Raw genomic sequence first — 45,052 nt, forward strand, 5'->3', positions numbered from 1 at the left:
ACGCTGGATGACGCGGGTTTGCCTGTGGTTCGTTCCGGCTTCCTGGACCCGAGTTCGCGGCCTCAGATAGTGCGTACCAATTTGACGTTCCGGTTTTTGAGAACGGTTGTGGCCTCCTTGAGCTGCTCCGAGCTTGAGGCATGGACTGTCAGTACATACTTGCCTTCCGTCAGGGCAGTCTGCGCTTTCACAACGTAAGGGGTGTGGTCAGGCCTGAGAGTAACGCCGCCTGCAAGCAGCAAGCCAAGAACCCCGCCAAGCGCAGCCAGAACGGCCGCTGCAGCCATGGTGTTCTGCACAACAAAGCCCACCCCGGCAGCACTGAGAATCAGGAACAGAATAAAACCTGCGATTGCGCCACTAACGCCCAGCCAGAGGTGCGAGCGTAACAGCGTATGCCATATACCCTTGTTCTCGGGCTCCAGCGCTTCACCTTGATGTTGGTCGTGGGGGGGTACAACAAGAACCTGTTCATCATCCAGGCTGGTATCTCGTGACAATGTTTGGGCTACGCCGTTTGCATCCGATTCGGTTTCGAATATTGCGGCGACTTTATGGGCCTGGTGTTCACCGGTAATACTCACTGAGGGTTTCATGGAAATACCTCCTGAGTGCTTCTGCAAAGATAAGATCTTCGTCGAAACATAACGGCTTTAAAGTCCAGCCTAGTTCATATGAACCTGTATTTCGAATGACTTTATCGCAATGTAACAGTGACAGGATCGGAACCTGTCGCAATGCTTACCAGGCCAGCCAGATGGTGTGGCGTGCGCCTTTGCCGGGGCGCAGGGCGCGCACAACGACTGGCTCTACCGAGAAGCCTGCCCGGCGCAGGCGTTCGGTGAAGGCGTGTTCCGGGCCGGCGGACCAGTAGGCCAGAATGCCGTCCCTACTCAGGGATTTCTGGGCAGCAGCAATGCCTTCGGGTGAGTAGATCCAGTTGTTTTCCTTGCGGGTAAGGCCTTCCGGGCCGTTATCAACATCCAGCAAAATGGCATCCCATTTGCCATCACCCTGTCTCAGAAGTTCTGCCACGTCGCCTATGTGCACCTGGGCTCGGGCATCGTTCAGCGGATAGCCGGCCGCCGAGCCCAGGGGGCCACGGTTCCATGTTTCAACCTCCGGGACCAGCTCCGCCACCGTCACCCGCGCTTTTTCACCGGTTGATGCCAATGCCGCCGCCAGGGTAAAACCCATCCCCAGCCCGCCAATCAGAATACGCGGCTCTGGCAGATGGCTCAGGCGTTCACAGGCCAGCGTGGCAAGGGCATCTTCAGAGCCATGCAACCGGCTGTTCATCAGTTCTCCAGGCGCCCCGGCGATCTTGATGGAAAACTCGTCATTGCGCTGCAGCAGGCGCAAGCGGGTGCCGTTGCCGGGGATGGTTGCGGTGCCAATTTCGTTAAAGCGGGCCATTCGATGGATTCCGGTGGTGACAGGGTAGGCGGCATTGTAACCCCAAACTGGGCGCAGCTAAGCGTGAGCGCTCCAAAAATTCGGTGTCAGAATATTTTACATATGAGTGGTGCGTCGTTTTGCTGGCCGTTTGAAAACCCAGTGATACGTGCCATGGTTCGATAATTGCTTTAAATTACCCTGATGGATCATAGGTAAATCGAGGGACTGAACGCGTGAAGAATCTACTGACTATTGTGCTTGCCTGTTTGGCGCCGGCCGCAAACGCCGCGCTAATCACCTACAGCTACGACCACCCCATTATGAACCCGTACGAGAGTCATAATGCCACCGCGATAATCGAGGTTGATTCGGTGCTGCGTGGCCTGGTTTCTGTTCAGTTTACCAGTGACCCGATAACGTTCAGTTGGACTGGGCTTGTACCGTTGATGTATGACCAACCGATATCCGATACCGACGCCCTTTACGAGAACGGATTCGAACCCTTTGTGGTGGATAACTTTGAGTTTTTCCTTTTTCTCGACCTGTTTTACCTCGAGGCCGGCAAGGATATTTTCGACAACCTGCACCTAACCGCACCGTTTGAGGGTGCGCACGTCGGTAATCGGGACTCTGGGGACTACTACTGGCTGACTGGTCGCCTTAAGAAGATTGCGCCGGCCAAGGTCCCCGAGCCTTCCAGTCTATTGCTGTTGCTTGCGGGTTTGCTGGGGATTGCCGGGTACCGATGGGTCAAGTCAATCAGGGGCGTTTCCCGGGTACCCTGCTAGAGGCGGTTGACCTTCTCTCTCAGGGTGCAAGAGTGTTCAGTGGTCGAGGGTAATAACAACACTTGAATAAGGTTGTTTGGTACCCCCGGCAGGACTCGAACCTGCTACCTTCCCCTTAGGAGGGGGACGCTCTATCCAGATGAGCTACGGGGGCATTTCAGAAGAGGCGGTATGATAGCCGGCAAGGGCTTGTGGCTCAAGGGGTGTCCGGTTATGGTTGGGCCTTGTTCTCTTGGTCTGTCGCTTTTATGGATGCCAATTCCCGGATTGCTTTGTCTTTGAGCGTGGTCGTGCCCGTGTGGCGGGAGGCGGCCGGAATTGAAGAATCTTTGCAGAGGCTACAGCCCATCCGCCAGGCCGGCCACGAAGTGATTGTGGTAGACGGCGGCAGCCCGGATAACACGGCTGACCTGTCGCGCCCGTTGTGTGACCGGTTGCTGGTATCGGAACCTGGGCGGGCAGTGCAAATGAACGCGGGCGCTGCCGCTGCCCGTGGCGACCTGATTTTGTTCCTGCATGCGGATACGCGCCTTCCCCCCGATGCCCTCGAACAGTTAAGTGAAAGCCAACGCCTTGGTCGCCCCTGGGGGCGATTTGACGTTCGCCTGAGCGGCCGGCACGTCATGTTTTCGGTGATTGCCTGGTTTATGAACTGGCGCTCCCGGCTCACCGGCGTTTGCACGGGGGACCAGGGTATTTTCGTGCGTCGGGACGTGTTCGAGGCGTTGGGTGGCTATCGCGCCATGCCATTGATGGAAGATGTGGAGTTGTCCAAACGCCTGAAACTGGTGGCACGCCCTTACTGTATTTCGTCACCGGTGATTACCGACAGCCGGCGCTGGGAGCAGGGCGGTGTGTGGCCCACAATTGTGCTGATGTGGCGCCTGCGTTGGCGTTATTGGCGGGGTGACAGCCCCGAAACCCTGGCGGCCCTTTGGCGGAGGAACGTGCGCCATGCAAAACACTGATCAATCACCGGCGGTTCTCATGCAATTTGCCAAGTGGCCGCAGGCGGGCCGGGTCAAAACCCGGTTAATTCCGGCCCTCGGTATTGAGGGCGCGCTACAGGCTCATATCACCCTGAGTCTGGAGGTACTGGATAATCTGTGTGCCACGGGTTATGACGTTAGCTTCTGGTGGGATCGTCCGTTGGATCAGCCGCCTGAAGAAGCTGCTCCCTTGCTGGCCAATATCGAAGCAGCCAAATTGCCCCAGTCTTTTCAGCAAGGTGGCGATCTGGGGGAGCGAATGGCCAGGGCGTTGGGCCAGGGGATTGCATCTCATCACCGGGCGGTGGTGATTGGCAGTGATTGTCCATCAGTAGACCCCGGTTATGTGCGCTCCGCGGTAGCGGCTCTGGAGCATTACGATGTGGTGCTGGGCCCGTCGGATGATGGTGGTTACGTGTTAATCGGTGCTCGCAGGCTGGCGCCCGGTGCGCTGGAAGGTATTGCCTGGGGTACGCCAGATGTTATGCAGCAAACCCTGCAGAGGATGGATGCGGCGGGGCTCAGCGTTTACCTGCTGGAACCCCGCTGGGATGTGGACGAGCCGGAAGACTGGCAGCGCTTCCGGCGTATGGTTGGCGAACGTTAGCGTTCTACTCGGGCTGGCACGGCATCCCGCTGGCGCAGTCGGTCAAGAACGGACCGGCTGTTCTCGCCATCATCGCCCGTAACCACCAGCAGTGCCCTTTGGCGCTCTATCATGGCGTTGCGGAAGGTCGTTTTCAGCTGATCCAGGGTGACTTTTTGAATGGCCTCCGCCAGGCGCTCCCGGCTGTCGAAGGCGGTGTTCCCCCGGTCGATTTCCCGCCAGTAACGGCCCGACACCTCACCTAACTGCCGGTCTCGCTGAAGCAACTGGCTGATCACCGCTTGTTTCTCCCGAGCCAGTCGCTCGGACGTTAACTCTGCCAGGCGGTCTGCGTACCCTTCAGCGAATTCCATCACCGCCTGGTCAATGGCTTCAGCCGTTGCTTCCGGAGATTGCACAACCAGCCCCAGGGCCGGTGTTTCCAGTATCTCGAAAGCGGTGGCGTAAACGATGTAGCCCAGCTGGCGGTTGGTACGGATGTCCTCATAGAAGGGGCTGCTCAGAATCTGCGCCAGCAGGCGGAATCTTGCCCGCTCCTCATAGGAGGTGTCGCGCCCCTGCAAGTACAGCGTATAGCCGGTATCCGGGTGTTCCAGAGTCAGCGTCGCCAGGGTTTGACCCTGCGGCAGCTGGCGCATGCGCGAGCGGTCTACCGTGGTGCGCTCCCGATTGTTCAATACCATAGCCTGAACCTGCCGTGCCATATTCAGTGTCGCTGCCTCCGTCAGGTTGCCGTGGGCCAGCATTACCGGGTCTGTTTGTGCAACCAGGCGGGTGCCAAAGGCTTCCAGTTCGTTCAGGGTGACTTCACGCGCGGCAGCGAGTTTATCCGGTACCGGAAAGGTGCCATCGATGAGGGCCGTTTGAATGAATTCCGAGGTTTGCTGAACCGGCCGGTCTTTGGCTTTGTTCTCAAGACCATCGATCAGTCTCTGCCGGGCAACGTCGAAACGCTGCTCAGTAAACTTCGGATCCGCAAATTCCAGCAGAATCCGGTTCACCAACTTGTAGAGCTTGTCGTTATAGCCACCCACCCGGATGGTCACACCCCGAAGATGTGGGTAAATGCTGTAGTCCAGCCCGGCCAGCCGCGCAGAATAGGCCCAGGCGTTCAGGTTGGTATCGATGGCGTCCACCAGCAATTGGGTTAGCACCTCGTTGCGGGCGGAGGATCTCGCCTGCGGAGTGCGCAGGCTGATAAACACGTTGGCTTTGGGCGTGTTGAACTGGGTGTCCCTGGCGTACCAGACAGCCAGACCATCCAGTTCGTCCAGCAGCACTGGCTGGGCCATGGTGTTTCCGGGTACCAGCTCCAGGTTTTCCGGAACAAACGGATTGGCGGCGGGCAGGGCCAGGCGCTCAGCCAGCGTGGACTCTACCTCACTTTCGACGCTGAGCGGCGCTCTCTGCCAGGGTGTCTGATACCACTGCGTAAACTGCGGCGCTTCGAAATTCTGGTTGGGGGCAGACACCCAGACTTTGAGGTTATCGGGCGTCAGGCGTTCCAGAAGCGCTTTGTAATGTTCCGGAGCGTAACGATCCATCAGCCAGGGCGCGCTCAACAGATCTTCCGGTGGATAGTCCCGTAACAGGCTGGATAGGCGCATGGCTTCGCGCATCGGCTCACTGCGCTCGCGAAACCGGAAGTCAATCACCGCAAGCTGTTTCATTTCCTCGAAGCGGTCTTCGTTAACTCCGGATTGCCGGACCTTATCGATGTACCGAAACGCCAGCGCGATGATCTCGTCCTGCCGTTCGAGGCCTTCGCGCGTGAGAGACATACGGATGTCCAGCGTGGCATGATCCCCGGTATCCATTCCCAGCCCGGCGGACAACGACTCCACCAGGCCCGCCTGTTTGAGGGTGTCAAACAGGCTGCCGGGGCCCTCGTGGCCCAGTAGATTGGCCACATAGGATGCCGGTTTGGTCCGGTAATTGTCCCGCTGCGATGGGATCGGGAACGACAGCGTCATGCTGCGGGAATCTCGCAGGCTTTCAGCAGTGATGCGTTCGGGCAATCTGCTCTCAACGTACAGCGGCTGTGGGTGTGTCTTGGCCGTCAGGTTCCGGTTTTCGATGGCGATAAAGCGTTCCCGGACCATCTGCTCTAACTGGTCGAGGGGCTGCGGGCCGTAAACTGCCAGTGTCATGATGTTGGCGGAATACTGGTCCTGCCAGAACTGGATCAGGTCTGGTCTCAGGGGGTTCTCTTCAGTGTTTTCCAGGGTTGTCAGGTTACCGACGGCAAACTGATTGAAGGCGTGATCGGGGTTGCCCCCGGCCTTCAGAACAGACAGGAACCGGCGGCCATCTTCCTTGAGTTTGGCGGTGTACTCCGAGTGCACGGCGTTACGTTCCCGGTCGACCAGCTCCGGTGTGAACAGCGGGTGGGAGAACTGCTGGGCGAAGCGGTCAAGGGCCGGCTCAAGGAATTCTGCCTCGACATCAAAAAAATAGTTGGTGTCGGCAAATGCGGTAAAGGCGTTATGACTGCCGCCATGGCTGCGAATGAACTGCTGGTACTCGCCCGGGTCCGGATACTTCTCGGTTCCCAGGAACAGCATATGTTCCAGGAAATGTGCCAGACCCTCGCGGTCGGCGGGGTCGTTGCCGCTGCCAACGGCGACATTCATTGAGGCGGCTGCTTTGTCGGCTTCGGGGTCTGAGGCCAGAATCACCCGCAGGCCGTTGTCCAGTTCCAGAAACCGGTATTCGTTAGGGTCGTTGGGGCTTTTGGTCGGCGATGCGCCGGCAACAGTCAGAGGGCTGAGCAGCACACTGCCAAGTAAAAATAACAAAACAAACTGGAAACGGTACAGGTTCTGGAACACGGGGCGGTCAGGTGTCATGGTGCCTCTTCGGTCCGGTCAAAGTGGGGGTTTTGCTCAGTGCATGATCCCGGATTGGGTGCCAGCGGGTTGCTGGTCCAGGGTTTTGCGGGCAAGGCTGGCGGCTTTGTCGGCGTCCAGTTCGCCCGAAGCGATACGTTCAAGTACGGTCGCCATGATCGCAACGGATTGCCGATATTCGGAAAACTCCGCCTGGAAAGCTTTGTCGATCGCCTGATAGACCGCCTGGATCTTCTCCTCCCGACTACCACTGTTAGCGGCGGTGTCGTTGATGGCCTTCAGGCAGGCACGGGCGATGGCAATGTAGCGTTCGGTATTGGGGCTGTCGTTTTGCATGCTGGTCTGGTAACTCTCAGGATCGTGGCTAGTTAGTGACGCCGTCTGGCGCGGTAAGTTCCCGATTATCGCATTGCCGGGCGAGCCTTGCATTGCCCATCGGTAATTGTGGTCGCAAGGCTCGCAGCAGGTGTTTACTGTGCTAATCTCAAACTCAGTGTGTCGGCAATAGGGACATTTTCTGCCAGGCGGAAGGCCGGTTTTTAGAGTAAAGGCTCTAACAAAAACAAAGGGTTACAGAGTAAAAGCTCTAAAAAAGTTCGATACATGAAAGTTGCAATTAAGTACAATGCCGGCCAATGGAATGCAGGTAAGACTTTAGTCTTACTCGTGCTGGTGTAATGACAACAACAGAGCAACAGGCAGGATGGAGTACCTATGAATTATTTCCTGACAGGCGGTACCGGGTTTATCGGCCGCTTTCTGGTTGAAAAGCTGCTCGCCCGAGGCGGTACGGTGTATGTTCTGGTACGTGAACAGTCCCAGGGCAAACTCGAAAAACTGCGCGAGCGGTGGGGTGTGGATGAGTCCCGGGTAAAGGCGGTCATTGGTGATCTGACCAGCAAGAACCTCGGAATCGACGCCAAGACCCTGAAATCCCTCAAGGGAAATGTCGATCACTTTTTCCATCTGGCGGCGGTCTATGACATGGGCGCCGATGAAGAGTCCCAGGCGGCCACCAACATCGAGGGCACCCGGGCGGCGGTTCAGGCGGCTGAGGCCATGGCGGCCAAGCACTTCCACCATGTGTCATCCATAGCGGCGGCAGGCCTGTTCAAGGGCACCTTCCGGGAAGACATGTTTGAGGAAGCCGAGAAGCTGGACCACCCCTATCTGCGCACCAAGCATGAGTCCGAAAAAGTGGTGCGGGATGAGTGCAAGGTGCCGTTCCGTATCTATCGCCCCGGCATGGTGATTGGCCATTCCGAAACCGGCGAGATGGACAAGGTTGACGGCCCTTACTACTTCTTCAAGATGATCCAGAAGATTCGCCATGCCTTGCCGCAATGGGTTCCCACCATTGGTATTGAAGGCGGCCGCCTGAACATTGTGCCGGTCGATTTCGTGGTGAACGCCATGGATCACATTGCCCATCTCGAAGGGGAAGACGGCAAGTGTTTCCATCTGGTGGACTCTGATCCCTATAAAGTGGGTGAAATCCTCAATATCTTCAGCGAGGCGGGCCACGCTCCCAAAATGGGGATGCGTATTGATTCCCGGATGTTTGGCTTTATTCCCCCGTTCATTCGCCAGAGCATCAAGAATCTGCCACCGGTTAAGCGCATCGCCAGTGCCGTTCTGGATGATATGGGCATTCCGCCGTCGGTGATGTCGTTCATCAACTATCCGACCCGTTTCGATGCCCGTGAAACTGAAAGGGCGCTGAAAGGCACCGGCATCGACGTGCCGCGCCTGCCAAGCTATGCGCCTGTGATCTGGGACTACTGGGAGCGTAACCTGGACCCGGATCTGTTCAAGGACCGCACCCTGAAGGGAACAGTGGAAGGCAAGGTGTGTGTTGTCACCGGTGCCACTTCCGGTATTGGTCTGGCAACTGCCCAGAAGCTGGCGGAAGCCGGTGCAATCCTGGTGATTGGCGCCCGCACCAAGGAAACCCTGGACGAAGTGGCAGCCGATCTGGAAGCCCGTGGCGGTAATATCCACGCGTACCAGTGCGATTTTTCCGACATGGAAGACTGTGATCGCTTTGTAAAGACGGTTTTGGATAATCACGGCCATGTAGACGTACTGGTGAACAATGCCGGCCGGTCTATTCGACGCTCGCTGTCCTTGTCGTTTGACCGTTTCCACGATTTCGAGCGCACCATGCAGCTGAACTACTTCGGTTCTGTGCGCCTGATCATGGGCTTTGCGCCGGCCATGCTGGAGCGCCGCCGTGGCCATGTGGTGAATATCTCGTCCATTGGGGTACTGACCAACGCACCACGTTTCTCGGCCTATGTGGCGTCGAAGTCAGCGCTGGATGCCTTCAGCCGGTGTGCGGCGGCGGAGTGGTCTGACCGTAATCTGACGTTCACCACCATCAACATGCCGTTGGTGAAAACGCCGATGATTGCGCCGACCAAGATTTACGATTCGGTACCCACGCTGTCACCGGATGAAGCTGCGCAGATGGTGGCGGATGCCATCGTTTACCGGCCGAAGCGTATTGCTACTCGCCTGGGTGTCTTTGCCCAGGTTCTGCACGCCCTGGCGCCGAAGATGGGTGAGATTATCATGAACACCGGTTACCGGATGTTCCCGGATTCTCCGTCTGCCGCTGGTAGCAAGTCGGGTGAAAAGCCCAAGGTGTCGACCGAGCAGGTGGCGTTCGCGGCCATTATGCGAGGTATCTACTGGTAAGCTGTCTCCAGGTAAGAAAAAACCCGCTTCGGCGGGTTTTTTTGATTCTGGCGGTTATCAGCTTGTCGCTTCTTCCTCTGGCTCAATGAGCGGCGGCGGAAAACCGCCCAGCTCTTTCCAGCGGTTCACTATGCCGCAGAACAGGTCAGCGGTTTTTTCTGCATCGTAGGCTGCGGAGTGGGCTTCCTTGTTGCTGAAAGGGATGCCCGCCAGTTTACAGGCCTGTGCCAGCACCGTATGGCCATAGGCCAGGCCAGCCAGAGTTGCTGTGTCAAAGGTGGAGAACGGGTGGAACGGATTGCGTTTGATGTCGGCCCGCAAGGCAGCCGCAAACACAAAGTTGTGGTCAAAGGTGGCGTTGTGGCCGACCAGAACCGCACGCTTGCAGTCGTGGGCTTTCACCGCCTTGCGGATCGGGGAGAATATTTCGCTCAGGCCTTCTCGCTCAGGGACTGCCTCACGTTCCGGGTTCCAGGGGTCGATGCCGGTGAAGTCCAGGGCAGACTGTTCCAGGTTGGCGCCTTCGAAGGGGTCAATCTGCTGCACGTGGGTTTCCCCCCGGCGCAGCAAGCCATCGTCGTCCATGGTCAGTATGACGGCGGCAATTTCGAGCAGGGCGTCTCGCTCCGGATTGAAACCGGCGGTTTCAACATCGACAACCACCGGCAGGAAGCCACGGAAGCGTTGGGACATAGGATGTGGCGGCTTGTTTTCTTCTGACACTCGAACTCCGATGTTCGTGTTATGAATGAATAATGAGTTACGCCATGCGCCAGTGAACGGTTTCACCGGCCTTCAAGGGTACGATGTTACCGTCGGCCAACGGCAGTTGCTCTGGCATGGTCCAGGGCTCACGTACCAGGGTAATGGCATCGGTGTTTCGTGGCAGGCCGTAAAAGTCGGCGCCGTTGAAGCTGGCAAAGGCTTCCAGTTTGTCGAGAATGCCGAGTTCCTCAAAGACGTCTGCGTACAGGCCAATGGCGCCGTAGGCAGAGTAGCAACCGGCGCAGCCGCAGGCGGCTTCCTTTTTGTCGCGGGCGTGGGGTGCGGAATCTGTGCCCAGGAAGAACCGAGGATCGCCGCTGGCAACCGCTTCGCGCAGCGCCAGCTGATGCTTGTTCCGTTTCAGGATCGGCAGGCAATACAGGTGGGGGCGGATACCGCCCACCAGCATATGATTCCGGTTGTACATCAGGTGCTGTGGCGTCACGGTGGCGGCCAGGTTGCCGCCGGTATGGGCGCGCACAAACTCGGCGGAATCCGCCGTGGTGATGTGCTCCAGCACCACTTTCAGGGTCGGGAAGGCCTCGATGGTTGGGCTCAGGACCCGATCAAGAAACACTTTTTCCCGGTCGAAGATATCAATGTCGGCGTCCGTCACTTCGCCGTGAACCAAAAGCAGCATGCCGCACTCAGCCATGGCTTCAAGAACCGGGTAAATATTGCGGATATCGGTAACGCCGGACTCGGAATTGGTCGTGGCGCCCGCGGGGTAGAGTTTGGCAGCGACAACACCGGCGGCCTTGGCTTCCCGAATGGTTTCGGGGGTCATACTTTCCGTCAGGTACAGTGTCATCAGCGGTTCAAAGCCGGTGCTGCCGGCAGCTGCCCGAATACGCTCACGATAAGCCATGGCGGCGGCCGCATCGGTTACCGGTGGCACCAGATTCGGCATGATGATTGCCCGGCCAAAGCAGGCGGCCGTGGCCGGCACCACGCTGTTCAGCACAGCACCGTCGCGCACGTGCAGGTGCCAGTCGTCGGGTCGGGTGATGGTGAGTGTTCTGGTCATGATGGTATCCGCAAAGCAGCCAAAAAATTTTGCGGATTATATCAGAAGGCGGATGGGAATGTTTTTGCTATTCCAGTCCCTTTGTGGCTCAAGTAATCATTTTGATCGCCGTTAAACAGTCATGTTGAAAACAGACCCGGTTTTCGAGGCGCTCTCACAATGACTTATTCGCTTCGCCATATACTTCATCAAAAGCTGGCAGCTGCAGGCGTGTCGGCTTTGTTTGCAGTGGCGGCTACGCCTGTTTTGGCGACAAGCTACGGTGCCGGCATTGAGAACAGCCAGTGGTACCTGTCGGAATCCGTGTTTGAGTGTTCTCTGGTACACGAGGTACCGGGATACGGCAGGGCGGTTTTCCGCCATCGGGCCGGCGAAGCGTTGAGTTTCTATCTGGAATCCGAGATCCCGGTGATGCGCCCCGGTCGCGGCCAGCTAGTGGTGGAAGCGCCAGCCTGGCGTCCTGGCGTGGCGCCCCGGGCCATCGGCTCGGTAACGGTCTCTGACCAGCCCAGGGCGGTCACGGTCAGCAGTCGTGAGGCAACCCTGATGACTCAGGGTTTGTTGCAGGGGATGCGCCCGACCGTCACACGAGCCGCCCGTTATGATGACCGGCCCGTGCGGGTTCAACTTTCCAACGTTAATTTCTCAGGCCCGTACTCGGGCTACCGGGAGTGCGTATCCAGCCTGCTGCCGGTGAACTACGACCAGATTCGTCGTTCCCGCGTTCCCTTTGTCAGCGGCAGTACCAGCCTGTCTGATACCGACAGGCAGCTGCTGGATAACATCGTGACCTACGTAATGGCGGATTCCACCGTTGAGCGGATATTTGTGGACGGCCATTCAGACAGTGTTGGCAGCCGCATCGATAACCGGGCGCTGTCCGAAGAGCGGGCGAATGTGGTGGCGGACTATCTGCGATCCCGCGGTATCGATGATGACCTTCTGATTGTGCGTGGGCACGGTGACCAGTTCCCGGTTTCCCGCCGGCATGCGGATAATCGCCGTACTACCATTCGCTTGCAACGGCAGGGCGAGCGGCCGGAGTTACAGCAGGCGAACGGCCCGGGTATGGATTTCTCGGGCTGAATGGAGCGGGACTTCTCAGTAAACCGTGCTGAGCAGGTCCAGGTGGGCGGTGACGCTTTCGGCCAGCGCTTTCAGGTGATATCCCCCCTCCAGAGTTGACACAATCCGGTCATTTGCGTGGTCATGGGCCACGCTGATCAGCATTTCCGTCAACCAGCGATAGTCGTCCACTTCCAGATTCAGTTCTGCCATCGGGTCGAGTTTGTGGCCGTCAAAGCCGGCGGAAATCAGTACCAGCTGCGGGCGGAAATCCTGCAATTTCTTAAGCCACGCTGCTTCCACCGCTTTACGGTAGTCCAGAGCTGAGCAGTTGGCCTCGATCGGCGCATTGATAATGTTGTCCGCCTGGCGATGCACATGGGAGTGCGGATAGAACGGATGCTGGAAGCTGGAGCACATCAGGATGCGTTCGTCTCCGCTGACGATGTCTACCGTGCCGTTGCCCTGATGCACATCGAAATCAACGATCGCAACCCGTTCCAGGTGGTGGAAGGTGAGGGCGCGCATGGCCGCCAGTGCCACGTTGTTATAGAAGCAGAACCCCATGGATTTCGAGCGCTCGGCATGGTGCCCGGGTGGGCGGGCGCAGACAAACGCGTTGGTCACCTGACTGCTCATCACCATATCGACCGCCTGGATATTGCCGCCGGCGGCCAATCGGGCGGCGCGCAGGGTATCCGGCATCATGGCGGTGTCCGGATCGGTAAACACCCGGCCCCGGGTAGGCTGCATCATATCCAGCTGTTGAAGGTAAGTCTCGGGGTGCACCGTTAACAGCTGGTCACGGGTAATTTCTTCTGGTCGAACCCAGTCCAGATCCCGTTCCAGGTGAGTGTCTGCCAGATACGCGAGTATGGTGGAGATTCGCTCAGGGCATTCCGGGTGCTCCGGGCCCATATTGTGCTTCATGCAGTCATCGTGGGAAAAAAATGCCGTGGTCATACGTCTAGCCTGAACCCGAATATGCTTATTTTTCAGGCCATGTTATCAGGGAAAACCGAAGTTTGTCGTATTTCTTTGGTCTAATGGTTGTGATACCGGATGTACATCAGGAAATACCCATCTAAGATAAGTTATACATTGATAAGTATCCTGTTTTATTGAGATTCTTATCCATATCTTCGTCGCCCATGGTCAGGGAGAGTCACCTTGAGTACCCGCTATCTGGAAAGCCTGTTCAATCCTGAATCCATTGCTGTGATTGGTGCTTCCGAACGGGCCGAGAACCTCGGTGGTATGGTACTCCGGAACCTGCTGGGTGGCGGCTATCCGGGCCGCCTGGTAGTGGTCAACCAGACTGACTACGACAACGTGCACGGGGTTCCTTGCGTCAAGAAGGTCTCGAAACTGGATTTTAGCCCGGACCTGGCCATTATCTGTACGCCACCGGATACTGTGCCAAAAATGATTCGAAAGCTCGGCGAATGTGGTGTGCGTACCGCCATTGTGATGACCGGCGGTATGTCACGTACCCACAGTAAAACCGGGCAGCCGTTGATGTATTCGGTGCGGGACGCGGCCCGGGAAACCGGCATTCGGGTATTGGGGCCCAATACCATCGGCCTGATGGTGCCGGCACGTCATCTTAACGCCACCTATGCACACATGGGCGCCATTCCCGGACGGGTGGCGTTTGTGGGGCAGTCCGGCACCATTGCCAGTTCGGTGATTGACTGGGCTTTTGCCCGGGGTGTCGGGTTTTCCTACTTCCTGACACTGGGCGACGGCATGGACATTGATCACGACGACCTGATCGATTACCTGGCCCAGGACACCCAGACCCGCGCTATCCTTTTGCACATCGAAAATATTCCCAATCCCCGCCGCTTTATGTCGGCGGTACGGGTAGCCTCCCGGACCAAACCGGTCATTGCGGTGAAATCCGGCCGGGTGCCGGAGTCGGAGTGGTTCGCCCATGAGTTACCGGCCGGCATCAAGCGCAGTGACCCGATTTACGATGCCATGCTCCAGAGAGCCGGTGTGTTGCGGGTGGACGGCCTGGGCCAGATGTTTGATGCCCTGGAAACCCTGACCCGAATGCGCCCGCTGCGGCGCGAATCGTTGGCGATCATGGCCAACGGGGTTGGCCCCGGTGTGCTGGCGGTGGACCGGTTGGCCGACCTGGGCGGCGAACTGGCGGAACTGTCGGAGCAGTCCGTTGATGCCCTGGCGGAGCTGCTGCCGGCCTACTGGACCCGGAAAAACCCGATCGACCTCAACTACGACGCCACGCCAGAACTTTATGGCAAGGCGATCAAGATTCTAGCCAAAGACCCGAACGTGGCCAACGTGTTGGTGATGTATGCACCAACCCTGATCGAGGACAGCCTGCAGATTGCCGATGCGGTGGTGCAGGCTTCCAAGGGCACACGGCTGAACATTTTCACCTGCTGGCTGGGGCAGAGCACGGTGATGGATTCCCGTGAAGAATTTTATCGTGCCGGCCTGCCGTCGTTCTTCAATCCGGAGAAGGCGGTCATGGCCTTTATGCAGCACGTTCGTCACCAGCGGGTGCAGAGGCTGCTGACAGAAACACCGGAATCCTTCACCGACCATTTCGCCGACCGTGCCAATACCCGGAAACTCGTGGCCCGGGCACTGAGCGATGGCCGGAGGCATCTGTCCAACCGCGAAGCCCGGCGGGTGATCTGTGATTATGGCATCAACACCATCGACACCGTTTACTGTGACGATGTCGAAGAAGTGCTTGAGGTGTTTGCGGTGGAACGCCGGCCCATTGATATTACGGTGGTGCATGAACAGGGCTGCTTTCCGTTTCTGGACCTGAGCCCTACCCAGCGCCGTTACAAAGGCACGGTCAAAAAGCTCAACAGTGAGCAAGCCATTATCGATAGCTGCCGCTTCCTGATGGATGAGTACAGGGAGCACTTCCCCCGCAGCGGATTTCTCGGTTTTGCCGTGCAGCGTTCGTATCAGCATGTGGGCGGCATTGAATTCAGTGTGGGGATCACTCGGGACAACTTGTTCGGCCCGCTGGTGGTGTGCGGTGCAGCGGGGGCTCAGATCAACATCATGACCGACCGGCAAATTGCCTTGCCGCCGCTGAACATGGTGCTGGCCCGCGAGCTGCTGCGCCGCACCTACATGTACAAACTGTTGAAGGAGCATAGCCTCAAGCCTGAGGAAGACATTCGTGCCGTGTCGGAGACATTGGTCACCCTGTCCCAGATTGTCATCGACATCCCGGAGATTCGGGGCCTGGAGATTGCGCCACTGCTGTTCAATGAGCAGGGGGCGGTGGCGGTAAACATTGCCATTGATCTGGATGACCGCCGGGGCAAACCGATCATCCAGCCATATCCGAGGGAGCTGGAAGAGTGGATTGTGCTGCCAAAATCCGGTCGGCGAGTCATTATCCGCCCGGTGCTGGCGGAAGATGAGCCGGCCCACCGTTCATTCCACGAACATCAGTCACCAGAGTCCATTCGTTACCGGTTCTTCCAGTACCGAAAGCATTTCTCCCGGGAAGACGTGGCCCAGATGGTGCAGATAGATTACGACCGGGAAATGGTGTTTATCGCCAATGCGCCAAGGCTGGATGGTGAGGGGGAAGAGACACTGGGCACCGTCCGTACCTGGACCGACGCAGACAACCTGCGCTGTGAGTTTGCCGTGATGGTGGACGACCGGATGAAAGGTGAGGGACTGGGTGTGGCGCTGATGCAGAAGATGATCGACTACTGCCGCGCCCGGGGTACCATGGAGATGATTGGCAATGTGCTTCCGGATAACCGCCCCATGTTGAAGCTTGCGGAGCATTTAGGGTTTGAAACCAAGTACAACCCGGAAGAAGAGGTTATGGACCTGCGGCTGGTGCTGAATGAGCCGGTGAAAGACTGGCAGAAAGAGCGGCTGGGGAAAGGGGGGCACCTGTAAGTACCCCCTTTGGCCTTATTCTTCGACGATCGCGGATCGGTCTTCACCGCCGAGCGCTTCCAGCAGCCCGGGAATCATTCGGGAGAGTTCCAGGGTCATCAGCGTAAAGGCGGCGTCGAACTTGGCCAGGGCGTCGTCTACATCCACATCATCCAACTGGTCCTGCAGGGTTTCACCGAATTTCAGCCGGCGAATGCCCAGTTCTTCATCCAGAACGAAAGAGACGTTGTCATCCCAGGTCAGCGCGAGTTTGGTGACCTGCATGCCGGTTTCCAGGTGGTTGCGAATTTCATCGGCTTTCAGGTCCAGGCCCTTGCAACGCACTACGCCGCCGTCTTCTGAGGGATCCTTGAGTTCGCATTCGCTGCCCAGCACGATATTGGCAGGGTGATCGATGCTTTCCGTCAGCCAGCCGGTGAAGGTAAAGGCAGGTGCCTGCTCTACCGCCGGCGGCCGAACCGGCAGTGAGCCCAGGCTCTTGCGCAGGGTTGAGGCGAGGTCTTCCGCCTGTTTGGCTGAGCCGGCATCGACCACCAGTACACCGTCCTGCGGTGCCAGGTAAGCAAGGCAGCGGCGGTTGCGGGAAAAGGCCTGGGGCAGCATTTCCAGCATGACCTGCTCTTTGATTTCCTCTTTTTCCTTCTTGCGCACTTTGCGGCCCTGATCCAGTTCGATGGCCTCCGCACGTTCTTCCACCGCTTCTTTGACCACCGGGCCCGGCAGAATTTTTTCTTCCTTGCGCAGGGCGATCAGGTGGTAACCGTTGGCACTGTGAACCAATTGCGCACCGTGTTTTCCGAGCGGAGGCACCCAGCCCTGGCGGGTGGTTTCTTGCGGGCCGCAGGGCTTGAAGGCATCTGCCTGCAGCTTTTCTTCCAGGGCTTCGGCGGTAATATCAAAAGGCTTGGTGAAACGGAAAATCCGGGCGTTACGAAACCACATTAGGGCTGAATCCTTGCTGTTTGTTCGGAGCGTTGCAAAAGGGCAGGGGATGATACGGCCACACGGTGGCGGCCGTAAAGTGACGGCTATCCGGGCACATCAGATCTGCATGATTTCTACCAGCACGGTTTTCACGATAAAGCCGACAACACCGGCGCCCAGCACGGTAAACAGGGCAATGGTGCCGAACTTTCCGGCCTGGGATTTTTTGGCCAGATCCCAAACGATGAAACCCATCCAGACAATAAGGCCCGTCAGAAACACCAGCATGGCGATCTGGGAGAAGACTGCTTCGTTCATGGTTACTCCGATATCAACAGGTACGGTTACTGTTCATCCCGCAGGAAAACCCAATTGTTTTTATCGGATTGGTCTTCGCTGAAATAATAGCCTTCAAGGTTAAAGCCCTTGAGGTCGTCGGCCTGGGTAATCTGGTTCTGGATAGCGTAGCGGCACATCAGGCCCCGGGCTTTCTTGGCATAGAAGCTGATCATCTTGTACTGGCCGTTTTTCCAGTCCTTGAACTGGGGCGTAATCAGGCGGCCGTCGAGCTGCTTCTTTTGCACACTCTTGAAGTACTCGTTGGAGGCAAGGTTAACCAGCACCTGGTCGTCTTGCGCCAGCAATTCGTTCAGGGCTTCGGTAATCTTGCTGCCCCAGAAAGCGTAAAGGTCTTTGCCTCGCTGGTTCTCGAACCTGGTGCCCATCTCCAGGCGGTATGGCTGCATCAGGTCCAGCGGCTTGAGCAGGCCGTACAGGCCGGAAAGCATGCGCAGATGCTTCTGGGCGAAGGCGAAATCCTGTTCAGAGAAACTTTCGGCGTCCAGCCCGGTATAGACATCGCCCTTGAAGGCCAGGATCGCCTGGCGGGCATTGTCCGGTGTAAAGGGGGTGTGCCAGGTGCGGAACCGGTCGGCGTTGAGTTGGCCGAGTTTGTCGCTGATGCTCATCAGGTTACTGACCTGATGCGGCTCCAGTTCCTTGAGCTGGTCGATCAGCTCGCAGGCATCGTCCAGAAAATCCGGTTGAGTGTAGGTTTCCGTCGCCAACGGACTGTCGTAGTCGAGGGTCTTGGCGGGGGAGATGATCATCAGCATATCAGCGGATCCTCATTGCAGAAACGTGAGTAACTGGTCCCTGGTGAACGGCCAGTCCAGCTCCGCGCCGGTGTCGTTACGGCGCAGCACCGGAATGCGTGTGCCGTACCGCTCAACCAGTTCTTCAGACTGGGCTATGTCTACCACATCCACAGGGATCGGCTCCGGCATGGGTGTGCTGACCAAAAGCGCTTCTGCCAGCTCGCACAAATGACACTGGGAAGTGGTGTAAAACAGGAGTTCCATTATTTCTTCGGCTGCGCGTCGATTTGCTGGCCGTTGATACCCTGGCTGTCTTTGCCCATCAGGTACAGGTACACCGGCATCAGTTCTTCCGGAGCCGGGTTCTGGTTCGGGTTTTCCGCCGGATAAGCCAGCACTCTCATATTGGTACGGGTAGCACCAGGGTTCAGACTGTTTACCCGGATGTTGTGGCGGTTGTCATCCAGTTCATCCGCCAGCAACTGGCTCAGGCCTTCAACCGCAAATTTCGATACCGCGTAGGCGCCCCAGTAAGCCCGGGCCTGGCGACCAACGCCAGACGAGGTAAAAATCATGGAAGCATCATCGGATTTGCGCAGCAGGGGAATCATCGCCCGGCTGAGTAAAAACGGGGCAGTGGCATTTACCTGCATCACCTTGTTCCAGATTTCAGGATCATAAAGCTCTACCGGGCTGCGGGAGCCCAGAATGCCTGCGTTATGCAGCAATCCGTCAAGCCGGCCGAAGTTCTCTTCCAGGGTCATCGCCAGTTCTTCGTATTCCTTGACCGCCGCACCCTCGAAGTTCATCGGCACGATGGCCGGTTGCGGGTGCCCGGCAGCTTCAATTTCATCGTAAACCTCTTCCAGCTTGCCTACGGTGCGGCCAACCAGGATAACGGTGGCGCCATGGGCAGCATAGGTTTTGGCAGCGGCGCGGCCGATGCCGCTACCGGCTCCGGTTACCATGACAATGCGGTCTTTCAGAAGATCGGCGGGTGCCTGGTAATCTTGCATAACCTGTCTCCGTGTTCAGGCGGTTACTGGCCAGCTTGGGGCCGGTGATGAAAATGAATTGGCCGCTATTGTAACAGCTTTGCCAGGTCGCTGACCGTATCGACAATGATATCGGCTTGCCACAGGTCAACCGATTCCGGTTGCTCAATGTAGCCATAGCGAACGGCGATGGTGCGCATACCCGCGTTCCGGCCTGCTTCGATGTCCCGTTCGTGGTCACCCACGTAGACTGCCAGTTTCGGCTCTGCGCCAATCTCCCGGCACGCCAGGAAAAGTGATTCAGGGTGAGGTTTGCGCTCGGTCACATGGTCCGGGCAAATCAGCGTGGCGCATCGTTCTGCAAGCCCGAGGGCTTCGATCAGGGGAATGGCAAACCGGGCGGGCTTGTTGGTGACAATGCCCCAGGGAATAGACCGGCTTTCCAGATCACGCAGCAACTCGTCCATGCCTTCGAACAGTGTGGTTTCGATGGCGACACCGGCTTCATACAGGTCCAGAAACGCCGTGTGCTTTTCCAGGTAATCCGGGTGTTCCGGCTCCAGGCCAAAGCCGACCCGGATCATCGCCCGGGCGCCGTTAGATACCGAACGCCGGATATGCTCCGCCGGCAAGGGCGCCAGCTCGTGCTGTTGCCGCAGCATATTCAGGCAGCGGATAAAATCCGGGGCGGTATCAATCAGCGTGCCGTCCAGATCGAACAGCACGGCTGAAGGGAGAGCGTCAGTCTTCACGAATATCCCGCGCGTGCATCAGGTAGTTGACGTCGACATCCCGGCCCAGTTTGTACACCTTGGTCAGCGGGTTGTAGGTCATGCCAGTGAGTTCCTGGACTTCCAGGCCGGCATGACGCAGGTAGTCGGACATCTCCGAAGGCCGGATGAACTTTTTCCACTCATGGGTGCCCTTGGGCAGCATGTTGAGTACGTATTCGGCGCCCACAATGGCAAACAGGAACGACTTCGGGTTACGGTTGATGGTGGAGACAAACATGTGGCCACCGGGGCGCAACATGGCGGCGCAGGCACGGATAACCGAAGCGGGGTCCGGCACATGCTCCAGCATTTCCAGGCAGGTGACCGCGTCATACTGGCCCGCATGTTGCGGATCACGCGCCAGCTCTTCGACGGTGGTTTGCCGGTAATCAACATTCACGCCCGATTCCAGGCCATGCAGTTTTGCCACTGACAAGGGCGCTTCACCCATATCGATTCCGGTTACATGGGCGCCACGCAGGGCCATGCCTTCCGACAACAGGCCACCGCCGCAACCGACGTCCAGCACCTTTTTGCCGGCCAGGGCTACCCGCTCGTCAATGTAATTCAACCGCAGGGGATTGATGTCGTGCAGCGGTTTAAACTCGCTGGTGGGGTCCCACCAACGGCTGGCCAGGGCCTCAAACTTGGCAATCTCGTTCTGGTCTACGTTCTGGTTGCTCATGGTGCTACACCTGGGTGAAAAGGTTAACTGAGAATCTGTTGCCGCCATTCACCGACCCGAAGCATCAGGTCAGGCACATCGATACGGGTCAGGCGACCGTCCTGTAATTGAGGTACGCCGTGAATCCAGCTGTGGCTTACTGCCCGTCCATGGTTGCTGTAAACCAGGTGGGATGCCGGGTCGTAGACCGGCTGCAGGAAGGGATCGCTCAGGTCCACGGCAATCAGGTCTGCCAGCTTGCCGGCCACCAGGGAACCCAATTCCTGTTCCCGTCCAAGCGCTCGGGCGCCGTTCAGGGTGGCCATTTCCAGCGCCCGGTGGGCGGACAATGCCGAGGCATCCCCAGCCACTACCTTGGCGACCATGGCGGCGGTTTTCAGTTCACCGAACAGGTCCAGGTCGTTGTTACTGGCGGCGCCATCCGTGCCGATGGTGACATTGATACCGTGGTCCATCAGTTTCTGCACCGGGCACAGGCCGCTGGCCAGTTTCAGGTTTGATTCCGGGCAGTGCACGATGTGGGCGCCGGAGTGCGCCAGTTGTTCCATGTCGGAATCGTCAATCTGGGTCATGTGTACACACTGGGTGTTCCTGCCAAGAACTCCCAGTTCCGCCATCCGGGTGACAGGTCGCTTGCCTGAAGCTTTCACTGCCTCATCAACTTCAAAGGCAGTCTCGTGCAGGTGCAACTGGATCGCCGCGCCCGTTTTCTCCGCCAGGTTGACGGCGTCTTTCAGTGGCTGGTCAGAAACCGTGTAGGGGGCATGGGGGCCAATCGCCGGCATGATGTAGTCGTCACCCTGCCATTGTTCGATCAGGGCCGCCCCTTTACGCAGGTACTCGTCCGGCCCGGAACCCCAGACCGTGGGCATATCCATCAGCGGAAAGCAGACCTGGGCACGCATACCAGCATCGTGGGCCACCTGGGCAGTCACTTCCGGAAAGAAGTACATGTCGGAGAAGGTGGTGGTGCCGGTGCGCAGCATTTCCGCCATCGCCAGCCGCGTGCCGTCCAGCACAAACGGCTCGCTGACGAATTTGCCTTCGGCGGGCCAGATGTGGTCGTTCAGCCATGTCATCAGCGGCAGGTCGTCTGCCAGGCCCCGGAACAGAGACATGGCGGTGTGGCCGTGCAGGTTGATGAGCCCGGGCAGGACCACATGCCGGTCAAGGTTGACGGTCTCGCGGGTGCGGTATTTCAGGTCTGCCTCTGATTGCGACAGCACATCTGCAATGCGGCAGCCCTGCAGGATCACCGCCTGGTGCTCCAGCACAATGCCGAAGGGTTCTACGGGAATCAGCCAGCGGGCATTGATTCGAATATCGGCTGCGGTGATGGTGTCTGCCGTCATTAACCTGCCTTTGTGTTGAGGGGCTTGGCCAAGCCCTGAAATTCAGCTGCAAAGTATAACCAGCTGCCGATGGCAGAACTACCCCGACGGCAAGGTCATGCCTTGCCAGAAGGGCATTGATGCTCAAACCGGGCAGGCAAACGGGCGCCTTGGCGTTATACTGGCGGCTTTCAGCCACCGGAATGGAGTTGACTATGGCAAAACACACCGCCAATCGATCGATGGGCACCGTGGCCCTGCGCTGGCATGGCGATAGCCTCGAGTTGCTGGACCAACGCCTGCTGCCTGCAGAAGAGCATTGGATTAAAGCGGAAGGCGCTTCCGGTGTCGCCCAGTGCATTACTGATATGGTGGTGCGCGGAGCCCCTGCGATCGGCATCAGTGCCGCCTATGGTGTTGCCCTGGCCGCCAGGCACGCGGGCGCAGGCGATTGGCGGGCAGAGGTGCACAAGGCCATTGACGAGCTGGCGCAATCCAGGCCAACGGCGGTTAACCTGTTCTGGGCTCTTGAGCGCATGAAAGGCGTGTTTGAGCGCTGTGAATCCCTGACCGAAGCCACCCATCAGCTGGCCGTCGAGGCAGTGCGCATTCATGAGGAAGATCTGGCGGCGAACCTTGCCATGGCGGATCATGCGCTGGAAGTCATGGCGCCTGAAAAGGCCATGTCGGTGCTGACGCACTGCAACACCGGTGCCCTGGCAACCGGCGGCTATGGCACGGCACTCGGCGTGATACGCCGGTTGCACGAGGAAAAGCTGCTGAGCCGGGTGTACGCGGACGAAACCCGGCCCTGGTTGCAGGGCAGCAGGCTGACAGCGTGGGAACTCACCCGCGACAAGATTCCGGTCACCCTGAACGCCGATGGTGCAGCGGCGGCCATCATGGCGTCCGGCAGAGTTAAGTGGGTGATCGTTGGGGCCGACCGGATTACCGCCAATGGCGATGTGGCGAACAAGATAGGTACATACAATCTGGCCGTTCTGGCCCGCCATCACAAGGTCGGTTTCATGGTGGTGGCACCCTCCAGCACAGTGGATATGGCGCTGGAGTCCGGCCAGGATATTCCTATCGAAGAACGTGATGGCATCGAGGTTCGGGAAATTCGGGGAATTCCGCTGGCACCGGCTGGCGTGGAGGTGTTCAACCCGGTGTTTGATGTGACGCCAGCCAGCCTGATCGATGCGATTGTCACGGAAAAAGGCGCTGTCAGGAATCCGAACATCACCGGTATGCGTGCATTATTTGCCTGAGGGCGCTTTTTTCTCTGTAGGTCCGGAGGGCTGCAGGCTTGCCTTCAGTTCCTCCATCTCGGCTTCCTGCTGTTCGATAAAGTGCATCGACATTTCGAAACTGTGCCGGGTGAACTCCAATACCTTACGGAACCCCTCGTCCGAGAGATTGCGGGCGTCATCGTGGCGTCGGAAAATGTTGATAAATTCCCTTTCCCGCTCGAACTGCAGGGGAATTCGGCCGATGCCCCAATCGTTCAGAATCTGCCAGACCTCCGGATTATAGTTCCGGGTGGTGCGCATGATGAACGGAATAGGATCGTTCCTGGCGATCAACGCCGCCAGACGCAAGATGAGCTCGAAAGAAAGGGTGGATGTGCCGTTTTCGATAGCCTCAAGCAGGGACTTATCCTTGAGGTTAAGCGCCTCGCTCATCTCAGACAGGGTTAGGCCGGCCACCTCCCGGATGTCTTTCAGGGACTGGCCGGCAGCGAGCATGGTTCGCAGCTGGTCCTGGGAATTGACCAGGGCCCGCCCGACCCGCAATGAGGTATCGGTGGCCCGGGCACCCAGGCGGAGTGCCGAGCCGGTAAAGCCCACAATGCGATCGATAATGCCGTCGGAGGTTTTATTCCGGCCGCTGGGCGCCTCAATGCTCTCCACCTGCTCCATGGAACGCATGGCATGCAGGGCGTCCAGCAGCATGTCCTGCAGTACGCGGGCCCGTTGGCTGCTTTCCGGTTGATCCTTCGTTGCCCGGTCAGCCATAGCGATTATCTGGCGTCAGCCTTGGCGGCAAATTGCGCTGGCTTAAGGATAGACGCGGTACGCTGATCAAGCTCGAGCAGGTCGGCCATGATATGACCGCCTTCCCGGATCACGAAGTCCAGCTCTTCATCAGTGCTGTCGAGATCTGCGGCCTGTTCGTCCTGCCATTGTTCCAGCTCATCCAGGGTCTTGAACGGCTCTTCTCCGCGCAGTTCCCGACGTGCGTTGGCAATGGTCAGCCGAGTTCTCTCAATCTGTTCGTGGTGTGCCTTGCGTTCATCCATATTGAGGCTGACGTAGGTCATTTCACGTTGCTTGGTCAGGAACTCAATTTCCTGCTCCAGCAGGCTGAATTCGGGGCTGGCCGAGAAACGGGCTTCATGGCGCCTGCGCAGTTCGTCAATAACACCGCTGAAATCAAAGTACCGGGTGTGGGGCACGGCTTCGATCTGGTCCCAGGGCAGGGCATGATCCAGCGCGTCTTCGCCAATTCGCGACGTGTCGACCCGTGACGGAATCTCGATATCCGGAATGACACCCTTATGTTGGGTAGAACCACCAGACACCCGATAGAACTTGGATTGGGTGATCTTCAGCTGGCCGTGGTTCAGTGGCCGCACGGCTTGAACCGTACCCTTGCCGAACGTCTGAGAGCCCACCACCAGGCCACGGCCGTAATCCTGAATGGCGCCGGCAAAGATCTCCGAGGCCGAGGCACTCATGCGATTCACCAAAACCACCAGGGGGCCGTCGTAGGCAACCGAGGGGTCTTCGTCGTTAAGAATCTGCACATCATTATTGGCGTTACGAATCTGCACGGTGGGGCCCTTGTCGATAAACAGGCCTACCAGGTCATTGGCCTCATGCAGGGCACCGCCGCCGTTGTTGCGGAGGTCCATGACCACACCATCCACACCCTGTTCTTTGAGGTCATCCAGCAGCCTGCGAACGTCCCGCGTGGTGCTCTTGTAATTGGGGTCGCCAGCCTGCATGGCCTGGAAATCGGCGTAGAAGGTCGGAATGGTGATCACGCCAACCCGGTAGGTTTCGCCGGAACGGTCCAGCTCAATGATGTCCTTGCTGGCGCTCTGTTCTTCCAGTTTGACTTCATCGCGGCTGATGGCAATAGAGCGGGTAACGCTCTCGTCAGCGGCGTTGGCCGGAATCACTTCCAGGGTGACGGTGGAGTTTCGGGGGCCACGAATCAAGTCAACCACTTCATCCAGGCGCCAGCCAATCACGTTGACAGGTCTTTCGCCCTCCTGGGCGACAGACACGATACGGTCTGCCGTTTGCAGTTGGCCCTGCTTGGCGGCGGGGCCACCCGGCACCAGGCGAACCACTTTGGTGTATTCGTTGTCGGATTGCAGGACCGCACCGATACCCTCAAGTGACAGGCTCATGTTGATGTTGAAGTTTTCAGAGGTGCGCGGTGAGAAATAGGACGTGTGTGGGTCCCACATGCCGGCAAAGGCATTCATGTACGCCTGAAACGCATCCTCGCTGCGGGCCTGATAGGCGCGCTTGAGCTGACCTTCATACCGGCGGCGCAGATTGTCTTTGATGGTGTCGTCTTCCGTGCCGTTGAGGCGCTGGGCCAGTACGGCATTTTTGATTCTTTTGATCCAAAGGGCATCCAGGGCTTCCTGGTCTGGCTCCCAGTCGGCCTTGGAGCGATCCACCCGAATGCGCTCATCGGTGTTGAAATCGAGCTCATCCAGGCCGTTATCAATAATGTTCAGGGCAAACTGAAGCCGCTCGATGATGCGCTGCTGAACGAGGTTGTAAATTTCGAAACCTGGCTGAAGCTGGCCTGTTTTCAGGGCGGAACCGAGCCGGGACTTAGCCTTGGCGAGCAGGTCGATATCCTGTTGGGACAGATAGATGCGCTGGCCATCCAGGTATTTCAGGTACGCATCGAATACATCGCCAGACAGCTCATCACTGATGCCGAGATTACGGAAATGTGTGAATTGCAGTTGGCGAGCAATCAGGATGTTGGCCCGGGCCTGGTCAATGGTCGGGGCTACGGGCTGATAAACCGCTGTATCGTCAATCTTTGCCTGCGCGACGGACATCCCGGACATCAACAACGAGAGAGTCATTGCCGTGCATGCACCCACCCTCCTGGCTCTGGATGGCTTGGCGTGACGCTGCATGAGTTTTTCTGCAATGGTCATAAATGCATACCTGACGATACTGGGCGGCTGAACAATTGGATTTCAGCCTAACATGTTCAGATGCCGTTGACTGCGACGACGGCTCTGACCCGTAATGAATTTATTGTAGGCAACCGCTACACCTGTTGCCATAGGCCATGGGTATCGCTTCGTGACAATATGTCCATATACGTTGCTGCCTATCTTTTCAGATTGGGGCAGGTTGCAGGAAGTAAAGAGGAGGGGGCGTAAAATGGCCGGAGGAGGAATCCCTCCGGCCGGCTGGGTCAGGCGAAGGACTCGTTGTTTTCTGCCTTTTGCAGAAGCAGTGCTGGTGGCGTGAAGCGCTCACCATACTGGTCCGCCAGCTGCTGCGCCCGTTCAGCGAAAGCGCGAACCCCATACTGGTTGACGAACTGGATGGCACCGCCCGTCCAGGGGGCGTAGCCGATGCCGAAGATGCTGCCAATGTTGGCATCTTCGACGGTTCTCAGCACGCCTTCCTCGAGACAACGGATGCTCTCGATCGCCTGCATGAACAGAATGCGGTCTTTCAGGTCCTGCAGCTGGACGCTGCGAGCCTTGGCCTGGTCTACGAACAGGTTCTCCAGTTCCGGCCACAGGTACTTTTTACCTTTCTCCGGGTACTCGTAGAAACCGGCACCGGCGGCTTTGCCCTTGCGACCGTGGGTGTCGACCATGGCATCGATGACAGCTTCGGCCGGGTGTGGCTGCCAGGTGCCGCCGGCGGCTTCGGTGTCTTTCTTGCTCTGCGCGCGGATGTGCTGCATCAGCGTCATGCTGACTTCGTCGGAGATGGCCAGTGGCCCCACCGGCATGCCGGCCAGAAGCCCTGCATTCTCGATACTTGAGGGATGAATGCCTTCAGCCAGCATACTGATGCCTTCGTTCACGAACGTACCGAACACTCGGGAGGTGAAGAAGCCGCGGCTGTCGTTCACCACGATGGGGATCTTGCCGATTTGCTGCACGTAGTCGAACGCCCGAGCCAGGGTGTCATCGGAGGTTTTCTCGCCAACGATGATTTCCACCAGCTGCATTTTGTCCACCGGGGAGAAAAAGTGCAGACCGATGAAGTTGTCCGGCTTGGCAGAAGCCTTGGCCAACTGGGTAATGGGAATGGTGGAGGTGTTGGAGGCAAAGATGCCGTTGGCCACCATTTTCGGCTCGGCTTCCTGGGTTACCTTGGCTTTGAGATCGCTGTCTTCGAACACGGCTTCGATGATCAGATCGCAACCTTCCAGGTCGTCGGCGGAACCCGTGGCTTTAATGCGGGCCAGCACCTCGTCTTTCTGGGCTTCGGTCATGCGGCCGCGACTGACTTTCTTCGCCAGCAGGTTCTCGGAGTAGTTTTTGCCCTTCTCGGCGTTTTCAACGGAAACATCTTTCAGAACCACCTCAATGCCGCGGCTGGCGGTGGAGTAGGCGATGCCGGCACCCATCATGCCGGCACCCAGTACCCCGACTTTCTTGAAGGTTTCCGGGGCGACACCGTCCGGGCGGCTACCACCGGCCTTGATGGCGTTGAGCTGGAACCAGAAGGTGCCGGTCATGTTCTTGGCCACCTGACCGGTGGCCAGCTCGGCAAAGTAACGGGTTTCAATCAGACTGCCGTTGTCGAAGTCCACCTGGGCGCCTTCCACGGCGGCGGCCAGAATCCGCTCAGGGGCAGGGTAACAGCCCTTGGTTTTTTGCTTGAGCATCGCGGGTGCGATGGCCAGCTTCTGCGCCATGGCAGGATGGTGCGGGGCGCCGCCGGGGAATCGGAAGCCTTTCTGGTCCCAGGGCTGCTGGCACTTGGGGTTGGCTTCGATGAAGGCCCGGGCCTTGGCGATCATGTCTTCCGGTGAGCTGGCCAGCTCATTCACGATTCCGGCTTTCAGGGCCGCTTTGGGATTCACCTTCTTTCCTTCCATCAGGAACGGGAAGGCGGCTTCCAGGCCGATCATCCGGGGCAGGCGCTGGGTACCGCCACCGCCGGGCAGCAGACCGAGGGTGACTTCCGGTAAGCCCAACTGGGTGCGGTCGTCATCAATGGCGACGCGATAGTGGCAGGCCAGGGCGAGTTCCAGGCCACCACCCAGAGCGGTGCCGTTGATGGCAGCCACCACGGGTTTGCCACAGGTTTCCAGCACCCGCATGTCGGCTTTCAGGCCGTTGACCATATCTTCGAATTCTTTGGCCTGCTCGCGGGTGACTTTGTACAGTTCGTTCAGGTCGCCGCCGGCGAAGAAGGTCTTCTTGGCGGAGGCGAGAATGATACCTTTGATGTTGTCCAGGTCACCTTTGACTTTATTGACGGTGTCGGTCAGGGCGGTCCGAAATTCGCCATTCATGGTATTGGCGGACTGGCCTGGCATGTCGATGGTCAGGGTCAGAATCTGGTCTGAACCCAGGTCGTATTGGATGGCACTCATGGTCGGTTCCTTTTTTTTGAAAGTGGTGTTCAGACGCGCTCGATGATGGTGGCAATGCCCATGCCGCCGCCCACACACAGGGTGGCCAGGCCGTAGCGCAGTTCACGGCGCTCCAGCTCATCCATCAAAGTGCCGAGGATGATGGCGCCGGTAGCACCCAGCGGGTGGCCCATGGCGATGGCGCCGCCGTTTACATTCACTTTCTCGTCCGGAACGGACAGTTCTCTCTGGAAGCGCATCACCACCGAGGCGAAGGCTTCGTTCACTTCAAACAGGTCGATCTGGTCCACCGTCATACCGGCTTTCTCCAGCGCCTTGCGGGCGGCGGGGGCAGGGCCGGTGAGCATGATGGTGGGGTCGGTGCTGGTAACCGCAGTGGCGACAATGCGGGCGCGGGGCTTCAGGCCCAGTTCTTTGCCTTTGGCTTCGCTGCCGATCAGCATGGCGGTGGCGCCGTCGACAATGCCGGAGGAATTGCCGGCGTGGTGCACGTGATTGATCTTCTCTACGTAGTGATACTTCTCTCGGGCGACGCCATCAAAGCCCATTTCGCCCATCATCTGGAACGAGGGCTTGAGGCCGGCCAGGGATTCGACGGTGGTGTTACCGCGTACATGCTCGTCCCGGTCCAGGATGACCACGCCGTTCTGGTCAGTGACTGGCACAATGGATTTCGCAAAGTAGCCCTTCTCCCAGGCGCTGGCCGCTTTTTGCTGGGATTTTACGGCAAAGCCATCGACATCTTCGCGACTGAAGCCTTCCAGAGTGGCGATCAGATCGGCACCGATGCCCTGGGGCATGAAACCGGTGTGCAGGTTGGTTTCCGGGTCGGTTGCCCAGGCGCCGCCATCGGAGCCCATCGGAACGCGAGACATCGCCTCGACACCACCGGCAACCACCATGTCTTCCCAGCCGGAACGCACTTTCATGGCAGCCAGGTTAACGGCTTCCAGGCCGGAGGCGCAGAAACGGTTCAAGGTGACGCCGGCCACTTTTTCGTCCCAGTCGGCTGCGAGTGCGGCAGTTTTGGCGATATCCGCGCCCTGATCGCCCACGGCGGTGACACAACCCATCACGATGTCGTCTACCTGGGCGGTATCGAGCTGGTTACGCTCCTGCAGGGCCTTGAGCACGGTGGTCAGCAGGGAGATGGGTTTGACGCTGTGCAAAGATCCGTCTTTCTTTCCGCGGCCGCGTGGCGTGCGGACGGCATCGAAGATGTACGCCTCGGTTGTCATGGTTGTTCCTCTGTTGATTGTTTTCCGGGCACATTAGATTCAGAGCAGTAACCATAGCGGTTACTCGCTGCGCTGGGTAATGACAGGCGCTGCCAATCCCATTGGCTAAATTGCTCAGTCACAATGACAGCAGGCGGTTCGCCTTCTATGTTGAAGAGTAGATCATCAGCAAGCAGGCATAGGTGTGGTTATGTCACTGAGAGACGCGATCGACAACTTCTACGAACGGCTGGTGCTGGACGCCATTGATGCCACTCGGCAGGAAACGGACACGGCGGATTACCTGACAGACGTGATGTGTGTGGCTTTGAACCGGTTGCCCGCCCGCTACTATCGGCACACGATTGATATGATGTTTTATCTGGCGGATGAAGAGTTGAAAGAGATGAAACAAAAATCCCTGGCCGCGGTGAAGCAGGCCAGGGATTTTGTCAGTGAGCACCAGCGGGACTGAGTTCAGTCTGACGCAAGCATGGCATCCAACGCCCGGTTCAGACGGTCGGCATTTTCCTGCGTTACATCATCGCCGCCAGGCTGGCTGCACCACAGGGCCACCAGTCGTTCCAGCTCTTTGAGCGGCGTTTCGGTCTCGCCATTACCAAGCCCCTCTGCCAGCCTCTGAACCTGAATTTCCATCCGGCGCTGCTGGTCCTGTTCCGGAGTGGCTGCGCCCGCCAGAATTTCGGCCCGTATGGCCAGATCTCTGCCAGCTAATCGGTCGGTCCCGTTGCACAATTTGGCCCAATGGGACGGCAGGGCCTCGTCGGCCAGGCGTCCCTGGGCCTTGTCGGTGATCAGCGTTTTCCAGGACTCGAGAGTATTGGCCATTGCTCTGGCCTGGGTAATCCTGTCCAGCCGTTGCCGCAGCTGTTGAACCCGTTCTTTAACCTCACCCGAAAGTGCGCCGCCGGCAATCTGCTTTACCGCACCCCGGGCTTCACTCAGCACGGCGTCATCGGCTTCTGCGCCCAGGTGTTGGTATTGGGCCAGCACGGCCTGTGCGGCCTGGTCCGCCTCTTCTGCCGCCTGCTGACGTGCTGAACGCTGGGCATCCCGGCGCGCAAAAATCTGGTCACAGGCTTTGCGGAATGCCTGCCACATTTTGCGATCTTCCCGGTGGCGGGTAATGCCGATGGCTTTCCATTCGGTTTGCAGTGCCTTCGCCTGCTCCATGGCTTCCTGCAGGGGTTCGTGCTCGATCAGTGCCCTTGCGCGGTCAACAATGGTCTGTTTCAGGGCTTCGTTCTTCAGGCGTTCATCGTCAAGAGGACGTTCCAGTTGTTTGAGAAGCTCGTCGAAACGCTTCTGAATCAGGCGATTGTCTTTGAAATCCACTGGCCAGGCGCTTTTCCATTCCTGGCGGGCGGTTTGGTGAATGCGCTCGGCCGCCTTCCAGTCGATGGCCGACCAGTCCGCATTGGCCAGGAAATGCTCCAGTTGGTCACAGATCGCTTCCCGCGTGTGCAGATTGGCCTGTTTCAGGTCCGATTTTGCCTCAAAGTAGGCTTTGCAGGGCTCGTAAGCTGTATCGGACGCCGCTTTGAAACGACTCCAGAGCGACCGGTCGGATGAGCCACCCAGGTCGCGCCATTCGTTCTGCAGTTCTTTGATGCGCTCGGCTTTGATCTCCGGCTCAATGGGCTGATCCGCCAGGTGCTCCATCTGTTCACACAGGGCGAGTTGTTTGGGTTCTGTCGCAAACCCTTGCCAGTCGCTCAGCTCCCGGAACTGGCCGGTGAGCAGTTGCATCCTGGCCTGAAGTTGTTTGCGCTGACGACCGTCCAATTGTTGGAACTGGTTCTGGGCGAGCTTGAGCAGCTGCTTGGATTCTTTGAACTGCTTGGCCTCGAGGGCCGATTCCAGCATCGGAAGGGTGTTGTGCAGTGCCTCGGCGGCGGCTTTCTGCTCGTCCCGATTGCCGCCGGACGGCTTTGCTGGTCGTGGTTTGCCTGCCAGTTTGCGAACCGGCGCAAGCTCTGCTGGCTGGGGGAAGGCTGATGGCCACTCAATCTCCTTCAGCAACTCCTGGGCTTTTTGACGATGGCCATCGTCAGCCTCTTCAGTACCTGCTACCTGTGTTAGTTCTGAGAGAGTGTCCCTGGCCTGTGTAAACCGTCGAACCGCACTGAGATAGTTGCGCAGTGCCAGCATTCGCGATTCGTAATCTTTTTGCTCCTGCTTCTCTACCTGGGTATCCCGGGTTGCTTCCAGCCATCGGTTTTCCTGGGTCTTCTGCAGGGCATCCAGGGCGGATAGGGAGGGCAGGGTGCTGGATTCCTGGGAAGTCAGGTCGCTCAAGGTCTGCTCAAGCAGGGCCAGTGTCTCTGAGCGTTGAAGCGCCTGTTCCCGGTGGCGTGCCTCTTCCTGCCGCGCCTGTTCCATCTGTTTCAGGCGCTCCCGGCACTGGTGCACGGCTTCCAGAAACTGCTGGGATTGCTCTGCTGTGGCGCTTGACTGGACCTCACTCCAGTTATCCTGCAATGCTTCCAGCCGCGCCTGATAGAGTTTAAGGTCTTCACTGCTGGCCTGATCTTTAGCCTGGCCGATCAGGGTTTTGATTCTATGGCGAACGGCGGCTTCGGCAGCTTGCTGTTCCTTCAGGCTTTGAAGGCTCTGCTTGACGGTCTGGTAAACACTTTTGTCCCGGCCCTTGGCCTGTTTCTGGACTTGCTGTAGCTGGATCTCATCTTTGAGAGCGGCGGCAGCTTCAAGCCGGATGGCTGCAGTCAACCCGTCAATCGCCAATGTGGCCAGTTGGGCCTGGTCCGGGTTGCTTCCGAGTTGTTGTTCCTGCTGTTTTTTCAGGAGTTGCCTGGTTTCTTCCTGTGAGGGTTGACTGGGCTCAGATTTTGCCGGTGTCCGGGGTGCGGTTGCCGGGTTGGCCTTGCGAGACTTGAACAGTTTCTGAATGAATGCAGCCATACAAAGGTATCCTTCGGGATTGAAACCAGTCAGCAGTGGCGGCAAAGTGGGCCGCCACCGTTCATCGGCTCACAGGCGTGGGCCGGGTAGTTGAAAGAATCGGCCGCTAGTCTAGCGTTTTGGATGCATTTGCGGGAAGGGGCTTTATGGCAAAACACGAAAAAGATCAGGACCCGGAATACAAAGCCCGCTCTGCGGCACTGCGCCTGCTCGCCCGCAGAGAACACAGTCGTTACGAGCTGGCATTAAAACTGCGGCAACGGCGTATTGAAGGCGATCTGATTGATACTGTTCTCGACGAGTATGAGCGCGAAGGCTGGCTGAGCGATCAGCGCTTTGCCGATGTGTATGCCCGGCAGAGAATGGACCTTGGCTATGGGCCCTTGAGGATTCTGGCAGAGCTGCAACAGCGGGGCGTTCATCTCACTCCGGAATGTCTCGATGAAGTCTCAGAGGAAGACTGGTGCCAGCGGGCTGTTCGCTTGCGTGCCAAACGTTACGGTCTGGGGCGGCTGGATGACGATTTGCCGGAGAAGCTACGGCAGTCACGATTCCTGAGTCGCAGAGGTTTCTCCGCGACCCAGGTAGAGCGCGCGCTGGAAGCACGTGAGGAAGAATGGGGCGATGAGTTCTCGTGGTGAGTCTGGAGGAGCACCTGCCCACTTACAGAGTGGGCGGAATCATCCCCAGTTCCGGCGGCAAGGCTGCCCGCAAATCCGGTCCCGACGTCTCGGGTGATTCTGTCTGTGCGGCTGTTTCTTCAGACTGCCGATCAAGCCATACCAGTACCTGATCTGCGTCAGGCTTGGGTTGGTCGGGTTCGGTGATGCGGGTCAGTACATCGTAATACCGGCGAATGTTCTGAACGTACACCACCGGTTCGTGGCCACGGGCATAGCCAAAGCGGGTTTTGGTGTACCACTCTTTCTGGGCTAGCAGCGGCAGAAACTCTTTAACATCCATCCAGCGATCCGGATTTCTTCCGGCGGATTCCGTCAACCTTCTCGCATCTTCCAGGTGGCCGAACCCGACATTGTAAGATGCCAGGGCGAACCAGGTGCGGTCAGGCTCCGGAATACGCTCGGGGATCTTGGCGTGCACCATCTTGAAATAGCGGGCGCCACCTTCAATGCTCTCTTCAGGATCAAGGCGGTTGTTGATGCCGATGTAGCTGGCGGTGGTGCGGGTGAGCATCATCAAGCCCCGAACCCCGGTGGGTGACACTGCGTTCGGGCGCCAGTGGGATTCCTGGTAACCGATCGCAGCCAGCAGTCGCCAGTCGAGATCAATGTCTCTTGCGTAGTCCTGGAACAGCGACTGGTACTTCGGCAGGCGATTTTCCACGTGGTGCATGAATGTGCGCGCGCCCACATAGTTCAAACGGTCGAGGTGGCCGTAAAAGCGTTCTGCCAGTTGGGCCATCGAGCCATTGCCCCTGGCCTGCTCCAGAAAATCCTTGGCAGCGTTTGCCAGCGTTTCGTCCTGGGCGATCGGGAACAGCCACACCAGGTCTCTGGGCTCACCCAGAGCAAACCCTTCCTTGACCATGGGAAAGTAGACATGGTTCAGGTCCAGCTCATTCGATGAAACGGCAGCGTAGGCAATTTCTCCGGTTTCAACCCTCGCCAGCAGTCCCGCAGCGTCCAGCCCAGGATGGATGTGCCGGTGAACCTGGGCACTTTCCGGGTCATCGGCAATCAGGTGCTCATGGTTGCTGTCAGCGAGCAGGTGCAGGGTTTCACCGCCAAGGTCGGCCAGTGAGGCTGGACGGGGGAAGTCACGGTTATAAACCACAACCGATTGCGCCTTCACGCCGATGGGAACTGCGCGATACCTGCTTTCAAAATCGGGTTGCTCTGCCAGGCCGGCGAGGCCGATGTGGGCGTAGTTACGCGAGAGTACGGAGAGAATCTCGGTGTTGTCTTCGGCCACCCGCACACGCAGTTCCACCCCGAGTTCTTCAGCGAACCGGCTGGCAAGCTCATAATCGTATCCGGTTGGTGCGTCTCGACCCTCGTAATAAATAGAAGGCGCTACGCGGGTAATCACGTGAAGCACACCCACGTCCCTGACCTCCTGGAGCGTGGTCGGGCGAGAACATCCGGTCGCGGACAATGCTGTGGTCAACACTAACGCCAGCGGAAAACTGGTACTGCGAAGATGCCTGAAAAATCGCGACAAATCCCTGATCTCCATATAGCTCAATGTTCAGGAGGTTGTGACCGGGTCACTGTTTTTCCTGTTTTATGATGCCTGAGGCTTTCCATGCTCCTGACCAATGATCCCCTGAGACTTCAGCGGGGTCAATCAAACTGATTAATTACTGTGCAAAACAATGTTAATTGTACAGCCGCTAAAGAACCTACCTTGCGCTGTATCCTGCGTTCGGTTTCAAGTATCATGGCGGCCTTTCAGACGTCCCCCGATTCGCGCGATACAGGTTGATATCATGCTTGAACTTCGCGGCGCTCCCGCGCTCTCGCCTTTCCGTTCCAGAAAGCTGCACTCCCGGATTCAGCAACTTGTTCCTGATGTGGAGCATGTATACGCAGAATTCATGCACTTTGTGGATCTTGATGCTGACCTTTCCGATGCGGAACAGGCAATACTTGATCGCCTTCTGACCTACGGGCCCAGCGTTGAACTGGAGCAGCCAGATGGTGTTCTGTTCCTGGTGGTCCCGCGCCCGGGAACACTCTCTCCGTGGTCCAGTAAGGCTACCGATATCGCTCGCAACTGTGGCCTGCGACAGATTCGCAGAATTGAACGCGGTATCGCTTACTACGTCCGCTCCTCCAGCAAGCTTGGCCTCGAACAGCGAGAAAAAATTGCAACCTTGCTGCATGACCGGATGACCCAGAAAGTATTCCATGAGACGGGTGGCGCCGAGTTGCTGTTCAGTCATGACGAGCCCCGGCCCCTCGGCCGGGTGCCGGTGCTGGCCGGTGGCCGGGGTGCTTTGGTTGAGGCAAACGGGCGCCTCGGCCTTGCCCTGGCCGACGACGAGATCGATTACCTGGTAACGGCGTTCACCGACCTTGAGCGTGATCCGACGGACGTCGAGCTGATGATGTTTGCCCAGGCAAACTCGGAGCATTGCCGCCACAAGATCTTTAACGCCTCCTGGGATATTGATGGCGAAGGCCAGGAAAAATCCCTGTTTGCAATGATCAAGAACACCTTCGAGATGAACAGCGAAGGTGTGCTCTCTGCCTATAAGGACAACGCTGCAGTTATTACTGGTAGCGAGGCGGGCCGTTTCTTCCCGGCACCGGAAACCGGTGTTTACAGTTATAACCGGGAGCCGGTGCATATTCTGATGAAGGTGGAAACCCATAACCACCCGACTGCTATCTCACCCTTTGCCGGCGCCGCAACAGGCTCCGGTGGCGAGATCCGCGATGAAGGTGCGACCGGTCGTGGTTCCAAGCCCAAGGCGGGCCTTGCAGGCTTTACCGTTTCCAACCTTAATATTCCGGGCGACGAGCAGCCTTGGGAGTTTGGTTATGGCAAGCCGGACCGGATCGCCTCGCCGCTGGATATCATGATTGAAGGTCCCATCGGTGGTGCCGCTTTCAATAACGAGTTTGGCCGGCCCAACCTGGCGGGTTACTTCCGGACCTTTGAAGAGAAGGTTCCCGGTGCGGCGGGTGAAGAAGTGCGTGGTTACCACAAGCCCATCATGATTGCCGGCGGCCTGGGTAACATTCGCGAGAATCACGTCGAGAAGGGCAATATCCCGGTCGGCGCCAAACTGATCGTGCTGGGCGGCCCTTCCATGTTGATCGGACTTGGAGGTGGCGCTGCGTCCTCCATGGATTCCGGTTCCAGCAATGAGAATCTGGATTTTGCGTCGGTTCAACGGGACAACCCGGAGATGGAACGCCGTTGCCAGGAAGTGATTGACCGTTGCTGGCAGATGGGGGAAGACAACCCGATTTGCTTCATCCACGATGTGGGCGCGGGCGGTCTCTCCAACGCCATGCCTGAACTGGTCAAAGATGGGGGCCGGGGCGGCAAATTCGAATTGCGTGACATCCCGAGTGACGAGCCGGGCATGTCACCCCTGGAAATCTGGTGTAACGAATCCCAGGAACGCTACGTGATGGCCGTGGCACCGGAAAATCTGGACTTGTTCGATGCCCTTTGCCGCCGTGAGCGCTGTCCTTATGCCGTGATCGGTGAAGCTACCGAAGCGCACCACCTGGAACTGGGTGACTCCTATTTTGATGACAAGCCTGTCGACCTGCCAATGGAAGTGTTGTTTGGCAAACCGCCGAGAATGCATCGCAGTGTTGCGCGTTCGTCGTTTACCAAACCGATCTTCGATTCCACCAAGATCGATTTGCACGACGCCATTCGTCGCGTACTCCGCTTGCCGTCGGTGGGCTCCAAGAGCTTCCTGATTACTATCGGTGACCGAACCATCACCGGGCTGGTCGCCCGTGATCAGATGGTTGGGCCCTGGCAGGTGCCGGTCAGCGATGTGGCGGTTACTGCGGCATCCTTTGACGTACGCACCGGTGAGGCTATGGCCATGGGCGAGCGCACGCCGCTGGCGGTGATTGACGCTCCGGCTTCAGGCCGAATGGCCGTAGGTGAAGTGATTACCAACCTGGCGGCGGCGGCAATCGGTAAGCTCTCTGACATTCGTTTATCGGCTAACTGGATGGCCGCGGCTGGTCACCCGGGTGAAGACGAGAACCTGTACGAGACCGTAAAAGCGGTTGGCATGGAATTGTGTCCGGACCTGGGTATTACCATCCCGGTGGGTAAAGATTCCATGTCGATGAAAACCACCTGGGAAGAGGACAACGGTGAGCAGAAGAGTGTTACCGCACCGCTGTCTCTGATTGTCAGTGGTTTTGCGCCCGTAACCGACGTTGCCCGTACACTTACTCCGCAGTTGCGATCGGATGCCGGTGAAACAGACCTTATTCTGATTGACCTGGCCGCCGGCCAGAATCGCCTTGGTGGCTCTGCACTGGCGCAGGTGTACCGTCAGGTTGGCGCGGTAGCGCCTGACCTGGATGATCCGGAAGATATCAAGGCTTTCTTTGCAGTCGTGCAGGGCTTGAACGCCGACGGCAAGCTGCTGGCTTACCATGACCGCTCAGACGGTGGTCTGTTTGTCACGCTGGCGGAAATGGCGTTTGCAGGCCGGACAGGTCTGGACATCAAGCTGGATGGTCTTGCCGAAGACAGCTCCCAGTTTGCCCGTGAGCTCTTCAACGAAGAACTGGGCGCTGTGATCCAGGTTCGCCGTGACGACACCAGCTTTGTCCTGCAGCAGTTCTCGGCCGCCGGCCTGGGCGACCATACAAGCGTTGTGGGCACACTGAATGACAAGGACCGCGTGCGCCTGACATTCGGTGGTGACACCGTGGTGGATGAATCCCGTACCGAGCTGCAGCGTCTGTGGGCGGAAACCAGTTACCGTATCCAGTCGCTGCGGGATAACGCGGACTGCGCCCAGGAAGAGTTCGACAACCTGCTGGACGAGAACGATCCGGGCTTGAGTGTTGAGCTTAGTTACGACATCAATGAAGATATTGCTGCGCCGTATATCAGTACCGGTGCACGCCCGAAGGTTGCGGTGCTTCGGGAGCAGGGCGTTAACGGCCAGGTTGAAATGGCTGCAGCGTTTGATCGGGCTGGTTTCGAGGCAGTCGACGTCCATATGAGCGATCTGCTGTCCGGTCGCATTACGCTCGAGACATTCCAGAGCCTGGTTGCCTGTGGTGGTTTCTCCTACGGCGATGTTCTGGGCGCCGGTGAGGGTTGGGCCAAGTCCATTCTGTTCAATGATCGGGTGCGAGATCAGTTTGCTGCCTTCTTCAACCGTCAGGACACTCTCGCGTTGGGCGTTTGCAATGGTTGCCAGATGCTTTCCAACTTGCATGAACTGATTCCGGGAAGCGAAGGTTGGCCGCGTTTTGTACGTAACCAGTCCGAACAGTTTGAGGCCCGCCTGGTCATGGTGGAGGTGGCGCAGTCACCGTCTGCGTTCCTTGATGGCATGGCCGGTTCTCGCATGCCGATTGCCGTTGCCCATGGTGAGGGTCGAGTGGAGTTTGCCTCTGGTAATTCGGCTCAGTCCCTTGCAGACAGCGAGTTGGTGTCCATGCGGTATGTGGACAACCGGGGCCAGCAGACCGCGCGGTATCCGTACAACCCCAACGGTTCAGAGGCTGGCATTACTGGTGTTACTTCCCGGGATGGCCGGGTGACCATCATGATGCCGCACCCAGAGCGTGTTTTCCGGGCGGTGCAGCACTCCTGGCGGCCAGATGGCTGGCAGGAAGATGGTCCCTGGATCCGCATGTTCAGGAATGCGAGGCGCTGGCTTGGCTGATTAAGCCAGTCAATCCGGGCGTGGTGGAAACCGGTCTGCAAAGTGTCCCTGACGGGGCATTTCTCGGACCGGTTTTTTTATGCTCAATGATGAGGCTTGCTGCGCAAAAAGTGAGCAAATAAAATCTCTAAAAGTTCTGAAATTTGTCAGTCAAGGCCTTGACTAGAGAACTTTATGCACATTCCTGGTGCTTTGCTGGCTGAACTGTGAACAAAGTCCAAGAATTGCGTTCATTTTTTGCTCTAGCATCGTAAGATATTGAAAAATATAAACAAAAACAAATGGGCGATTTTGTCGCCAATTTGAGGGGAGGTCAGTAACTGTGGGGGTTGGAGGCCGATTCCCAAAAACTTTCCCCAGAGTTATCCACAGATTCTGTGGGTAAGTTTGTAATGCCTTGTTCCGGATAAAAGTTGACCAATTTGAGGGTGACTATGTACAAGCTTTGCTACTTCGTACCGGAGAGCCATCTTGAGCAAACCAAGCAGGCATTATTTGATGCTGGCGCGGGAAAAATCGGGGATTACGACAGCTGCGCATGGCAGTGTGAAGGCGAGGGGCAGTTCCGACCCCTGGCGGGGAGCGATCCGTTTCTGGGAAGCCAGGGAGAGCTTGAGCGTGTTAGGGAATTCAAGGTGGAACTGGTGTGTAGCGACGAGCTTATCAAGCCTGCAGTCTATGCACTCAAGCAGGCCCATCCTTACGAGGAGCCCGCCTATGAGGTGTATCGCCTGGAAACGTTCTGATCAGGCTTTTTTCGCCATTGGGTGGCGAATATCGGTGACATGGACGTTGTAGGATTCAGACTTCATATCCGCAAGGAACAGCTCAAGGGTCTTGCGCACCGTGGGGAAAGATATCTCATCCCAGGGAATATCGCCGGGTTCGAACAGCTTTGATTCCAGCGATTCTTCTCCGGCGCCGAATAGGCCGTCTTTAAGTGTGGCACGGTAGAACATGTGGACCTGGTTGATGTGCGGAACATCAATGATGGAGTAAAGCCCCTGAATGTCCACATCCGCCAGTGCTTCCTCGCGGGTTTCCCGGGCTGCTGCTTCTATCGTCGTTTCTGCATTTTCCATAAAGCCTGCCGGCAGAGTCCAATAGCCATACCGGGGTTCGATGGCTCGGCGACATAGCAGGATTCTGCCTTCCCATACGGGAACCGTACCGGCGACAATCCGCGGGTTCTGGTAATGTATGGTCTCGCAGCTGATGCAAACATAACGGTGCCGATTGTCGCCTTCGGGAATGCGTTGCTCAACCGGTTGGCCGCAAGTGCTGCAATACTTCATCGTTTTCCCCGTATACTGAGTGTCCGTTGGTAGTCAGTTTAACGATCCGGACTGCCTGTGTCTCACTCAATATCAGGAAGTTGCCGGAGTAAAGAGTGCAAGACCTGTTAACCGAGCGATTGTCGAATTACGCGCCCAGACAACTGGCACTGGACTACCCTGAAGCCGGTATCCTGGTGCCCATTACGGATAACGAGCGTGATCCGGAGATGATTTTTACCCTGAGGTCATCCAACCTCAAAACACATCGGGGTCAGGTGGCCTATCCCGGCGGCAAGCGGGATCCTGACGACGCCTCCCTGATTGCAACCGCACTGCGTGAAACCCACGAAGAAATCGGTCTGCCCCCGGATCAGGTAAAGGTCATTGCGCCGTTAAGTCAGGTTATGTCGTTGCACCGTATTCTTGTCACTCCATACGTGGGCGTTGTGCCAGGCGATCATCCCCTGGAGCCGAACCCCCACGAGATCGAAAGTGTCTTCCGTGTTCCGATCTCCTGGCTCCTGGAAGATCGAAGGGAGCGTACCGACACGCTCAGTTTTCTGAACAGCACTCTTTACGTGCCCTGCTATCGTTGGCAGCAGTATCAGATATGGGGGTTGTCGGCGGTGGTGCTGGTCGATTTTCTGAATGCTGTGTACGATGCCGGAATCGATATTCTCGAGCCACCCCGTTGAATTAGCCGGAGAGATTGATGTTCTACAGAATTGATCAATACCAGCCAGAAAAAGAAGGCGATGGCCAGTTCGTCGCCCACAACGCCACGGTGATCGGGCGCGTAAAGCTGATGGAAAAATCGAGTATCTGGTTCAATGTTGTCATTCGTGGTGATAACGAACTGATTACGATCGGCCCCGAATCGAACATACAGGATGGCTCAGTACTGCATACCGACCCGGGCATTCCGCTAACCCTTGGGCGTGGGGTGACTGTTGGCCACAAAGCCATGCTGCACGGATGCCAGATTGGCGACTACACCCTGGTTGGGATCAATGCGGTGATTCTGAACGGCGCGAAGATTGGCAAACACTGTCTGATCGGAGCAAATACTCTGATCCCGGAGGGTATGGAAGTGCCGGATGGCTCGATGGTAGTGGGTTCTCCAGGGAAAATTCGCCGCGAACTCAACGATAACCAGAAAAAAATGCTCGAGTTCAGCGCAATGCACTATGTAAAAAATGCAGAGCGCTACCTGGCGACACTGACAAAGGTGGATATCTGAAGATGAAGGTGGCCGACAAGGTTCGATCGCCATGCGTCAATGTTTGCGCGCTGGATGAAAATGACATGTGTATCGGTTGCCAGCGCACAGGGGATGAAATCCTCCGCTGGACCACCATGAGTAATGACGAGCGACGGGAGGTTCTGCTGAAAGTGGCGGAACGGGAAAAGCAGGTCGCACTCTGACAGTAACAGGACATCAAACTATATGACTGGTTCAAACAGAACGGTGCGTATCGGCACGCCTCTGAAGTCATCGGCTACCCGTGTGCTTTTTTGCGGTGCCGGGGAGCTCGGTAAAGAGGTGGTTATAGAGCTGCAACGTTTCGGCATAGAAGTGATTGCAGTCGACCGATACGAGAATGCGCCCGCCATGCAGGTTGCGCATCGGAGCCACGTTATCGATATGCTGGATGGTGCAGCGTTGCGCGCCACCGTTGAAGCGGAGAAGCCGGACCTGATCGTTCCGGAGATTGAGGCGATTGCCACCGCCGAGCTGGTCCGGTTGGAGGAAGAAGGCTACAACGTGTTGCCCACAGCCCGGGCGGTTAATCTGACCATGAATCGCGAAGGTATCCGCCGGCTTGCGGCTGAGGAGCTTGGGCTAAGCACATCCAAGTACCGGTTTGCCGGTACCAGGGAAGAGTATCTGGCTGCCATTGATGAGGTCGGGGTGCCATTGGTGGTGAAGCCAGTTATGAGCTCGTCCGGTAAAGGGCAGAGTACGGTGAAGAGTACAGCGGAGGTAGAGGCTGCTTGGGAGTACGCCCAAACCGGTGGTCGGGCTGGCAAGGGTAGGGTGATCGTCGAAGGCTTTGTGGACTTCGACTATGAGATCACCTTGCTGACGGTCAGGCATCGCGATGGTATTTCATTCTGTGATCCAATTGGTCACAGGCAGGAAGACGGCGATTACCGTGAGTCATGGCAGCCACACCCCATGTCCGATGCGGCGTTTACCCGAGCAACAGAGATTGCACGGGCAGTGGTAGAGAATCTGGGTGGCTACGGTATCTACGGTGTTGAGCTGTTCATTAAGGGTGACCAGGTATGGTTCTCGGAGGTTTCTCCCAGACCCCACGATACTGGCCTGGTCACCTTGATGTCCCAGGACCTTTCGGAGTTCGCGTTACATGCCCGCGCCATTTTGGGTATGCCCATCCCTGCCATTCGCCAGCAGGGCCCAACCGCGTCGGCGGTCATCCTGCCGGAGGGAGATTCCGGTAACGTGGTGTTCTCGGGGCTGGAACATGCCCTGGCAGAGCCTGATACCCAGGTTCGCCTGTTCGGTAAGCCGGAGTTGAAAGGGCGTCGACGTATGGGCGTTGCCCTCGCTAAAGGCAGTACCATAGAAGAAGCGCGCCAGCGTGCAATCAAGGTAGCGCAGCAGGTTAAAGTGGAGCTAGACTGAGAGACTGGATAAGGGCTTTGTGAGGGCTGGAAAGGAACCTTCCGAAAAAAGTTCAAATCCACCGTTGACTCCTCGGCTGAGGTCTGTAGAATGCGCATCTCGCTTGAGGGGCTGGCCACTGAAAAGAGGCAAAACCTCAGCGATAACTGCTTGAAAGCACTGAAGAAAAAGTTCGAAAGATTCTTCAGAAAGCGGTTGACAGGAAGGCGGTTCAGTGTAGAATGCGCACCTCGAAACAGGCAGTAAGCCGGACAGTTTTTCGGCGGTTTTCGGAAGCGGAAACAGCGAAAAATAAACGGTTGACAGGGCAGCGGAACGATGTAGAATACGCGGCCTTGATTGAGCAACAGCTCAAACGCTCTTTAAAAAGTTAACCAAGTAATTCGTGTGGGCGCTGGCCGAGGTATTTCGGATACGAAATATCAGGACAGTGACTCGTCGAAATTGAGTTTTGTCTTGAGCAAGAATTAAGAACTTTCGAGTTCTTGTATGATTTAAACTGAAGAGTTTGATCATGGCTCAGATTGAACGCTGGCGGCAGGCTTAACACATGCAAGTCGAGCGGTAACAGGGGGTGCTTGCACCCCGCTGACGAGCGGCGGACGGGTGAGTAATGCTTAGGAATCTGCCCAGTAGTGGGGGATAGCCCGGGGAAACCCGGATTAATACCGCATACGTCCTACGGGAGAAAGCAGGGGATCTTCGGACCTTGCGCTACTGGATGAGCCTAAGTCGGATTAGCTAGTTGGTGGGGTAAAGGCCTACCAAGGCGACGATCCGTAGCTGGTCTGAGAGGATGATCAGCCACATCGGGACTGAGACACGGCCCGAACTCCTACGGGAGGCAGCAGTGGGGAATATTGGACAATGGGGGCAACCCTGATCCAGCCATGCCGCGTGTGTGAAGAAGGCTTTCGGGTTGTAAAGCACTTTCAGCGAGGAGGAAGGCTCTGAAGTTAATACCTTCAGGGATTGACGTTACTCGCAGAAGAAGCACCGGCTAACTCCGTGCCAGCAGCCGCGGTAATACGGAGGGTGCAAGCGTTAATCGGAATTACTGGGCGTAAAGCGCGCGTAGGTGGTTAGGTAAGCGAGATGTGAAAGCCCCGGGCTTAACCTGGGAACGGCATTTCGAACTGTCTGACTAGAGTGTGGTAGAGGGTAGTGGAATTTCCTGTGTAGCGGTGAAATGCGTAGATATAGGAAGGAACACCAGTGGCGAAGGCGGCTACCTGGACCAACACTGACACTGAGGTGCGAAAGCGTGGGGAGCAAACAGGATTAGATACCCTGGTAGTCCACGCCGTAAACGATGTCAACTAGCCGTTGGGACTCTTGAAGTCTTAGTGGCGCAGCTAACGCACTAAGTTGACCGCCTGGGGAGTACGGCCGCAAGGTTAAAACTCAAATGAATTGACGGGGGCCCGCACAAGCGGTGGAGCATGTGGTTTAATTCGACGCAACGCGAAGAACCTTACCTGGCCTTGACATCCAGAGAACTTTCCAGAGATGGATTGGTGCCTTCGGGAACTCTGAGACAGGTGCTGCATGGCCGTCGTCAGCTCGTGTCGTGAGATGTTGGGTTAAGTCCCGTAACGAGCGCAACCCCTATCCCTGGTTGCTAGCAGGTAATGCTGAGAACTCCAGGGAGACTGCCGGTGACAAACCGGAGGAAGGTGGGGATGACGTCAGGTCATCATGGCCCTTACGGCCAGGGCTACACACGTGCTACAATGGCGCGTACAGAGGGCTGCCAACTCGCGAGAGTGCGCCAATCCCTTAAAACGCGTCGTAGTCCGGATCGGAGTCTGCAACTCGACTCCGTGAAGTCGGAATCGCTAGTAATCGCGAATCAGAATGTCGCGGTGAATACGTTCCCGGGCCTTGTACACACCGCCCGTCACACCATGGGAGTGGATTGCACCAGAAGTAGTTAGTCTAACCTTCGGGAGGACGATTACCACGGTGTGGTTCATGACTGGGGTGAAGTCGTAACAAGGTAGCCGTAGGGGAACCTGCGGCTGGATCACCTCCTTAAACGAAGCCGAATGCTTCGGTCAGAGTCCACACGAATTACTTGGTTG

38 protein-coding genes, 1 tRNA gene and 1 rRNA gene (1 of these 40 running past the window's edge) are annotated in these 45,052 nt (G+C 57.5%); 17 read left to right on the plus strand and 23 right to left on the minus strand.

Annotation, left to right across the window (positions count from 1 at the left end; translation table 11 throughout):
• On the plus strand, positions 1-70 hold the final stretch of the coding sequence (locus tag C7H10_RS13055; protein ID WP_106695247.1) for a hypothetical protein. The gene continues 971 nt to the left of window position 1, outside the view; the window shows 70 of its 1,041 coding nt (coding positions 972-1,041); its start codon lies beyond the left edge, outside the window; its stop codon occupies positions 68-70.
• Here C7H10_RS13055 and C7H10_RS13060 read toward each other — a convergent pair.
• Entirely contained in the window at positions 63-596 is a 534-nt protein-coding gene (locus C7H10_RS13060; RefSeq protein ID WP_106695248.1) for a hypothetical protein, read from the minus strand. The genes C7H10_RS13055 and C7H10_RS13060 overlap by 8 nt on opposite strands.
• 145 nt (positions 597-741) lie before the next feature.
• Positions 742-1,416: a spermidine synthase gene (locus tag C7H10_RS13065; protein WP_106695249.1), complete on the minus strand. Its 675-nt coding sequence runs from the start codon at positions 1,414-1,416 to the stop codon at positions 742-744.
• 215 nt (positions 1,417-1,631) lie between these two features.
• On the opposite strand from C7H10_RS13065, the gene C7H10_RS13070 reads away from it, so the two are divergent.
• Entirely contained in the window at positions 1,632-2,186 is a 555-nt protein-coding gene (locus C7H10_RS13070; protein WP_061333119.1) for a PEP-CTERM sorting domain-containing protein, read from the plus strand.
• A gap of 77 nt (positions 2,187-2,263) precedes the next feature.
• Here the strand turns inward: C7H10_RS13070 and C7H10_RS13075 are convergent.
• Positions 2,264-2,340, minus strand: a tRNA-Arg gene (locus C7H10_RS13075).
• Positions 2,341-2,410: 70 nt separating this feature from the next.
• Between C7H10_RS13075 and C7H10_RS13080 the strand changes: the two genes are divergently transcribed.
• Complete coding sequence (locus C7H10_RS13080) at positions 2,411-3,154, plus strand: TIGR04283 family arsenosugar biosynthesis glycosyltransferase (protein ID WP_341865216.1); 744 nt, start codon at positions 2,411-2,413, stop codon at positions 3,152-3,154.
• A complete protein-coding gene (locus C7H10_RS13085) occupies positions 3,141-3,782 on the plus strand; it encodes a TIGR04282 family arsenosugar biosynthesis glycosyltransferase (protein ID WP_106695251.1) in 642 nt (213 codons plus the stop codon). The genes C7H10_RS13080 and C7H10_RS13085 overlap by 14 nt, the downstream gene beginning before the upstream one ends.
• Here C7H10_RS13085 and C7H10_RS13090 read toward each other — a convergent pair.
• Both C7H10_RS13090 and C7H10_RS13095 read right to left on the minus strand, forming a co-directional pair.
• Complete coding sequence (locus tag C7H10_RS13090; protein WP_106695252.1) at positions 3,779-6,631, minus strand: insulinase family protein; 2,853 nt, start codon at positions 6,629-6,631, stop codon at positions 3,779-3,781. The two genes, C7H10_RS13085 and C7H10_RS13090, sit on opposite strands and share 4 nt — an antisense overlap.
• 36 nt (positions 6,632-6,667) lie before the next feature.
• Complete coding sequence (locus C7H10_RS13095) at positions 6,668-6,967, minus strand: hypothetical protein (RefSeq protein WP_061333122.1); 300 nt, start codon at positions 6,965-6,967, stop codon at positions 6,668-6,670.
• Between the two features lie 378 nt (positions 6,968-7,345).
• On the opposite strand from C7H10_RS13095, the gene C7H10_RS13100 reads away from it, so the two are divergent.
• Positions 7,346-9,331 carry an SDR family oxidoreductase gene (locus C7H10_RS13100; protein WP_061333123.1) on the plus strand — a complete coding sequence of 662 codons (1,986 nt, stop codon included), beginning with the start codon at positions 7,346-7,348 and terminating at the stop codon, positions 9,329-9,331.
• 57 nt (positions 9,332-9,388) lie between these two features.
• Here C7H10_RS13100 and rnt read toward each other — a convergent pair whose 3' ends face one another.
• Complete coding sequence (gene rnt / locus C7H10_RS13105) at positions 9,389-10,054, minus strand: ribonuclease T (RefSeq protein WP_072676981.1); 666 nt, start codon at positions 10,052-10,054, stop codon at positions 9,389-9,391.
• A gap of 37 nt (positions 10,055-10,091) precedes the next feature.
• On the minus strand, positions 10,092-11,123 hold the full coding sequence (pyrC, locus tag C7H10_RS13110) for a dihydroorotase (RefSeq protein WP_072676982.1): 1,032 nt from the start codon (positions 11,121-11,123) through the stop codon (positions 10,092-10,094).
• 159 nt (positions 11,124-11,282) lie between these two features.
• Here pyrC and C7H10_RS13115 point away from each other — a divergent pair, with 159 nt between their 5' ends.
• Positions 11,283-12,209, plus strand: a complete 927-nt coding sequence (locus tag C7H10_RS13115; protein WP_083557535.1) for a flagellar protein MotY — start codon at positions 11,283-11,285, stop codon at positions 12,207-12,209.
• 15 nt (positions 12,210-12,224) lie between these two features.
• On the opposite strand, the gene C7H10_RS13120 is transcribed toward C7H10_RS13115, so the two are convergent.
• Positions 12,225-13,151 carry a histone deacetylase family protein gene (locus tag C7H10_RS13120; protein WP_072676983.1) on the minus strand — a complete coding sequence of 309 codons (927 nt, stop codon included), beginning with the start codon at positions 13,149-13,151 and terminating at the stop codon, positions 12,225-12,227.
• Between the two features lie 207 nt (positions 13,152-13,358).
• Between C7H10_RS13120 and C7H10_RS13125 the strand changes: the two genes are divergently transcribed.
• Entirely contained in the window at positions 13,359-16,106 is a 2,748-nt protein-coding gene (locus C7H10_RS13125; protein WP_106695253.1) for a bifunctional acetate--CoA ligase family protein/GNAT family N-acetyltransferase, read from the plus strand.
• A gap of 15 nt (positions 16,107-16,121) precedes the next feature.
• Here the strand turns inward: C7H10_RS13125 and rdgC are convergent, their stop codons facing one another.
• The 8 genes from rdgC to C7H10_RS13165 all read right to left on the minus strand — a co-directional run bounded on the left by rdgC (position 16,122) and on the right by C7H10_RS13165 (position 21,932).
• Complete coding sequence (gene rdgC / locus C7H10_RS13130; RefSeq protein ID WP_106695254.1) at positions 16,122-17,048, minus strand: recombination-associated protein RdgC; 927 nt, start codon at positions 17,046-17,048, stop codon at positions 16,122-16,124.
• 99 nt (positions 17,049-17,147) lie between these two features.
• Positions 17,148-17,348, minus strand: a complete 201-nt coding sequence (locus C7H10_RS13135) for a DUF2788 domain-containing protein (RefSeq protein WP_058090221.1) — start codon at positions 17,346-17,348, stop codon at positions 17,148-17,150.
• A gap of 26 nt (positions 17,349-17,374) precedes the next feature.
• Positions 17,375-18,145, minus strand: a complete 771-nt coding sequence (gene yaaA / locus C7H10_RS13140) for a peroxide stress protein YaaA (RefSeq protein ID WP_106695255.1) — start codon at positions 18,143-18,145, stop codon at positions 17,375-17,377.
• A 12-nt stretch (positions 18,146-18,157) separates the two neighbouring features.
• Positions 18,158-18,391, minus strand: a complete 234-nt coding sequence (locus C7H10_RS13145; protein WP_058090219.1) for a glutaredoxin family protein — start codon at positions 18,389-18,391, stop codon at positions 18,158-18,160.
• A complete protein-coding gene (locus C7H10_RS13150; RefSeq protein ID WP_106695256.1) occupies positions 18,391-19,143 on the minus strand; it encodes a YciK family oxidoreductase in 753 nt (250 codons plus the stop codon). Before C7H10_RS13150 ends, C7H10_RS13145 begins: the two co-directional genes overlap by 1 nt.
• 65 nt (positions 19,144-19,208) lie before the next feature.
• Positions 19,209-19,874: an HAD family hydrolase gene (locus C7H10_RS13155; protein WP_106695257.1), complete on the minus strand. Its 666-nt coding sequence runs from the start codon at positions 19,872-19,874 to the stop codon at positions 19,209-19,211.
• Entirely contained in the window at positions 19,864-20,580 is a 717-nt protein-coding gene (ubiG, locus tag C7H10_RS13160) for a bifunctional 2-polyprenyl-6-hydroxyphenol methylase/3-demethylubiquinol 3-O-methyltransferase UbiG (RefSeq protein WP_106695258.1), read from the minus strand. Before ubiG ends, C7H10_RS13155 begins: the two co-directional genes overlap by 11 nt.
• Before the next feature lie 23 nt (positions 20,581-20,603).
• Positions 20,604-21,932: a TRZ/ATZ family hydrolase gene (locus tag C7H10_RS13165; RefSeq protein WP_106695259.1), complete on the minus strand. Its 1,329-nt coding sequence runs from the start codon at positions 21,930-21,932 to the stop codon at positions 20,604-20,606.
• 194 nt (positions 21,933-22,126) lie between these two features.
• Between C7H10_RS13165 and mtnA the strand changes: the two genes are divergently transcribed.
• Positions 22,127-23,182 (plus strand): S-methyl-5-thioribose-1-phosphate isomerase, encoded by a 1,056-nt coding sequence (gene mtnA, locus C7H10_RS13170; RefSeq protein ID WP_106695260.1) that lies wholly within the window; start codon positions 22,127-22,129, stop codon positions 23,180-23,182.
• Here the strand turns inward: mtnA and C7H10_RS13175 are convergent.
• The 4 genes from C7H10_RS13175 to C7H10_RS13190 form a co-directional block, all read right to left on the minus strand.
• Complete coding sequence (locus C7H10_RS13175) at positions 23,171-23,929, minus strand: helix-turn-helix domain-containing protein (protein WP_106695261.1); 759 nt, start codon at positions 23,927-23,929, stop codon at positions 23,171-23,173. The genes mtnA and C7H10_RS13175 overlap by 12 nt on opposite strands.
• 5 nt (positions 23,930-23,934) lie before the next feature.
• The gene (locus tag C7H10_RS13180) at positions 23,935-26,109 is read right to left on the minus strand and encodes a carboxy terminal-processing peptidase (protein ID WP_106695262.1); all 2,175 of its coding nucleotides are present in this window, start codon (positions 26,107-26,109) and stop codon (positions 23,935-23,937) included.
• Positions 26,110-26,375: 266 nt separating this feature from the next.
• Positions 26,376-28,526 carry a 3-hydroxyacyl-CoA dehydrogenase NAD-binding domain-containing protein gene (locus C7H10_RS13185; protein ID WP_106695263.1) on the minus strand — a complete coding sequence of 717 codons (2,151 nt, stop codon included), beginning with the start codon at positions 28,524-28,526 and terminating at the stop codon, positions 26,376-26,378.
• A 29-nt stretch (positions 28,527-28,555) separates the two neighbouring features.
• Positions 28,556-29,764, minus strand: coding sequence for an acetyl-CoA C-acetyltransferase (locus C7H10_RS13190; protein ID WP_106695264.1), 1,209 nt, complete (start codon positions 29,762-29,764; stop codon positions 28,556-28,558).
• A 190-nt stretch (positions 29,765-29,954) separates the two neighbouring features.
• On the opposite strand from C7H10_RS13190, the gene C7H10_RS13195 reads away from it, so the two are divergent.
• Complete coding sequence (locus C7H10_RS13195) at positions 29,955-30,218, plus strand: late competence development ComFB family protein (protein WP_058090209.1); 264 nt, start codon at positions 29,955-29,957, stop codon at positions 30,216-30,218.
• Positions 30,219-30,220: 2 nt separating this feature from the next.
• Here the strand turns inward: C7H10_RS13195 and C7H10_RS13200 are convergent, their stop codons facing one another.
• Complete coding sequence (locus tag C7H10_RS13200; protein ID WP_106695265.1) at positions 30,221-32,686, minus strand: DUF349 domain-containing protein; 2,466 nt, start codon at positions 32,684-32,686, stop codon at positions 30,221-30,223.
• 146 nt (positions 32,687-32,832) lie between these two features.
• On the opposite strand from C7H10_RS13200, the gene C7H10_RS13205 reads away from it, so the two are divergent.
• Positions 32,833-33,327 carry a regulatory protein RecX gene (locus tag C7H10_RS13205; protein WP_106695266.1) on the plus strand — a complete coding sequence of 165 codons (495 nt, stop codon included), beginning with the start codon at positions 32,833-32,835 and terminating at the stop codon, positions 33,325-33,327.
• A 22-nt stretch (positions 33,328-33,349) separates the two neighbouring features.
• Here the strand turns inward: C7H10_RS13205 and mltF are convergent, their stop codons facing one another.
• Positions 33,350-34,882 (minus strand): membrane-bound lytic murein transglycosylase MltF, encoded by a 1,533-nt coding sequence (gene mltF / locus C7H10_RS13210; protein ID WP_106695273.1) that lies wholly within the window; start codon positions 34,880-34,882, stop codon positions 33,350-33,352.
• 253 nt (positions 34,883-35,135) lie between these two features.
• Between mltF and purL the strand changes: the two genes are divergently transcribed.
• Together purL and C7H10_RS13220 are read left to right on the plus strand one after the other, a co-directional pair.
• The gene (gene purL, locus C7H10_RS13215; RefSeq protein ID WP_106695267.1) at positions 35,136-39,041 is read left to right on the plus strand and encodes a phosphoribosylformylglycinamidine synthase; all 3,906 of its coding nucleotides are present in this window, start codon (positions 35,136-35,138) and stop codon (positions 39,039-39,041) included.
• 434 nt (positions 39,042-39,475) lie between these two features.
• Positions 39,476-39,787, plus strand: coding sequence for a YqfO family protein (locus C7H10_RS13220; RefSeq protein WP_061333142.1), 312 nt, complete (start codon positions 39,476-39,478; stop codon positions 39,785-39,787).
• On the opposite strand, the gene C7H10_RS13225 is transcribed toward C7H10_RS13220, so the two are convergent.
• A complete protein-coding gene (locus C7H10_RS13225) occupies positions 39,788-40,336 on the minus strand; it encodes an NUDIX hydrolase (RefSeq protein ID WP_061333143.1) in 549 nt (182 codons plus the stop codon).
• Positions 40,337-40,431: 95 nt separating this feature from the next.
• Between C7H10_RS13225 and C7H10_RS13230 the strand changes: the two genes are divergently transcribed.
• The 5 genes from C7H10_RS13230 (at position 40,432) to C7H10_RS13255 (ending at position 45,005) form a co-directional block, all read left to right on the plus strand.
• Positions 40,432-41,013, plus strand: a complete 582-nt coding sequence (locus tag C7H10_RS13230) for an NUDIX hydrolase (protein WP_061333144.1) — start codon at positions 40,432-40,434, stop codon at positions 41,011-41,013.
• A 17-nt stretch (positions 41,014-41,030) separates the two neighbouring features.
• Positions 41,031-41,558, plus strand: a complete 528-nt coding sequence (locus C7H10_RS13235) for a gamma carbonic anhydrase family protein (protein ID WP_061333145.1) — start codon at positions 41,031-41,033, stop codon at positions 41,556-41,558.
• Between the two features lie 2 nt (positions 41,559-41,560).
• Entirely contained in the window at positions 41,561-41,743 is a 183-nt protein-coding gene (locus C7H10_RS13240; protein ID WP_072676999.1) for a DUF1289 domain-containing protein, read from the plus strand.
• Positions 41,744-41,765: 22 nt separating this feature from the next.
• Positions 41,766-42,968 carry a formate-dependent phosphoribosylglycinamide formyltransferase gene (gene purT, locus C7H10_RS13245; protein WP_106695268.1) on the plus strand — a complete coding sequence of 401 codons (1,203 nt, stop codon included), beginning with the start codon at positions 41,766-41,768 and terminating at the stop codon, positions 42,966-42,968.
• A gap of 496 nt (positions 42,969-43,464) precedes the next feature.
• A 16S ribosomal RNA gene (locus C7H10_RS13255) occupies positions 43,465-45,005 on the plus strand.
• Positions 45,006-45,052: the final 47 nt, after the last annotated feature.

The sequence above is a fragment of the Marinobacter shengliensis genome (assembly GCF_003007715.1).
Classification (GTDB): domain Bacteria; phylum Pseudomonadota; class Gammaproteobacteria; order Pseudomonadales; family Oleiphilaceae; genus Marinobacter; species Marinobacter shengliensis.

Coding starts and splice junctions, on each gene's coding strand:
- C7H10_RS13100 (WP_061333123.1), top strand. CDS start 7,346: ATGAATTATTTCCTGACAGGCGGTACCGGGTTTATCGGCCGCTTTCTG.
- C7H10_RS13240 (WP_072676999.1), top strand. CDS start 41,561: ATGAAGGTGGCCGACAAGGTTCGATCGCCATGCGTCAATGTTTGCGCG.
- C7H10_RS13145 (WP_058090219.1), bottom strand. CDS start 18,391: ATGGAACTCCTGTTTTACACCACTTCCCAGTGTCATTTGTGCGAGCTG.
- ubiG (WP_106695258.1), bottom strand. CDS start 20,580: ATGAGCAACCAGAACGTAGACCAGAACGAGATTGCCAAGTTTGAGGCC.
- C7H10_RS13085 (WP_106695251.1), top strand. CDS start 3,141: ATGCAAAACACTGATCAATCACCGGCGGTTCTCATGCAATTTGCCAAG.
- C7H10_RS13205 (WP_106695266.1), top strand. CDS start 32,833: ATGGCAAAACACGAAAAAGATCAGGACCCGGAATACAAAGCCCGCTCT.
- C7H10_RS13165 (WP_106695259.1), bottom strand. CDS start 21,932: ATGACGGCAGACACCATCACCGCAGCCGATATTCGAATCAATGCCCGC.
- yaaA (WP_106695255.1), bottom strand. CDS start 18,145: ATGCTGATGATCATCTCCCCCGCCAAGACCCTCGACTACGACAGTCCG.
- C7H10_RS13150 (WP_106695256.1), bottom strand. CDS start 19,143: ATGCAAGATTACCAGGCACCCGCCGATCTTCTGAAAGACCGCATTGTC.
- mtnA (WP_106695260.1), top strand. CDS start 22,127: ATGGCAAAACACACCGCCAATCGATCGATGGGCACCGTGGCCCTGCGC.
- rdgC (WP_106695254.1), bottom strand. CDS start 17,048: ATGTGGTTTCGTAACGCCCGGATTTTCCGTTTCACCAAGCCTTTTGAT.
- C7H10_RS13200 (WP_106695265.1), bottom strand. CDS start 32,686: ATGGCTGCATTCATTCAGAAACTGTTCAAGTCTCGCAAGGCCAACCCG.
- C7H10_RS13190 (WP_106695264.1), bottom strand. CDS start 29,764: ATGACAACCGAGGCGTACATCTTCGATGCCGTCCGCACGCCACGCGGC.
- C7H10_RS13120 (WP_072676983.1), bottom strand. CDS start 13,151: ATGACCACGGCATTTTTTTCCCACGATGACTGCATGAAGCACAATATG.
- C7H10_RS13225 (WP_061333143.1), bottom strand. CDS start 40,336: ATGAAGTATTGCAGCACTTGCGGCCAACCGGTTGAGCAACGCATTCCC.
- C7H10_RS13195 (WP_058090209.1), top strand. CDS start 29,955: ATGTCACTGAGAGACGCGATCGACAACTTCTACGAACGGCTGGTGCTG.
- C7H10_RS13060 (WP_106695248.1), bottom strand. CDS start 596: ATGAAACCCTCAGTGAGTATTACCGGTGAACACCAGGCCCATAAAGTC.
- C7H10_RS13235 (WP_061333145.1), top strand. CDS start 41,031: ATGTTCTACAGAATTGATCAATACCAGCCAGAAAAAGAAGGCGATGGC.
- C7H10_RS13090 (WP_106695252.1), bottom strand. CDS start 6,631: ATGACACCTGACCGCCCCGTGTTCCAGAACCTGTACCGTTTCCAGTTT.
- C7H10_RS13180 (WP_106695262.1), bottom strand. CDS start 26,109: ATGACCATTGCAGAAAAACTCATGCAGCGTCACGCCAAGCCATCCAGA.
- C7H10_RS13135 (WP_058090221.1), bottom strand. CDS start 17,348: ATGAACGAAGCAGTCTTCTCCCAGATCGCCATGCTGGTGTTTCTGACG.
- C7H10_RS13175 (WP_106695261.1), bottom strand. CDS start 23,929: ATGGCTGACCGGGCAACGAAGGATCAACCGGAAAGCAGCCAACGGGCC.
- purT (WP_106695268.1), top strand. CDS start 41,766: ATGACTGGTTCAAACAGAACGGTGCGTATCGGCACGCCTCTGAAGTCA.
- C7H10_RS13095 (WP_061333122.1), bottom strand. CDS start 6,967: ATGCAAAACGACAGCCCCAATACCGAACGCTACATTGCCATCGCCCGT.
- C7H10_RS13220 (WP_061333142.1), top strand. CDS start 39,476: ATGTACAAGCTTTGCTACTTCGTACCGGAGAGCCATCTTGAGCAAACC.
- purL (WP_106695267.1), top strand. CDS start 35,136: ATGCTTGAACTTCGCGGCGCTCCCGCGCTCTCGCCTTTCCGTTCCAGA.
- mltF (WP_106695273.1), bottom strand. CDS start 34,882: ATGGAGATCAGGGATTTGTCGCGATTTTTCAGGCATCTTCGCAGTACC.
- C7H10_RS13185 (WP_106695263.1), bottom strand. CDS start 28,526: ATGAGTGCCATCCAATACGACCTGGGTTCAGACCAGATTCTGACCCTG.
- pyrC (WP_072676982.1), bottom strand. CDS start 11,123: ATGACCAGAACACTCACCATCACCCGACCCGACGACTGGCACCTGCAC.
- C7H10_RS13065 (WP_106695249.1), bottom strand. CDS start 1,416: ATGGCCCGCTTTAACGAAATTGGCACCGCAACCATCCCCGGCAACGGC.
- C7H10_RS13115 (WP_083557535.1), top strand. CDS start 11,283: ATGACTTATTCGCTTCGCCATATACTTCATCAAAAGCTGGCAGCTGCA.